The sequence below is a fragment of the Actinomadura sp. NPDC048394 genome (genome assembly GCF_040651755.1).
Lineage (GTDB): Bacteria > Actinomycetota > Actinomycetes > Streptosporangiales > Streptosporangiaceae > Spirillospora > Spirillospora montaniterrae.
In genome coordinates, this window is the sequence record NZ_JBEZJL010000011.1 from 115,344 (window position 1) to 173,014 (window position 57,671).

46 protein-coding genes (2 of these 46 cut by a window edge) are annotated in these 57,671 nt (G+C 74.2%); 21 read left to right on the forward strand and 25 right to left on the reverse strand.

Translation table 11 applies throughout. From position 1 onward, the window contains the following. The 11 genes from AB0C78_RS09940 to AB0C78_RS09990 form a co-directional block, all read right to left on the reverse strand. Positions 1-1,457, reverse strand: the 5' portion of a protein-coding gene (locus AB0C78_RS09940) for a family 43 glycosylhydrolase (RefSeq protein WP_360744514.1). 616 nt of this gene lie to the left of the window's left edge; only the first 1,457 of its 2,073 coding nucleotides appear in the window; the start codon lies at positions 1,455-1,457; its stop codon lies off the left edge, out of view. A 210-nt stretch (positions 1,458-1,667) separates the two neighbouring features. Further along, the gene (locus tag AB0C78_RS09945; RefSeq protein ID WP_360744517.1) at positions 1,668-3,089 is read right to left on the reverse strand and encodes an L-fucose/L-arabinose isomerase family protein; all 1,422 of its coding nucleotides are present in this window, start codon (positions 3,087-3,089) and stop codon (positions 1,668-1,670) included. Positions 3,090-3,104: 15 nt separating this feature from the next. Continuing rightward, positions 3,105-5,312, reverse strand: a complete 2,208-nt coding sequence (locus AB0C78_RS09950) for an alpha-L-rhamnosidase C-terminal domain-containing protein (RefSeq protein WP_360744520.1) — start codon at positions 5,310-5,312, stop codon at positions 3,105-3,107. A 9-nt stretch (positions 5,313-5,321) separates the two neighbouring features. Then, positions 5,322-7,847, reverse strand: a complete 2,526-nt coding sequence (locus tag AB0C78_RS09955) for an alpha-L-rhamnosidase C-terminal domain-containing protein (RefSeq protein WP_360744523.1) — start codon at positions 7,845-7,847, stop codon at positions 5,322-5,324. Positions 7,848-7,997: 150 nt separating this feature from the next. Beyond that, positions 7,998-10,046, reverse strand: coding sequence for a bifunctional aldolase/short-chain dehydrogenase (locus AB0C78_RS09960; protein WP_360744525.1), 2,049 nt, complete (start codon positions 10,044-10,046; stop codon positions 7,998-8,000). Between the two features lie 34 nt (positions 10,047-10,080). Further along, positions 10,081-11,247 carry an L-rhamnose isomerase gene (gene rhaI, locus AB0C78_RS09965; RefSeq protein WP_151542236.1) on the reverse strand — a complete coding sequence of 389 codons (1,167 nt, stop codon included), beginning with the start codon at positions 11,245-11,247 and terminating at the stop codon, positions 10,081-10,083. A gap of 57 nt (positions 11,248-11,304) precedes the next feature. After that, positions 11,305-11,637 (reverse strand): L-rhamnose mutarotase, encoded by a 333-nt coding sequence (locus AB0C78_RS09970; protein ID WP_360744529.1) that lies wholly within the window; start codon positions 11,635-11,637, stop codon positions 11,305-11,307. Positions 11,638-11,643: 6 nt separating this feature from the next. Further along, positions 11,644-12,729: a rhamnose ABC transporter substrate-binding protein gene (gene rhaS / locus AB0C78_RS09975; RefSeq protein WP_151542234.1), complete on the reverse strand. Its 1,086-nt coding sequence runs from the start codon at positions 12,727-12,729 to the stop codon at positions 11,644-11,646. A gap of 77 nt (positions 12,730-12,806) precedes the next feature. Beyond that, complete coding sequence (locus AB0C78_RS09980) at positions 12,807-13,835, reverse strand: ABC transporter permease (protein WP_360744532.1); 1,029 nt, start codon at positions 13,833-13,835, stop codon at positions 12,807-12,809. Then, positions 13,832-14,968: an ABC transporter permease gene (locus AB0C78_RS09985; RefSeq protein WP_360744535.1), complete on the reverse strand. Its 1,137-nt coding sequence runs from the start codon at positions 14,966-14,968 to the stop codon at positions 13,832-13,834. Before AB0C78_RS09985 ends, AB0C78_RS09980 begins: the two co-directional genes overlap by 4 nt. Before the next feature lie 3 nt (positions 14,969-14,971). After that, positions 14,972-16,510 carry a sugar ABC transporter ATP-binding protein gene (locus AB0C78_RS09990; protein WP_360744538.1) on the reverse strand — a complete coding sequence of 513 codons (1,539 nt, stop codon included), beginning with the start codon at positions 16,508-16,510 and terminating at the stop codon, positions 14,972-14,974. 402 nt (positions 16,511-16,912) lie between these two features. On the opposite strand from AB0C78_RS09990, the gene AB0C78_RS09995 reads away from it, so the two are divergent. The 8 genes from AB0C78_RS09995 to AB0C78_RS10030 all read left to right on the forward strand — a co-directional run bounded on the left by AB0C78_RS09995 (position 16,913) and on the right by AB0C78_RS10030 (position 29,137). Then, complete coding sequence (locus AB0C78_RS09995) at positions 16,913-17,938, forward strand: substrate-binding domain-containing protein (RefSeq protein WP_360744650.1); 1,026 nt, start codon at positions 16,913-16,915, stop codon at positions 17,936-17,938. Next, positions 17,935-18,648, forward strand: a complete 714-nt coding sequence (locus tag AB0C78_RS10000) for a (Fe-S)-binding protein (protein ID WP_360744541.1) — start codon at positions 17,935-17,937, stop codon at positions 18,646-18,648. Before AB0C78_RS09995 ends, AB0C78_RS10000 begins: the two co-directional genes overlap by 4 nt. After that, a complete protein-coding gene (locus tag AB0C78_RS10005; protein WP_360744544.1) occupies positions 18,645-20,102 on the forward strand; it encodes a LutB/LldF family L-lactate oxidation iron-sulfur protein in 1,458 nt (485 codons plus the stop codon). The genes AB0C78_RS10000 and AB0C78_RS10005 overlap by 4 nt, the downstream gene beginning before the upstream one ends. Then, complete coding sequence (locus AB0C78_RS10010; RefSeq protein WP_360744547.1) at positions 20,099-20,719, forward strand: LUD domain-containing protein; 621 nt, start codon at positions 20,099-20,101, stop codon at positions 20,717-20,719. Before AB0C78_RS10005 ends, AB0C78_RS10010 begins: the two co-directional genes overlap by 4 nt. Continuing rightward, a complete protein-coding gene (locus AB0C78_RS10015; RefSeq protein WP_360744550.1) occupies positions 20,716-22,149 on the forward strand; it encodes a rhamnulokinase family protein in 1,434 nt (477 codons plus the stop codon). Before AB0C78_RS10010 ends, AB0C78_RS10015 begins: the two co-directional genes overlap by 4 nt. Positions 22,150-22,385: 236 nt before the next feature. Then, positions 22,386-25,361 (forward strand): AAA family ATPase, encoded by a 2,976-nt coding sequence (locus tag AB0C78_RS10020; RefSeq protein WP_360744553.1) that lies wholly within the window; start codon positions 22,386-22,388, stop codon positions 25,359-25,361. A 208-nt stretch (positions 25,362-25,569) separates the two neighbouring features. Beyond that, positions 25,570-26,664 carry an alpha/beta hydrolase gene (locus tag AB0C78_RS10025; RefSeq protein WP_360744556.1) on the forward strand — a complete coding sequence of 365 codons (1,095 nt, stop codon included), beginning with the start codon at positions 25,570-25,572 and terminating at the stop codon, positions 26,662-26,664. Between the two features lies 1 nt (position 26,665). Continuing rightward, positions 26,666-29,137 carry a GMC family oxidoreductase gene (locus tag AB0C78_RS10030; protein WP_360744559.1) on the forward strand — a complete coding sequence of 824 codons (2,472 nt, stop codon included), beginning with the start codon at positions 26,666-26,668 and terminating at the stop codon, positions 29,135-29,137. A 120-nt stretch (positions 29,138-29,257) separates the two neighbouring features. On the opposite strand, the gene AB0C78_RS10035 is transcribed toward AB0C78_RS10030, so the two are convergent. The 3 genes from AB0C78_RS10035 to AB0C78_RS10045 all read right to left on the reverse strand — a co-directional run bounded on the left by AB0C78_RS10035 (position 29,258) and on the right by AB0C78_RS10045 (position 32,538). Next, positions 29,258-29,716, reverse strand: a complete 459-nt coding sequence (locus AB0C78_RS10035; RefSeq protein WP_360744562.1) for an SRPBCC family protein — start codon at positions 29,714-29,716, stop codon at positions 29,258-29,260. 84 nt (positions 29,717-29,800) lie between these two features. Then, positions 29,801-31,831, reverse strand: coding sequence for a CehA/McbA family metallohydrolase (locus tag AB0C78_RS10040; RefSeq protein WP_360744565.1), 2,031 nt, complete (start codon positions 31,829-31,831; stop codon positions 29,801-29,803). 143 nt (positions 31,832-31,974) lie between these two features. Beyond that, entirely contained in the window at positions 31,975-32,538 is a 564-nt protein-coding gene (locus AB0C78_RS10045; protein ID WP_360744568.1) for a CGNR zinc finger domain-containing protein, read from the reverse strand. Between the two features lie 70 nt (positions 32,539-32,608). Here AB0C78_RS10045 and AB0C78_RS10050 point away from each other — a divergent pair, with 70 nt between their 5' ends. Both AB0C78_RS10050 and AB0C78_RS10055 read left to right on the forward strand, forming a co-directional pair. Further along, complete coding sequence (locus tag AB0C78_RS10050; RefSeq protein WP_360744571.1) at positions 32,609-33,388, forward strand: class I SAM-dependent methyltransferase; 780 nt, start codon at positions 32,609-32,611, stop codon at positions 33,386-33,388. Between the two features lie 136 nt (positions 33,389-33,524). Continuing rightward, entirely contained in the window at positions 33,525-34,235 is a 711-nt protein-coding gene (locus tag AB0C78_RS10055) for an SDR family oxidoreductase (protein WP_360744574.1), read from the forward strand. Between the two features lie 76 nt (positions 34,236-34,311). On the opposite strand, the gene AB0C78_RS10060 is transcribed toward AB0C78_RS10055, so the two are convergent. Beyond that, positions 34,312-34,737, reverse strand: a complete 426-nt coding sequence (locus tag AB0C78_RS10060) for a PPOX class F420-dependent oxidoreductase (RefSeq protein ID WP_360744577.1) — start codon at positions 34,735-34,737, stop codon at positions 34,312-34,314. An 86-nt stretch (positions 34,738-34,823) separates the two neighbouring features. Beyond that, positions 34,824-35,534 (reverse strand): hypothetical protein, encoded by a 711-nt coding sequence (locus AB0C78_RS10065; RefSeq protein WP_360744580.1) that lies wholly within the window; start codon positions 35,532-35,534, stop codon positions 34,824-34,826. A gap of 521 nt (positions 35,535-36,055) precedes the next feature. Here AB0C78_RS10065 and AB0C78_RS10070 point away from each other — a divergent pair. The 3 genes from AB0C78_RS10070 to AB0C78_RS10080 are packed head-to-tail and all read left to right on the forward strand — an operon-like array spanning position 36,056 to position 38,026. Then, a complete protein-coding gene (locus AB0C78_RS10070; RefSeq protein ID WP_207924185.1) occupies positions 36,056-36,544 on the forward strand; it encodes a sigma-70 family RNA polymerase sigma factor in 489 nt (162 codons plus the stop codon). Further along, entirely contained in the window at positions 36,541-37,266 is a 726-nt protein-coding gene (locus AB0C78_RS10075; RefSeq protein ID WP_360744583.1) for a zf-HC2 domain-containing protein, read from the forward strand. The genes AB0C78_RS10070 and AB0C78_RS10075 overlap by 4 nt, the downstream gene beginning before the upstream one ends. 55 nt (positions 37,267-37,321) lie before the next feature. After that, positions 37,322-38,026, forward strand: coding sequence for a hypothetical protein (locus tag AB0C78_RS10080; protein ID WP_360744586.1), 705 nt, complete (start codon positions 37,322-37,324; stop codon positions 38,024-38,026). Positions 38,027-38,062: 36 nt separating this feature from the next. On the opposite strand, the gene AB0C78_RS10085 is transcribed toward AB0C78_RS10080, so the two are convergent. Both AB0C78_RS10085 and AB0C78_RS10090 read right to left on the reverse strand, forming a co-directional pair. Next, positions 38,063-38,899: an ABC transporter permease gene (locus AB0C78_RS10085; RefSeq protein ID WP_360744589.1), complete on the reverse strand. Its 837-nt coding sequence runs from the start codon at positions 38,897-38,899 to the stop codon at positions 38,063-38,065. After that, on the reverse strand, positions 38,896-39,888 hold the full coding sequence (locus AB0C78_RS10090; protein WP_360744592.1) for an ATP-binding cassette domain-containing protein: 993 nt from the start codon (positions 39,886-39,888) through the stop codon (positions 38,896-38,898). Before AB0C78_RS10090 ends, AB0C78_RS10085 begins: the two co-directional genes overlap by 4 nt. Positions 39,889-39,981: 93 nt before the next feature. On the opposite strand from AB0C78_RS10090, the gene AB0C78_RS10095 reads away from it, so the two are divergent. Then, positions 39,982-40,746 (forward strand): TetR/AcrR family transcriptional regulator, encoded by a 765-nt coding sequence (locus tag AB0C78_RS10095; protein ID WP_360744595.1) that lies wholly within the window; start codon positions 39,982-39,984, stop codon positions 40,744-40,746. Positions 40,747-40,770: 24 nt separating this feature from the next. On the opposite strand, the gene hrpB is transcribed toward AB0C78_RS10095, so the two are convergent. Continuing rightward, complete coding sequence (gene hrpB / locus AB0C78_RS10100; RefSeq protein WP_360744598.1) at positions 40,771-43,293, reverse strand: ATP-dependent helicase HrpB; 2,523 nt, start codon at positions 43,291-43,293, stop codon at positions 40,771-40,773. A 310-nt stretch (positions 43,294-43,603) separates the two neighbouring features. Between hrpB and AB0C78_RS10105 the strand changes: the two genes are divergently transcribed. Beyond that, entirely contained in the window at positions 43,604-44,533 is a 930-nt protein-coding gene (locus AB0C78_RS10105; RefSeq protein WP_360744601.1) for an NERD domain-containing protein, read from the forward strand. A gap of 132 nt (positions 44,534-44,665) precedes the next feature. Here the strand turns inward: AB0C78_RS10105 and AB0C78_RS10110 are convergent, their stop codons facing one another. Both AB0C78_RS10110 and AB0C78_RS10115 read right to left on the reverse strand, forming a co-directional pair. Next, the gene (locus AB0C78_RS10110; protein ID WP_360744653.1) at positions 44,666-45,040 is read right to left on the reverse strand and encodes a hypothetical protein; all 375 of its coding nucleotides are present in this window, start codon (positions 45,038-45,040) and stop codon (positions 44,666-44,668) included. Positions 45,041-45,128: 88 nt separating this feature from the next. Further along, positions 45,129-45,491 (reverse strand): hypothetical protein, encoded by a 363-nt coding sequence (locus AB0C78_RS10115; protein WP_360744604.1) that lies wholly within the window; start codon positions 45,489-45,491, stop codon positions 45,129-45,131. 62 nt (positions 45,492-45,553) lie between these two features. Here AB0C78_RS10115 and AB0C78_RS10120 point away from each other — a divergent pair, with 62 nt between their 5' ends. Continuing rightward, positions 45,554-46,282, forward strand: a complete 729-nt coding sequence (locus tag AB0C78_RS10120) for a histidine phosphatase family protein (protein ID WP_360744607.1) — start codon at positions 45,554-45,556, stop codon at positions 46,280-46,282. 127 nt (positions 46,283-46,409) lie between these two features. Here AB0C78_RS10120 and AB0C78_RS10125 read toward each other — a convergent pair whose 3' ends face one another. Further along, entirely contained in the window at positions 46,410-47,828 is a 1,419-nt protein-coding gene (locus AB0C78_RS10125; protein ID WP_360744610.1) for a GAF domain-containing protein, read from the reverse strand. A gap of 599 nt (positions 47,829-48,427) precedes the next feature. Here AB0C78_RS10125 and AB0C78_RS10130 point away from each other — a divergent pair. The 3 genes from AB0C78_RS10130 (at position 48,428) to AB0C78_RS10140 (ending at position 51,527) form a co-directional block, all read left to right on the forward strand. Beyond that, the gene (locus AB0C78_RS10130) at positions 48,428-49,048 is read left to right on the forward strand and encodes a hypothetical protein (protein ID WP_360744613.1); all 621 of its coding nucleotides are present in this window, start codon (positions 48,428-48,430) and stop codon (positions 49,046-49,048) included. A 110-nt stretch (positions 49,049-49,158) separates the two neighbouring features. Next, entirely contained in the window at positions 49,159-50,208 is a 1,050-nt protein-coding gene (locus AB0C78_RS10135; protein ID WP_360744616.1) for a beta-eliminating lyase-related protein, read from the forward strand. 125 nt (positions 50,209-50,333) lie between these two features. Continuing rightward, entirely contained in the window at positions 50,334-51,527 is a 1,194-nt protein-coding gene (locus AB0C78_RS10140) for a lipid-transfer protein (RefSeq protein ID WP_360744619.1), read from the forward strand. A 70-nt stretch (positions 51,528-51,597) separates the two neighbouring features. On the opposite strand, the gene AB0C78_RS10145 is transcribed toward AB0C78_RS10140, so the two are convergent. After that, on the reverse strand, positions 51,598-53,244 hold the full coding sequence (locus AB0C78_RS10145; RefSeq protein ID WP_360744622.1) for an amidohydrolase: 1,647 nt from the start codon (positions 53,242-53,244) through the stop codon (positions 51,598-51,600). A gap of 100 nt (positions 53,245-53,344) precedes the next feature. Next, entirely contained in the window at positions 53,345-54,862 is a 1,518-nt protein-coding gene (locus AB0C78_RS10150) for an APC family permease (RefSeq protein WP_360744625.1), read from the reverse strand. Between the two features lie 182 nt (positions 54,863-55,044). Here AB0C78_RS10150 and AB0C78_RS10155 point away from each other — a divergent pair, with 182 nt between their 5' ends. Continuing rightward, positions 55,045-55,779 (forward strand): TetR/AcrR family transcriptional regulator, encoded by a 735-nt coding sequence (locus tag AB0C78_RS10155; RefSeq protein ID WP_360744628.1) that lies wholly within the window; start codon positions 55,045-55,047, stop codon positions 55,777-55,779. Here AB0C78_RS10155 and AB0C78_RS10160 read toward each other — a convergent pair. Next, positions 55,754-56,758 (reverse strand): MCE family protein, encoded by a 1,005-nt coding sequence (locus AB0C78_RS10160; protein WP_360744631.1) that lies wholly within the window; start codon positions 56,756-56,758, stop codon positions 55,754-55,756. The two genes, AB0C78_RS10155 and AB0C78_RS10160, sit on opposite strands and share 26 nt — an antisense overlap. 211 nt (positions 56,759-56,969) lie before the next feature. Here AB0C78_RS10160 and AB0C78_RS10165 point away from each other — a divergent pair, with 211 nt between their 5' ends. Next, positions 56,970-57,671 carry the 5' portion of an oxygenase MpaB family protein gene (locus tag AB0C78_RS10165; RefSeq protein ID WP_360744634.1) on the forward strand. 279 nt of this gene lie beyond the right edge of the window, so 702 of the gene's 981 nt are visible here — the first part of the coding sequence; its start codon is at positions 56,970-56,972; the stop codon falls past the right edge of the window.

The following is a 57,671-nucleotide window of genomic DNA, read 5'->3' on the forward strand; positions in this document are numbered from 1 at the left end:
CCGTCCCACAGGTCGCTGAAGTACATGTAGATCGGCGCGCCGTGCCGCTGGCGGAGCGTCGCGACCTGGGCGGGCTGCCCGCCGCAGGAGTTCGCGGTGATGCTCGTCCCCGCGGTCGGGACCACCCATTTGGACAGGTCGCCGGAGAAGTCGTCGGCGAGCAGTTCCTGACCCGACGCCGAGGTCACACGCACGTTGTCGAACCTCGCCGACTCCAGGTTCGCGCCGTTCCACTCGCGGAACCCGACCTTGCCGACCGGGTACGTGGCGTCGGTGTAAGTGTCGACCTGCACGCCGTCGATCGACGTCGTGAGCGTGGAGCCGGACGCGGTGACCGACACGTGGTGCCACTCCCCCGCCACGATCGGCTTGGAGAGCTGCACGACGTGGCTCGCGGTGGTGGCGCCGGCGCGGCGCAGCACGCTCAGCTTCCCGTTGGCCGTGCCCGATCCGGTCAGCAGGAACAGGTAGCCGTGGTCGTCCTGGTTCATCCGGACGGAGAACCCGGCCTGCGCCGACGTCCCGGACGTGGTCGGCAGCGGCGCGACGTCGAAGGAGTAGGTGTAGTCGGACCAGTCCTCGCCCTGCTGCGACAGCCCGTACAGGCCGCCGTGGACGGTGAGCGCGCCGTCCTCGACCGTCCACGCGTCGCGGCCCTTCCAGGGCCCGAGCGGGCTCGTCGCGGTGAGGTAGGACGTGCCGGTGCCGGTGCAGTAGCCGCAGTTCGGGTCCGACATCGTCAGGTAGTAGGTGCCGTTCCACTTGAAGATCGACGGAGCCTCGACGCGGGTCACGCCGGTCACGTCGTACGGGCCCGCGGCGCGCAGGTAGTCGGGGGTCAGCTCGATGACGGCGATGTGCCATCCGGCGTTGCTGCAGGTGAGGTAGCCCTTGCCGTCGTCGTCGACGAAGACGTCGAGGTCGGCGGTGCAGTGCGTCCCGGCGGGCAGGTCGGGGACGGGCCGCTCGGTGAACGGACCGGTCGGCCGGTCAGCGGTGTAGACGCGGAACTTGTCCGCGGCCTCCTGGTCGTTCACCCACATCACGTACTTGCGGGTCGCCTTGTCGTAGACGGTGTGCGGCCGGAAGCAGAACTTGCAGGAGCGGGCGTCCACGACGTGGCCGCGGTCGGTCCAGTGGACGAGGTCGGGCGAGGAGTACACCTTGAAGCCGCAGAACGTGCTGTTGACCGTCCACTGGTAGCCGCAGTCGTAGCTCGTCCCGTACAGGTAGTAGGTGCCGCCGAACCGCTGGATCGCGCCGTCGTGGGCGTCGACCGCGTTCCCGCCGGTGTCGAACCGGACGGTCTGCTCGCCGTCCGGCCCGTAGTTGGTGATGGGCGCGACGGTCGCCGCCCGCGCGGGCAGGGCGGACAGCGCGCCGAGCAGCAGCGCGAAGACCGCGGCCAGCGCGAGGCCGCGGCCTCGCCTCGACCGGGGTGGGGGGATGGTGCGCATGGACGTGGCGTCCTCTCGGAGGCTGCGCGGTGGGGTGGGGGGAAGGCGCGTCGTCCGTTTCCGGGCATGCCGAACAGAACCCGTGGCCGTGCGGGCGGGGTTGCACGGTCACGGGCCCGCGCTCGTCATCGCCTAGGGACGGATCCCCCGATCGCGCCTAGAGAGAGTTCGAGTCCGTCAGGGTCGGTCGTGCGGCGGGTGCCGCCGGGGTCAGGGGTTCACGGTGACCAGTTCGATCTCCAGGAGGTCGGCGAGGGCCTTCAGGTCGGCGATCCGGTGGCCGGTGCCGAGGGCCCAGTGGTGGGAGATGCCGGTGGCGCTCCACGCGTCGACCCATTCGCCGGGGTCGCAGCCGAAGTCGACGCGGGAGGTGGTGTTGCCGATCTGCAGCAGCGGGCCGTCCACGGTCTCGCCCTCGGACGCGACGAACGCGAACCGGCCGTCGCGGCGCTGGATGACGCCGAACGCGGTGACCGGGCCGTGCTTGACGTCGAACTCCACGGACACGCCGTAGCCGCGCTTGCCGTGGTAGACGCCGAGGCCGCGCAGCAGCGGGCGGCGGGCGCTGATCGCCAGGTGCGCGGGCCCGTCGTGGCCCATCTCGACGTGCCCGCGGTGGAAGTCGAGCGCCTGCAGCTCGGTGAACGAGCCGCCCGCGCCGAGCCGGTCGGCGATCAGCATGGCGAGCGAGGTGCGCAGCTCGTACTCGCCGGCCGCCGGGATCCCGCGGGCGGTGAGCAGCGACGCGCCGAGGATCATCCCGGCGCCGAGCCGCTCGTGGATCTCGCCGTCCAGGCCCCGGTGGTAGTAGGCGAGGCTGTCCAGCTCGAAGTCCTCGACGAGCCGGTCCAGGCCGGCCGACACCCGGGCGGCCCAGGTGAGGTCGTCGTCGTTGACGGAGGCGTCCAGCTCGAAGATCTTCTCCGCCTCCGCCTTCTTCGCGGCGGTCTCGGCGTCGGTGACCTTCTCCACCCGGACGCGCAGGTCGTCGAACTCCAGCACCTCGACGTGCCCGCCGAAGTTCGCGCTGACCAGCGTCAGGTCGGTGGAGACGTCCAGCATGCCGGGGTACAGGTGGCCCATGAGCCCGTGCCGCCCCCTGCGAAGGGCGGCACGGACCCCGGCGGCCCTGACCCAGCGGCCGATCTTCGCCCAGGCCCGCTCGTCCTCCAGGTATCCGGAGACCGAGCGGAACGGGACGCCGCACCGCGCGAACGCGTTCGCCATCTCCGGCAGCGGGCAGGCGCCGCAGTAGGCGAGCCACTGCCCGGTGTCGAAGGTCGCGTGGTCCATCGACTCGGTCGGCTGCAGGTTGATCAGCAGCACCGGGGCGTCGGCCCGCTGCGCGACGGGGACCAGCATCGTCGCGGTCATGTAGGTGGTGAGGAACCCGACGATGATGTCGCAGCCCGCCGCGCGCAGCTTCTCGGCCGCCGCCGCGCCCTCCTGCGCGTCGGAGATGAACCCGACGTCGACCACCTCGGCGCCGAGCCCGCGCATCCGCTCCGACACCCGCTCCGCCGACCGCTTCAGCTGCGGCAGCAGGTCGGGGAACTGCGGCCAGTACGCGCCGAGCCCGCCGGCCACGAGTCCCACTTTCACGGGCGGCGGCGCCCCGGTGTTGCCTGCCATGCCTGTTCCTTCCTGTTACCTGGCCGTCAGGGTGTGGCGGCCGGACGGCGCGCCGTCCACGTACACGTACTTCCCATCGCCGGTCACGCCTCGCGCGGTGGCCTTGCCGTGCGCCCAGACCGTCCGGCCGTCCAGGGTGACGCGGGACGTCGACGGGGTGACCGGGACGGCGAGGCGGCCGGACGTGCCGCGCGGCGCGGTGACGTCCAGCCGGAACGTGCGCCCGGTCGTCCGCCACGACGCGGCGATGGCGCCGTGCGGGGTCGGGACGGTGCCCTCGGCCCACTTCAGCCCGCCGGTGAACGGGACGACCGCCCACGACGAGTAGCCGGGGCCGGTCGGCTGGACGCCGAGGACGCGGGTGGTGAGCGTGACGGTCGGGCCGCTCGCCCAGCCATGCGCGAGGCTGGAGAACTGCTTGAGGTTCGGGGTGCCGTCCGGCTGCATGTGCTCCCAGAACGTCGAGCCGGGGTCCTGCCGGAGCTGGTGGCCCCAGAACGTCCGGATCAGGTCGAGGCCGGACGCGTCGCCGGTGTCCAGGCGCGCGTCGGACTCGAACGAGCTGGGCAGCGGCGCGTAGAACGGCGGCAGGCTCGCGTTCGGCGTGGACTGCGAGACGGTCAGCGACCCGTACTGCGACCAGTTGTTCTTGCGCAGGTAGGCGAGGGCGCGGGTGGCGCGGTCGCCGTCGGCGATGCCGGCGAGCACGGCGGTGGCGTTGGCGTCCTGCGGGTAGGCGCCGGGGATCTCCCGCGACAGCCGGTAGGCGCCCGCGGTCTCGTCCCACAGCTGGTCGTTGATCGCCTTCTTGACGGTCGCGGACCGGTCTCCGTAGGTCGCGGCGGCGGACGCATCGCCGCGCGCCTTCGCCATCGCTGCCATCTGCGTGAGGTTGCGCGCGTAGAGGGCGTTGACGTAGGTCTCGTGGCCGCAGTCGGAGTAGCCGTAGTGGCCGCAGGAGCCGACGGCGCCGAACGCGATGAGCCCCTTGTCGTCCTGGGCGCGGACCGACTCCAGCCAGGCCGTCGCCTTGGTGAGCTGCGGCCACCACTTGTCGAGGTAGCCGCGGTCGCCGGTGTAGAGCCAGTGCTCGTACATGTTGTTGACGAACCAGGTGACGTACTCGCCGTAGGTGCGCAGCTCGTCGGCGTTGTGCTGGCCGACCTGGCTCTCGGCGGGCATGAACCCGTCGGGGAGCTGCTGGGCGGCCAGCGACGACAGCGAGTTGTCGACCGCCTCCAGGTCGTTGGTCGACAGGTAGGTGACCGGGGCCTGCACCGCGAGGTCGCCCTGCCAGACGATCCGGTCGCGCTTGCCGCCGTCGTAGATGACGGACTTGTTCGGGTCGGCGTGCGGGACCTGCGCGTCCGCGTGGTCGCCCTCGCCCGAGGCGTACGGCCAGCTCTTCGCGGTGTTGGACGCGCCCGTGTTCACCTGCACGGTGTAGGCGCCCGCGTACCAGATCTTGTTCAGCTCGTTGTCGCTGGACAGGAAGTGGCCCTGGTAGCCGTCCAGGTCGGGCTGGTTCGGGGCCGCGGTGAAGTCGACGGACACGCCGTCGATGTCGACGGTTCCGGGGCCGTCCAGGAACAGCGTGGCGTAGCGGAACCCGCCGCGCAGCACGCCGTCGCGGATCGTCGCAGGCGGCTTCACCCCGTCGAGCGGCAGGGCGTGGCTGTCGGTGTCCTGCGTGTAGGGCTGGCCTGGGAAGCCGTTCCAGATGTTCGCGGTGTCGCAGCCCGGCGCGATCTTGCCTTCGCCGTCGTTGGCGTCCGGGGTCAGCGCGGCGTACTCGATCGACTCGGAGAAGCAGGCGCGCAGCTTCGGCGGCGTGGACGACGCGCCCTTCACCCGGACCTTCAGGTGCCCGGCGACCTCCTTGCCGAAGTCGACGACCAGCAGCGGGGAGCCGGTGCGGTCGGCGGCGCCGGTGAGCCGGACCGAGCCGCCGCCGTCGCGCAGCGCCGCGTCCGGCGACCCGTCGATCCGGCCCTGCCGCGGGTCGGCCTTGTAGATCTTGACAGGACGGACGGTGCGGCTCGACGGCGACAGCACGTACGGGCGCCACTGGCCGTGCTGCGGGGTGTAGGAGGCGTCCTGCCACGGGCCGCGCGGGGACGCCGTCGCGGGCAGGGCGAGGGCGGCCGTGCCCGACACCGTCAGGGCGGCGGCGATCGCGGCGCGGGCGAGGGAGCGGCGTGCGGTGGTGGGGGGAACCATCATCACTCCAGGTCAGCGGGAGGCGGTCAGGACGGACGAGCCGGTCAGCCCCGGCACCTGGACGAGGCCGTCGCGGACGGTGACGCCCGGTTTCACGGCCGTGCCGTTGCGCCAGACGACCGAGCCGTTCACGCGGACCTCGGACGCGCCGGACGCGGGCACCCCCGCCGTGGCGGTCGTGCCGCCCGGCGCGGCGACGCGCAGCGTGAAGGTCGTGCCGCGCTGCTTCCAGGCGGCGGTGATGTCGCCGCGCGGCGTCGGCACCTTGCCCTCCGCCCAGCTCAGGCCCTTCACCGGGTGCGGGAGGACGGTGAACGTCGAGAACCCGCCGGACGCCGGCGTGACACCGAGGACCTGGTTGGTGAGGAACGACGTCGGCGAGGCGGCCCAGCCGTGCGAGAGGCTGGTGTAGGAGCCGAGTTGCGGCGCGCCGGCGGTGCTGACGTTCTCCCACAGGGTGCCGGGCGTGTCCTTGCCGAGCATCGGGTACCAGGTGCGGCCGAGCACGGACATCGCGCCCGCCATGTCGCCCTGCGAGGCGTACGCCAGCAGCGACTGGCCGGACACGAACGGGCTGATGTACTGCGGGACGACGCCGCCGGCCTTGTCCACGGTCAGGTCGCCGTGCGGGTCGGCGAGCCGGTCGCCGAAGAACTTCAGCACCGCCTTGGCGCGGTCGCCGGTGGCGACTCCGGCGACGACCGCCATCGCGTTGCCGTCCTGCGGGTGGTTCGCGTCGGTGGGGCCGACCTTGTAGGCGCCGGCAGCCGGGTCCCACAGCAGGTCGTTGACGGCCTTGGCGGTGCGGGCGGCGGCGTCGCGGTAGGTCTTGGCGAGCGCCGTGTCGCCCTGCGCCTCGGCCGCCTGCGCGGCCTGGCCCAGCACGTGCACGTACAGGGACGAGACGTAGGTGCCCTTGCCCTCATTGCCGTAGCCCCAGGTGCCGCCCGCGCCCTTCATGTCGAGCAGCCCGTCGGACCCGACCTTCGACTGCATCCACGCCACGTTCTTCTTCATGGCGTCGTACCACTTGTCGAAGAACGCCTTGTCGCCCGTGTAGAGGTAGTGCGTCCAGTAGTTGTTGATCCACCAGGCCGCGTACTCGCCCCAGCCCATGTTGTAGCCGAGCTTGTCGGTCAGGTAGAGACCGGGGATCTGGCCCTGCGGCGACTGGCCCTTCGCCATGAACGCGACGGCGTTGGCGGCCGGGCCGCTCTGCCCGGTCGTCAGGTACGACACCGCGTCGGAGACCGCGTTGTCGCCGCCCCAGATCATCCGGTCGCGCTTGGCGCCGTCGCTGATGACGCTGTCGCCCTCGCCGACGATCGCGTCGTTGCGGACCGGGCCCTCCTGGCCCGGGTAGGGGCGGCCCGTCGTCGGGTCGATCGTCGCCATCTGGACGGTGTAGGCGCCCGAGTACCAGAGCCGGTTCAGGGTGTCGTCGCTGGACAGGAACGCGCCCTTGTACCCGTCGAGGTCGGGGTTGGCGGGGTCGGCGGTGAACTTCAGCCGCAGGTCCGACAGACGCACCTCGCCGGGACCGTCCAAGAACACCATCAGGTAGCGGAACCCGCCGCGGATGACCGGGTCGGTCATCGCGGTGCGCCCGGCCTTGGTGTCGAGGTAATGGGTCTCGGTGGCGAGGCCGACCGGGTCCTGGCTGTAGTCGGACGCGGTGGTGAGGTACTGGCCGCTCTCGCTGAACGCCAGGCCGAGCTTGGGCGTGCCTTTGCGGACGTCGGCGGTCACCTGGACCTGCCCGCCGACCTCCTTGCCGAAGTCGTAGACGACGTAGGGGCGTCCGTACTCGTTGGAGGCGAGCGTGGTCGTCCCGCCGTGGAACGCTCCCACCGGGTTGCGCACCGTGGCGCCGTAGGGAGCGGAGGACGCGCGGCCGTGCTGCGCGAGCGTCCAGACGGCGTGGACGCGGGCACCCTGCCCCGGGTCGTCGGCGTTGCGGAACTCGACCTTGATCGTCCCGGACGATCCGGCGACCCGCGCCGGGACGTCCACCTCGTAATGGACGAGCCCGTCCTTGTCGCCGCTCCACACCCCGGCCTGCGCCGGGTCGGGCTTGCGCTCGTGGACGACCGTGCCGTTCACCAGCACGTCGTAGTGCGCGGTCGCGCTGCCGGCCTCCTCGACCCGCAGCGTCACCGGGCCGGGTCCGGCGCGCATCGTGTAGGCGAAGCCCGCACCGGCCTCGCCGCCCGTCTGGCGGACCATGACGCCGTCGGTCTTGCCGGTCGTGGACGTCCCGGCCTCCAGGCCGTGGCCGGCGGTCTCGGACGCGGCGGAGTCGGCGGACACGTAGTCGCCGTTGACCCCGTACGCCTCCCCCACCCGCGCGGGACGGACCGTCCGGCCGGACGGCGCGAGGACGTAGTGGCCCGCGCGCGACAGCGACGGCAGGCCGAGCGGGTCGGGGCCGGAGGCGGACGCGGCGCCGGCGGGGACGGCGGCGAGCGCGGCGGCGGCGAGGGTGAGGGAGGTGACGGCGGACACGTGTGCTCGTGCGAACTTCTTGGACGGGGTCATCGTTGTCCCTTCGGGTTCACTTGGTCGAGCGGGCCCATGGAGGGAAGGCCGGCGGCCCGGGTGGGGACGGCGCGGCGGCCCGGCAGTGGAGTGCCGGGCGCCGGCGCGCGGTCCGGGCCGCCGGCCCGACCTTCTCCAGGACGGCGGGGGTCAGCGCAGGAAGGCGGCGGCGACTCCGGCGTCCACGGGGATGTGCAGTCCGGTGGTGTGGGTCAGGTCTCCGCCGGTGAGGGCGAAGACGGCGGCCGCGACGTGCTCGGGCAGCACCTCGCGCTTGAGCAGCGTCCGCTGGGCGTAGAACTCGCCGAGCCTCTCCTCCTCCACCCCGTAGACGGCGGCGCGCTTGGCGCCCCAGCCGCCGGCGAAGATGCCGGAACCGCGGACGACGCCGTCGGGGTTGATGCCGTTGACGCGGACGCCGTGCTCGCCGAGCTCGGCGGCCAGCAGCCGCACCTGGTGGGCCTGGTCCGCCTTCGTCGCGCCGTAGGCGATGTTGTTGGGGCCGGCGAACACGCCGTTCTTGGAGGCGACGTAGACGATGTCGCCGCCCATCCCCTGCTCGATCATCACCCGGGCGGTCTCGCGAGAGACCAGGAACGAGCCGCGGGCCATGACGTCGTGCTGCAGGTCCCAGTCGGCGACGGTGGTGTCCAGCAGCGGCTTGGAGATCGACAGGCCGGCGTTGTTGACGACGAGGTCGACGCCGCCGAACGCCAGCACCGCGTCCCGGACCGCCGCGGCGATCTCGTCCTCGGAGGTGACGTCGGCGCCGACCGCGACCGCGACGTCCGCCGCCTGCAGCGCGTTCGCGCCCAGCTCCGCGGCGACCTTCTCGGCGGCGCCGAGGTCGCGGTCCGCGACGACGACGCAGGCGCCCTCGGCGGCCAGGCGGCGCGCGGTGGCCGCGCCGATGCCCGAGCCGCCGCCGGTGACCAGCGCGACGCGGGTCGCGAGCGGCTTCGGCTTCGGCATCCGGCGGAGCTTGGCCTCCTCCAGCTCCCAGTACTCGATGCGGAACTTCTCCGCCTCGTCGATCGGCGCGTACGACGACAGCGCCTCCGCGCCGCGCATCACGTTGATCGCGTTGACGTAGAACTCGCCGGCGACCCGCGCGGTCTGCTTGTTCGCGCCGAACGAGAACATCCCGACGCCCGGGACCAGCACGATCGCCGGGTCCGCGCCGCGCATCGGCGGCGAGTCCGGCGCGGCGTGCCGGTCGTAGTAGGCCGCGTACTCCTCGCGGTAGGCGGCGTGCAGCTCCTTGAGGCGGGCCTTGACGTCGTCGAGCGGCGCGTCCGGCGGCAGGTCCAGCACCATCGGGCGGACCTTGGTGCGCAGGAAGTGGTCCGGGCAGGACGTGCCGAGCGCGGCGAGCCGCGGGTGCTCGGCGCGGGACACGAAGTCGAGGACGGCCTCGGAGTCGGTGTAGTGCCCGACCTGCGGCCGGTCCGTCGACGCCAGGCCGCGGACCAGCGGGAACAGCGCGGCGGCGCGGGCGTGCCGCTCGTCCTCCGGCAGCACCGGGTGGATCACCGCGCCGAACGGGTCGGCCTTGCCGTGCTCGGCGATGTACGCCTCGGCGGTGCGGATGATGTCGAGCGAGTTGGCCTTGCACTCCTCGCTCGTCGCGCCCCACGCGGTGATGCCGTGCCCGCCGAGGATCACGCCGATCGCCTGCGGGTTCGCCCGCTTGATCGCGGCGATGTCCAGGCCGAGCTGGAAGCCGGGGCGCCGCCACGGCACCCACGCGACCCGGTCGCCGAAGATCCGGCGGGTCAGCTCCTCGCCGTCGGCGGCCGTCGCGATCGCGATGCCGGAGTCGGGGTGCAGGTGGTCGACGTGCGCCGCCTCGACGAGCCCGTGCATCGCGGTGTCGATGGACGGCGCCGCGCCGCCCTTGCCGTGCAGGCAGTAGTCGAACGCGGCGACCATCTCGTCCTCGCGCTCGACGCCCGGGTACACGTCCACCAGGGCGCGCATCCGGTCGAGCCGCAGGACGGCGAGGCCCTTCTCGGTGAGCGTGCCGAGGTCGCCGCCGGAGCCCTTCACCCACATCAGCTCGACGTCGCGGGCCGTCACGGGGTCGGTGACGGTGCCCTTCGCCGAGGCGTTGCCGCCCGCGTAGTTGGTGTTGCGCGGATCCGAGCCGAGGGTGTTGGCCCGTTCCAGCAGCTGCTCCACCTCGGGTGGAGTGGTCATCGGTGCTCTCTCCCTATCGGATTCGTGGCGCCGGTCAGGCGCCCCAGCCGGCGGCCTGGCCGTCCTTGCGCTCCTCGACCACGCGCTCGAAGTAGCCGGACGCCAGGTACGCGGCGACCGGGTCCGGGTGCAGGCCCATCTCCTCGCGCAGCTCCGCCAGCAGCGGCCGCACGTCGGTGTTGTAGGCGTCCATGAACGCCGCGTTCGCCGCCAGCACGTCGCCGGACTCCTGCGCGGCGCGCAGCGCGTCGCCGTCCACCAGCAGCGCCTTCGCGGTGGCCTCCTGCACGTTCATCACCGAGCGGATCTGGCCGTGGATCTTCGGCTCGATGTTGTGGCACTGGTCGAGCATGAACGCCACGCCCGTCTCCGGGTCGTAGCCGCCGCCCCGCACCACCTCGTACATGATCCGGAACAGCTGGAACGGGTCGGCGGCGCCCACCATCAGGTCGTCGTCGGCGTAGAACCGCGAGTTGAAGTCGAACCCGCCGAGCTTCCCCTCGCGCAGCAGGAACGCCACGATGAACTCGATGTTCGTGCCCGGCGCGTGGTGCCCGGTGTCCACCACGACCTGCGCCTTCGGGCCGAGCTTGAGGCAGTGCGCGTAGGACGCGCCCCAGTCCGGCAGGTCGGTCATGTAGAACGCCGGCTCGAACAGCTTGTACTCCAGCAGGAACCGCTGGTCGTCGCCGAGCCGCTCGTAGACGGCGGCGAGCGCCTCCGCCATCCGGTCCTGCCGGGCGCGGATGTCGTCCTGGCCGGGGTAGTTCGTCCCGTCGGAGAACCACAGCTTCAGGTCCTTCGACCCGACCGCGTCCATGATGTCGACGCATTCGAGCAGGTGGTCGAGGGCCTTGCGGCGGACCTTCGGGTCGGGGTTGGTGACGCTGCCGAGCTTGTAGTCGTCGTCCTGGAACACGTTGGTGTTCACCGCGCCGATCCGGACGCCCCGCTCCTCGGCGTGCGCGGCCAGCGCCGCGTAGTCGTCCACCTTGTCCCACGGGATGTGGACCGCGACGCTCGGCGCGACACCGGTGAAGCGGTGCACCTGCGCGGCGTCGTCGATCTTCTCCTGCGGGGTGCGCGGCACCCCCTGCTGGGCGAAGACCTTGAACCGGGTCCCCGAGTTGCCGTACGCCCAGGAGGGAGTCTCGATCTGCTGGCGGCGCAGGGCGTCCTTCACCGCGCTGGTGTCGTTCACGGGTGCAACCTCACGTTTCTGCTGTCCGGGGCCGCCGCCGGGTGGGGGCGGCGGCCCTCAGTCGAGATGGAAGACCTCGGGGAGCGGCCGCATCCCCTCGTCGGGGCGGCCGTCGAGGTCCTCGAAGAACGGCGCCATCTCCGCCTGCCAGCGGGCGTTGACGTCGGTGCGGGCCATCGCCTCCTGCGCGGCCTGGAAGTCGTCGGTCTCCAGGTAGCCGACGAGCAGGCCGTCCTCGCGCAGGAACAGCGAGTAGTTGTGCCAGCCCGTCTCGCGCAGCGCGTCCCGCATCTCCGGCCAGACCGCCTGGTGGCGCTCCTTGTACTCCTCCAGGCGGTCCTGCCGGACCTTCAGCAGGAAGCAGACGCGCTTCGTGCCGTCAGACGTCATGCGGGATCAGAAGTGGTACTGGTCGATGTTCTTGGCGTCGAACACCGTGGGCGGGCCGAGGATGACCTCGCCGTTGGCGCCGATGGTGCGCTCGCCGAGCTTGCCGGCCTTGAACGTCTCGCCCTGCTTGCCGGTGATCTGCCCGGACGACAGCGCCGCCGCGGCGTAGGAGGCGAGGTAGCCGAGGTTCTTCGGGTCCCACAGCTCGAACGACTTGACGGTGCCGTCCTTGATGAACTTGCGCATCTGGTCCGGCGTGCCGAGGCCGGTCAGCGTGACCTTGCCCTTGTACTTCGAGCCGTCGATGTAGCGGGCGGCGGCGGCGATGCCGACCGTGGTGGGCGAGATGATGCCCTTCAGGTTCGGGTACGCCTGCAGCAGGCCCTGCGTCTGCTGGAACGACTTCTGGTCGTCGTCGTCACCGTAGGCGATCTTGACGAGCTTCATGCCGGAGTACTCCGGCTTCTTGAGCTCGTCCTGCATGTACTTGATCCAGGTGTTCTGGTTGGTGGCGTTCGCGGTCGCCGACAGGATCGCGATGTCGCCCTTGCCGCCGATCTGGTCGGCCAGCAGCTTGACCTCGCTGCGGCCGATCTCCTCCGAGCTGGCCTGGTTGATGAACACGTTGCGGCACTCGGGCGCGGTGTCGGAGTCGTAGGCGACGACCTTGATCTTCTTGGCCATGGCCTGCTTGAGCGGGCCGCACACCGCGTTCTGGTCGTTGGCGGCGATCAGGATCGCGTCGTGCCGCTGCTGGATCAGCGTGTTGATGTAGGAGACCTGCGAGGACGCCGACGCGTCGGACGGGCCGACCTCCTTCGCCGAGCCGCCGTACTCCTTGGCGGCGGCGATGCCGGCGTTGTCGACGATCGTCTCGTAGGGGTTGTTCACCTGCTTGGGCAGGAACGCGATCTTCAGGCCCTTCTTGAGGGGCGCGTTCGGGTCCGCCTTCTCGCCGCCCGCGGCGGCCTTGCTCCCGGAGTCGTCCGAGGAGTCCTTGGTGGTGCCGCCGCACGCGGCGAGGGAGAGGGCGAGTGCGCCCGCGGACGCGACGGCCACGAGGCGGCGCGGGGCGCGCAAACGAAGGGTCATCACGAGTGCCTTTCGGGATTCCAGGTCGTGCTCTGGGGTGGGTTCTTCCGGACGCGGCGGGGGGACGCGGTGGCGGTTCATGGTGCGGCGGCGGGGACCGCGGGTCGCGCGCCCCGCCGCCGGCCTTGTGCCTCGCGCACCACGGCGATCAGCCGCGGGGTGAGGACGCTGATGATGAGGAGCAGCCCGGTGACGATCGACTGGACCTCGGTGGAGACGTCGTTGAGCATCAGCAGGTTGCGCAGCAGGCCGATGAGCAGCACCGCGGCGATGACGCCGCCGAGGGTGCCCTTGCCGCCGTCGAAGTCGATGCCGCCGAGCAGCACCGCCGCGATGACGGTGAGCTCCAGCCCGAGGCCGTTGTCGGCGCGGGCGCTGCCGTAGCGGAGCGTGTAGACGATGCCGGCGAACCCGGCGACGAGCCCGGACACCACGAACAGGATCAGCTTGAGGCGCTTGACCCGGATGCCGGCGAAGTACGCCGCGTCCTCCTGCGAGCCGATCGCGAACAGCGACCGCCCGACGCCGGTGGCGTGCAGCACCACCGCGGTGATGACCGCCAGGACGGCGAACAGCGCGATCGGGTACGGGATCGGCGTGCCGGGGATCGACTCGGTCGCGAGGTTCGTGTACCGGGTGGGGAACTCGGAGATGGCCTCGGTGCCGAGCACCACGTACGCGAGGCCCCGGTACAGGGTCATGGTGCCGATCGTCACCGCGAGCGACGGCAGCCCGAGCCGGGTGACGAGCAGCCCGTTGACGAGGCCGCAGACGACGCCGACGACCAGCACGATCGGGATGATCGTCTCGATCGCCATGCCGTTGTCCCACATCTTGCCGGTGAGGGCGCTGCACAGGCCGAGCACGGACGCGACCGACAGGTCGACCTGCCCGCACACCACCAGCAGCGTCATCGGCAGCGCGATCAGCGCGATCTCGCTGAGGTCGCCGAGCGCGAACGACAGGTTGTCGGTGTTGGCGAAGTCGGGCGAGAACCCGGCGCCGCCGGCGAACACGATGACCAGCAGGGCGGTGACGGCGGTCTCCCACCGCAGCAGCCGGCCGAGGGCGAGGCCGCGCGGGGCGCTCTTCGTGTCAGTGGTCACGACACCTTTCCTTTCGGCGCCTCGTCCTTGGTCGTCGGCGCGGCCGTCCCGGCGGCCGGCGGCGGAGCGGCGCCGTCGTCGCGGTGGACGCCGGACTCCAGCGACCGCTGCTTGAGCGCCTTGGTGACGCGCAGGGCCAGCAGCCGGTCCACGCTGATCGCCAGGAGCAGCAGCACGCCGGTGATGGCGTCCTGCCAGAACGAGTTGACCTTGAGCACCACCAGCACGCTGCCGATGGTGGTGAGCAGCAGCGCGCCGAGCGCCGCGCCGTACACGGTGCCGACGCCGCCGGTGATCGCGACGCCGCCGACGACGACGGCGCTGACGACCTTCAGCTCCCAGCCGTGCGCCGCGTCCGCGACGACGGTGCCGAACCGGGCCAGCCACAGCACCCCGGCGAGGCCGGCGAGGCCGCCGCTGACGAGGTAGGCGGTGAGGACGCGGCGGCGGATCGAGATGCCGGCGAGGCGCGCCGCCTCGGGGCTGGACCCGATCGCGTAGAACTCCCGCCCGGAGGAGTAGGAGCGCAGGTAGTAGCCCATCATCAGCATCACGACGACGGTGATCACGGGCAGGTACGGCACGCCGAGGACCGAGTCGTTGCCGAGCGACAGCACCGAGGACGGCAGGTCCGCGGCGCCGATCTGCTCACCGTGCGCGATCTTGTAGTCGAGGCCCTGGATGACGTAGAGGGTGCCGAGCGTGACGACCAGGGCGGGCACCTTGCAGAAGCTGACGAGCAGGCCGTTGACGAGCCCGCAGGCGAGCCCGATCACGATGCCGAGCAGCACCACCAGCACCACGTTGCGGTCGCCGCCGGAGGCGAACTTGCCGGTGGTGAACGCGACGAGCCCGACGACGGAGCCGACCGACAGGTCGATGTTGCGGGTGACGACGACCATCGACTGGCCGACGGCGAGCAGCGCCAGGATGGAGGCGTTGAGGAAGATGTCCTTGACGCCCTGCCCGGACAGGAACCGGTGGTTGGCGAGCTCGGTGCCGATGACCAGCACGACGAGCGCGCCGAGGATGCTCAGCTCGCGGGCGCGCAGGACCAGTTCGACCAGCCGGCGCCCGCCGCCGGGCGGTCCGCCGGAGCCCGGCTTCGCCGGGGACTGGGTGAGCACGGTCATGGGTCAGGCCGCCTTTCCGGTTCCGGCGCGCCCGGTCGCGGCGGCCATCACGCTCTCCTCGGTCGCGTCCGCGCGGGCGATCTCGGCGGTGAGCCGGCCCTCGTGCATGACCAGGACGCGGTCGGCCATGCCGATCACCTCCGGCAGGTCGGAGGAGATCATCAGTACGGCGAGGTCCTGCGCGGCGAGCTCCGACAGCAGCCGGTGCACCTCGGCCTTGGTGCCGACGTCGATGCCGCGGGTCGGCTCGTCCACGATCAGGACGGTCGGCTCGGTGGCGAGCCACTTGGCGAGCACGACCTTCTGCTGGTTGCCGCCCGACAGGACGCCGACGGTGTCGCTGAGGCGGGCGTACTTGAGCTGGAGCCGCAGCGCCCAGTCGGCGGCGCGGTTGCGCTCCACCTTGCGGGAGATGAGCGGTCCGCGCGCGGTCTCCTTGCGCAGCGAGCGCAGCTGGGTGAGGCCCATGTTGCGCTCGATGGACATGTCCATCACCAGGCCCTGCTGGCGGCGGTCCTCGGGGACGAGCGCGAGCCCGGCCGACATCGCGGCGGTGGGGCTGCCGGCCGGCAGCTTCTTGCCTGCTACTTCGACGTCCCCGGCGTCCCAGCGGTCCACGCCGAAGATCGCGCGGGCGACCTCGCTGCGGCCCGCGCCGACCAGCCCGGCGAGCGCGACGATCTCGCCGCGCCGCACCTGGAAGGAGATGTCGGTGAAGGCGCCCTCGCGGGTCAGCCGGCTGACCTTCAGCGCGACCTCGCCGGGCGTCACGTCCTGCTTGGGGTAGAGCGCGTCGAGGTCGCGGCCGACCATCCGGCGGACGAGATCGTCGGCGGTGAGGTCGGCGACCAGGTCGGTGCCGATGTAGGTGCCGTCGCGCAGCGTCGTGACCCGCTGGCAGATCTCGAAGATCTCCTCCAGCCGGTGCGAGATGAACAGGATCGCGCAGCCCTGCTCGCGCAGCGTGCGGGTCACGTTGAACAGCCGGGCGACCTCCTGGCCGGTGAGCGCCGCGGTCGGCTCGTCCATGATCAGCACCCGCGCGTCCCGGGAGATGGCCTTGGCGATCTCGACAACCTGCTGGTCGGCGATGGACAGGCCGCGGGCGGGCTGCTGCGGGTCGAGCGCGACGCCGAGCCGCTCGAACAGCTTCGCGGTCTCGGCGTGCACGGTGCGGCGGTCGATGCGGCCGAGCCCGGCGCGGGGCTGGCGGCCCATGAAGATGTTCTCCGCGACCGACAGGTCGGGGAACAGCGTCGGCTCCTGGTAGATGACGGCGACGCCGGCGGCCTGCGCGTCGGCGGGGCCGTTGAACTCCACCGGCTCGCCGTCGACGCGGACCTCGCCCGCGTCGGGGCGGTGCACGCCTGCGAACGTTTTTACGACGGTCGACTTGCCCGCGCCGTTCTCGCCGGCGAGCGCGTGCACCTCGCCGGCATGCAGCTCGAGGGTGACGCCCTGCAGGGCCCGCACGGCGCCGAACGACTTACTCACGTTGACCAGTGCCAATGTCGGCGGCGTCGACCTGCCGGGTGCACTCATGGCCACCCTCCTCGCACGGGGAGTCTGTGACGGATGGATGAAAAACGTTTTAACGTGATGTTGCGGAGGACGCTAGATGTGAGCCGGAGCACCCGTCAAGAGGGAACATCGCCCGGGATCTCCCCGGACGCTGCGAAAACCCTTACGCCACCGGCGTCGGACGAGTTTGCGAAGTTCCTCCCGTCCGGGTGCGGACAGCGGGGTTTGATCCCGATGAGTTCCGACAGCGGGGTTGACACGTTTTAATCCGATGACCCAAAGTGAGCGGCGGCACACCAGCGGAGCGACCGGGGGCACAGATTGAGCACAGACGACACCGGGCGCCCCGGAACGAGCACCGCGCCGGGCGCCACCGGCGGTAACGGCGGCAGCGGCGGCAACGGCAACGGCGGCACCGTCGGGATCAAGCAGGTCGCGGCGCACGCCGGCGTCTCGCCCGGCACCGTGTCCAACGTGCTGAACCGGCCCGAGCGGGTCGCCGCCGCGACCCGCGCGCGCGTCGAGCAGGCCATCGTGGAGCTCGGGTTCGTCCGCAACGGATCGGCCTCGACGCTGCGCGCCGGGCACTCCAGCACGATCGGGCTGATGGTGCTCGACCTCGCCAACCCGTTCTTCACCGACGTCGCCCGCGGCGTCGAGGACGTCGCCAGCGAGCGCGGCTACGCGGTGATCCTGTCCTCGTCCGGCGAGTCCGACGAGCGCGAGCAGCGCAACCTGCGGGTGCTCGCCGAGCAGCGGGTCCGCGGCGTGCTGCTGACCCCCGTCGGCGACGAGGGCGGCAACGCCGACCGGCTGCGCGACCGCGGCGTGCCCGTCGTCCTGCTGGACCACCCGACGCCCCGCGCGAACCAGTGCTCGGTCGCCGTCGACGACGTCGCGGGCGGCGAGCTGGCGGTGACGCACCTGCTGGAGGACGGCGCCCGCACGCTCGGGTTCGTCACGGGCCCGGCGGGCCTGCGGCAGTGCGCGGACCGGCGGCGCGGCGCGCTGCGGGCGCTGCGCGCCGCGGGCCTCGGCCGCGACGTGCTGCGCGAGGTGTCGGTCGGCGCGATGAACGCGCGCGCCGGGCAGGAGGCGGCGCGGCGGCTGCTGGAGTCCGGCGGCCCGCTGCCCGACGCGATCTTCTGCGCCAACGACCTGCTCGCCCTCGGCGTGCTGCGGGTGCTGCTGCAGGCCGGCGTGAAGGTGCCGACTGACGTGGCGCTCATCGGGTACGACGACATCGAGTTCTCGGCGGCCGCCGCCGTCCCGCTCAGCTCGGTGCGGCAGCCCACCTACCAGCTCGGCCGGATCGCGACCGAGCTGCTGCTCGAAGAGTGCGACGAGTCGGGCGGGCACGCCCACCAGCAGGTCATGTTCCAGCCGGAGCTGGTGGTCCGCGAGTCCAGCCGGCCCGCCGCCGACGACCGGGAGAGCAACTCGGCATGAAGGTCGCACTGTTCCTGACGTGCGTGAACGACACGATGTACCCCGGGACCGGGCGCGCGATGGTGCGGCTGCTGCGGCGGCTCGGCCACGAGGTCGAGTTCCCCGAGGCGCAGACGTGCTGCGGGCAGATGCACCTCAACACCGGCTACCGCACGCAGGCGCTGCACATGGTGAAGGGCTTCGCGGAGACGTTCGAGCCCTACGACGCGGTCGTGACGCCGTCGGCGTCGTGCGGCGCGATGATCCGCGACTGGCACCCGAAGCTGGCGCCCCGCACCGCCGACGTCGCGTCCCGCGTGTACGAGCTGTCGGAGTTCCTGGTGGACGTCCTCGGCGTCACCGACGTCGGCGCGTACTTCCCGCACCGCGTCACCTACCACCCGACCTGCCACTCGCTGCGGATGCTGCACGTCGGCGACCGGCCGCAGCGGCTGCTGCGCGAGGTCCGCGGCATCGACCTGGTCGACCTGCCGGACGCGCGGGAGTGCTGCGGGTTCGGCGGGACGTTCGCGCTGAAGAACTCCGAGGTGTCGGCGGCGATGTGCGCCGACAAGGTCACCGCCGTGCGGGAGACGAAGGCCGAGGTGCTGTGCGCCGCCGACAACTCGTGCCTGATGCACATCGGGGGCGCCTTGTCGCGCACCCGGGCGGGGGTTCGGACCGTCCACCTGGCCGAGATCCTCGCGTCCACCGAGGAGGACCCGTCATGAGCACGGAAGCGATGCCGACCTATGTCGGGATGCCGTCGTTCCCGGACGCGGCGCGCCGCGCGGTGGCGGACACGCGGCTGCGCGGCAACCTCGCGCACGCCACCACCACGATCCGCGACAAGCGCGCCGCCGCCGTCGCGGAGCTGGACGACTGGTCCGCGCTGCGCGAGGCGGGCAAGCAGATCAAGGACCACGTCCTCGCCAACCTGGGCCACTACCTCCGGCAGCTGGAGGAGAAGGTCACCGAGGCGGGCGGGACGGTGCACTGGGCGCGCGACGCCGCCGAGGCGAACCGGATCGTCACCGACCTGGTGAAGGCGACGGGCGAGACCGAGGTCGTCAAGGTCAAGTCGATGGCGACGCAGGAGATCGGGCTGAACGAGGCGCTCGCCGAGGAGGGCGTCACCGCCTACGAGACCGACCTCGCGGAGCTGATCGTCCAGCTGGGGCACGACCGGCCGTCGCACATCCTCGTCCCGGCGATCCACCGGAACCGGTCCGACATCCGCGACATCTTCCTGCGCGAGATGGAGGACGTCCCGGAGGGCCTCACCGACTCCCCCGCCGCGCTGGCGGAGGCGGCGCGGCGCCACCTGCGCGCCAAGTTCCTGTCGGCGAAGGTCGGGATCTCCGGCGTGAACTTCGCGGTCGCCGACACCGGCACGCTCGTCGTGCTGGAGTCGGAGGGCAACGGCCGGATGTGCCTGACCATGCCCGAGACGCTGATCTCGGTGATGGGCGTCGAGAAGATCGTGCCGAGCTGGCGGGACCTGGAGGTGTTCCTCCAGCTGCTCCCCCGCTCGTCGACCGCCGAGCGGATGAACCCGTACACGTCCGCGTGGACGGGCGTGCATCCCGGCGACGGCCCGCGGACGTTCCATCTGGTGCTGATCGACAACGGCCGCACCGACACCCTCGCCGACGAGGTGGGCCGGCAGGCGCTGCGCTGCATCCGCTGCTCGGCGTGCCTGAACGTGTGCCCGGTCTACCAGCGCGCCGGGGGCCACGCCTACGGCTCGCCGTACCCCGGCCCGATCGGCGCGATCCTGTCGCCGCAGATCAGGGGCATCGGGTCGGAGGTGGACGCGTCGCTGCCGTACGCGTCGTCGCTGTGCGGGGCGTGCTTCGAGGCGTGCCCGGTCGCCATCGACATCCCCGAGGTGCTGGTGCACCTGCGGGCCCGCGCGGTGGAACGGGGGCCGCGCCATCCGCTGGAGCGGGTCGCGATGACGGCGGCCGGCTGGACGCTGCGCTCCCCCACCCGCCTCGCGCTCGCGCAGCGCGCCGCGTCCGCGAGCCGCCGGATCGTCGCGCCGCGCGGCCGGATCCGGCGGCTGCCCGGCCCGCTGAGCGCCTGGACCGAGACGCGGGACGCGCCCGCGCCGCCGCCCGAGTCGTTCCGCGCCTGGTGGAAGCGGACCGGCGGCGGACGCACCGAAGGGAACGAGAAGTGAGCGCCCGCGAGGACATCCTCCGCCGGATCGACGGGATCGTGCCGGCGCGCCCGGCCGCCGAGGTCGCCGCCGGGTACGCCGCGATCGACCGCGGCTACCTGCGCCGCCACCACGAGGACGGCGTCCTGGACCTGTTCGCCGAGCGGGTCGCCGACTACCGTGCGACGGTCCTGCGCGTGCCCGCGCCGGAACTGGCCGCGACGGTCGCCGCGCGCCTCGCCGCCCGCCCGGGTGCCTACGGGGTCCCGGCGGACCTGCCGGAGGAGTGGACGTCGCAGGTGAGCGGCGGCCTGGTCCGCGGCCCGGACGTCGCCGCGCTCGACGGGCTGGTGGGCGCGGTCACCGGCTGCGCCGCCGCGATCGCCGAGACCGGCACGATCGTCCTCGACCACGGGCCCGCGCAGGGCCCGCGCGCGCTGTCCCTCGTCCCCGACTACCACCTGATCGTCGTCCTCGCGGGGCAGGTGGCGCCGGACGTGCCGGAGGCGCTGGAGCGGCTCGACCCGCACCGCCCGCTGACGTTCGTGTCCGGGCCGTCCGCGACCAGCGACATCGAGCTGTCGCGCGTCGAGGGCGTGCACGGGCCTCGGAATCTGGAAGTCGTGATCGCCGAATGACCGAGACCTTCGCCGCCGTGGACCTCGGCGCGTCCAGCGGGCGCGTCATGGCCGGACGGGTCGGCCCCGGCACGCTGGAGCTTGAGGAGGTCCGGCGGTTCCCGAACCGCCCGGTCCGCGTCAACGGCACCCTGCACTGGGACGTCCTCGGCCTCTACGGCAACGTCCTCGACGGGCTGCGCGCAGCGCCCGCCGGCCTCGCGTCGGTCGGCATCGACTCGTGGGCCGTCGACTACGGGCTCCTCGACGCGGACGGGACGCTGATCGGCAACCCCGTCCACTACCGCGACGCCCGCACCGACGGCGTCATGGACCGGATCCGCGCCGAGGTCGGCGACGACCTGCTGTACCAGACGTCCGGCCTGCAGTTCCTGCCGTTCAACACCCTCTACCAGCTCGCCGCCGACGACCTGTCGCGCGCCGCCACGCTGCTGATGGTCCCCGATCTGCTGGCGCACTGGCTGACCGGCGCGGTCGGCGCCGAGCGGACCAACGCGTCCACGACGGGCCTGCTGGACGTCCGCGACGGGACCTGGTCGCGCGACCTGATCGCCCGTCTCGGCCTGCCCGCCGGCATCCTGCCGCCGATCCGCGAGCCGGGCGAGGTGCTCGGGACGCTGCGCCCCGACGTGGCGGAGGAGACCGGCCACCCCGCGACGCTGCCGGTGGTGGCGGTCGGGTCGCACGACACCGCGTCCGCCGTCGCCGCCGTGCCCGCGACCGCCGACCGGTTCGCCTACATCTCCTGCGGGACGTGGTCGCTGGTCGGGGTCGAGCTGCGCGCGCCCGTGCTGACCGAGGCGAGCCGCAAGGCGAACTTCACCAACGAGGGCGGCGTGGACGGCACCGTCCGCTACCTGCGCAACGTCATGGGCCTGTGGCTGCTGCAGGAGTCGATGCGCGCGTGGGGCAACCCGGACCTGCCGGCCCTGCTCGCCGAGGCCGCGGACGTCCCCGGCCTGCGCAGCCTCATCGACCCCGACGACCCCGAGTTCCTGCCGCCGGGCGACATGCCCGCGCGGATCGCCGCGCACTGCCGGCGCCGCGGGTTCGCCGAGCCCGCGTCCCGCGCCGAGACCGTCCGCTGCATCATGGACAGCCTCGCGCTCGCGCACCGCGCGACGCTGCGGCAGGCGTCCCGGCTGTCCGGGCAGGAGATCGACGTCGTGCACCTGGTCGGCGGCGGCAGCCGCAACGAGCTGCTGTGCCGGCTGACCGCCGACGCGTCCGGGCTGCCGGTCGTGGCCGGCCCCGTCGAGGCGACCGCGCTCGGCAACGTCCTCACCCAGGCCCGCGCGCACGGCCTCGCCGGCACCCTCGCCGAGTCCCGCGCGCTGGTCGCGGCGACCCAGCCCCTGCGCCGCTACGAGCCGTCCGGCGACGACGCCCGCTGGGCCGGCGCCGCCGCCCGCCTCGACCTCGACCGGTGACCCGCCGCGGTTGAACGCGGTTCGGTTCCGCGGATGTCACGTTCCCGGGACGGTTTGGCTCCCTCCGGTTGACACGCGGGGAGCGTCGGCGGTTGATAGCAGAGACGCGCGGGGCGTGTTGTCCCGCTCCTATTGACGATCGACCCGATAAGGTAAAACCCGCTTGAAGGACCGGGAACAACGACGACAAGCATGATCACGGCGTGTCGGCCGCCTGTCTCAGTTGGGGTGTGGACATGAGCGACGCCGGTGCTCCGCTGGTGGGGCGACGGGACGCGCTCGGCGCGCTGAACCGCGCCCTGGACGCGGCCGCCACGGGCTACGGCTTCCTCGCGCTGGTCGGCGAGCCCGGCGCCGGCAAGACCCGGCTGCTGAACGAGCTGGCCGACGGCGCGAACGCGCGCAAGCTGCCCTACCTGGCCGGACGCGCCGCCGAGTTCGAGCAGGAGATGCCGTTCGGCGCCGTCGTCGACGCGCTCGACGACCGGCTCGAGGACGACGTCCCCGACCTGCCGCCCGCCGCGCTGCGGCTGCTCGGCACCGTCTTCCCCGCGCTCGCCGACCGCGTCGCCGGCACCGGCGCCGGGCACGCCCGCGACGGGGCCGCCGACCCGGTCGCCCGCTACCAGCTGCACCGCAGCGTCCGGCACCTGCTGGAGCGCCTCGCCGCGCCGTCCGGGCTGGTGCTGATCCTCGACGACCTGCACTGGGCCGACGACGCCACCATCGAGCTGATGGACCACCTCGTCCGGCACCCGCCGCGCGCGAACGTGCTGGTCGCGGTCGCGTACCGGCCCGCGCAGGCGTCGCCGCGGCTGGCGGCGCTCGCCGACGCGGCGGGCCTCGTCGGCACCCGGGTGCCGGTGGAGCCGCTGAACCGCGACGAGGTGGCCGAGTTCCTCGGCCCGGACGTCCCCCGCACCCGCTGCGAGCAGCTCTACAAGGCCAGCGGCGGCAACCCGTTCTACCTGGAGGCGCTGGCCCGGATGGGCCGCCACGACGACCGGCTCCTCGGCGACGACGGGATCGAGCGGCACGACTGGGAGCGGAGCGTGGCGAACCTGACCGAGGTGCCGCCCGCCGTCCGGACCGCCCTGCAGGTCGAGCTGAGCGCGCTGCCGCCCGAGGCGCTGCTGATGGCGCGCGGCGCCGCCGTCGCGGCGGACGTGTTCGAACCGGCGCTGGCGGCGGTCGCCGCGGAGATGCCGCAGGAGGACGCGCTCGCCGCGCTGGACGCGCTGACCGCGCACGACGTCGTCCGCCCGACCACCGGCGGCCGGTTCCGGTTCCGGCATCCGCTGGTCCGGCACGTCGCGTACGCCTCGACGGCGGCGGGCTGGCGGTTCGCGGCGCATTCGCGGGTGTCGGCGCGGCTCGCGGAGCTCGGCGCTCCGGCGGCGGTCCGCGCGCACCACGTGCTGCGCTCGGCGCGGTTCGGCGACCGCGAGGCGATCTGGACGCTGCTGGAGGCGGCCCGCGCCGTCGCGCTCCAGGCGCCCGGAACCGCGGCGTACTGGCTGGAGGCGGCGCTGCGCCTGATGCCCGACGGCACGGACCCGTCCGGCGCGTCCGCCGGCGGCGCGTCCGGTGACGGCGCCTACCCCGACCGGATCCAGCTGCTGGTGGAGCTGGCGCACGCGCAGGCGGTCAGCGGGCACGCCGAGGAGGGCCGCGAGACGGCCCGCACGCTGCTGAGCCTGCTGCCGCCCGACGACACCGTCCGGCGGGCCCGCACGGTGCAGCTGTGCGCGGTGATGGACCGGCAGCTCGGCCGCATCCACGAGGCCCGCGCCCTGGTCCTGGACGAGCTGCGCCGCATCACCGACCGGCAGACCCCCGAGGCGGTGCTGCTGCGGATCCGGCTGGTCGCCGACCGGATCCAGCGGATCGACACCCGCGGCTCGCACGCCGTCCTGGAGACCATCCCCGAGAGCGCGCCGCAGTGGGGGCCGGGGCTGATCGCGGCGGTCGCGGCGATGCGGCCGATGGTGTCGTACGGGCGCGGCGAGGTGGCGGAGGCGATCGCCTACGCCGAGGCCGCCGACCAGCGCTTCTCCGCCGCGTCCGACGGCGACTTCGCCGACTGCCTGGACTACATGATCTGGCTGGTGTTCGCCGAGACGTTCCTCGGCCTGCACGAGACCGCGGCCCGGCACGCCGCGCGGCTGGTGTCGATCACCCGCGCGACGGGGCAGACGTTCATCCTCGGCTACATGCTGGCGGGGCAGTCCCGGGTCCTGATGATGCTGGGCCGGCTGGAGGAGGCCGCGGCCGCCGCCGACGAGGCCACCGCGGTCGGCCGCGAGCTGCGCTCCCCCGAGGTGATGGCCTACGGGCTGATCCAGCAGTGCCTGACGGCGAGCTGGACCGGCGACCACGAGCGGGCGCTGCGCGCCGGCGAGGAGGCCGTCGCCTGCGACACCGGGTCCGGCGAGTGGTGGACGCACATGGCGCACGTCGCGCTCGCCACCGCGACCATCAACGCGGGCCGCACCGAGGAGGGCGCGGACGCCCTGGTCGCGGCGTGCGGGGACGGCACGCAGGGCCTCGACTTCAGCACGCTGGTGATGTGCGCCGAGCAGCTGGCCTGCGCGCGCGCCGCCCTCGGGGACGGCGCGGGCGCCGCCGGCTGGGCCGACATCGCCGAGTCCATCGCGCACCCCGCGCTGACCGGCGACACCGGGCTGGCGCGGCTGGCCCGCGCGCACGCCGTCCGGCTGGACGAACCGTCCCGCGCCGCCGCGCTCGCGGCGGAGGCGGCCGGGCTGCTGGCCGGGGCCGGCCGGCGGCCGGAGGCCGCGCGCGCCGACCTGACCGCCGGGATCGCGCACGCGGCGGCCGACGAGCGCGGCGAGGCCCGCGAGCGGCTGCGCGCCGCCGCGGAGGTCTTCGAGGAGTGCGGGATGCGCGGGCTGCACGCGCAGGCCGTCCGGGAGCAGCGGCGGCTCGGCGTCCGCGTGCCGGGCGGGCCCCGCACCGCGCCCGCCAAGGGCCGCGGCAAGAGCGCCGGCAAGGGCGACCTGCCGTTCGGGCTGTCGCCGCGCGAGCACGAGATCGCGCTGCTCGTCGCCGAGGGCTGCAGCAACCAGCAGATCGCCGAGCGGCTGTACCTCAGCGTCCGGACGGTCGAGACCCACCTGTCCCGCGTGTTCGCCAAGATCGGCGTCCCGTCCCGGGTCGGGGTCGCGACCGCCATGAACCGGCGGGGATGAGCCGGCGCCGGCCGGCGCCGCGGCCCTTACCGGCCTGACGAGCGCGAACGATCGTGAACCGGCGGCGCGCGCCGGGCCTCTTATTGCACGTACGTAGTCATCCGGGACCCCGCGTCCCCCTTCACACGCAAGTACGGGTTCTCCACGATGCCGTGCGGGCCGCCGCGTCCGGCAAGGTTGGGGCGTCAGGAAGCCGGAGGGAAATGCCATGGACCAGCGGATCGCGCGCTTCACGCTCGCGGGCGTCGCCGACGCCGAGGTGTCCGTGCACCCCTTCGCGACCGAGGACGGGCTGGGCCTGAACCTCACCCGGTTCCGCCGCGCCGACAGCGACGACGTCGTCCTGCTGGTGCACGGGCTCACCACGTCCAGCGACATGTACATCATGCCGGAGCACCGGAACCTGGTGAACTTCCTGCACGACTCCGGGTTCGGGGACGTGTGGGCGCTGGACTTCCGGATGAGCGGCCGGTTCCCCTATGACGCCGAGACGCACCGCTACACCCTCGACGACGTCGCCCAGTACGACCATCCGGCGGCGATCGCCGAGCTGCGCCGGCACATCGGGGACGGCCGCCGGGTCCACGTGATCTCGCACTGCCTCGGGTCGGTGTCGTTCGCGATGGCGCTGTTCGCCGGCACCGTCACCGGCATCACCAGCCTGACCTGCAACAGCGTCGCGCTGACGCCGCGCACGCCGTTCTGGTCGAGGATCAAGCTCGGGTACGGCCCGGCGGTGCTGGAGTACCTGCTCGGCCCGTCCCACCTGGACCCGCGGTACGGCACCGCTCCCGTGCTGACCCGCGGCTGGATGATCGCCAAGGCGGTCGGGCCGTTCCACCCCACCTGCGACGAGCCCGCCTGCCACATGCTCAGCTTCATGTGGGGCGGCGGCAAGCCGATCTTCACCCACGCGAAGATGTCGCCGGTCACGCACGGCCGGCTGCCGGACCTGTTCGGCTCCGTCGGCGTCCACTACTACCGGCACGTCCACAAGATGGTGAAGGCCGGCCGCGCGGTGAAGTACGACCCGCGCGACCCCCGGCACGCCGGACTGCCCGGCGACTACCTGTCGGGCGCCGCGGACGTCACGACCCCGATCCTGTTCCTCACCGGAGACCGCAACCACGTGTTCACCGACTCCAACATCGTCTGCCATCGCACGCTGGAGCAGGTCGCGCCGGGCCTGCACGAGCTGGAGATCCTGCCCGGCTACGGCCACCAGGACCCGTTCATGGGCGCCGAGTCCGCCACCGAGGTGTTCCCGCAGGTGCTGGACTTCCTGAAGCGGAAGGCGGGCTGACATGGGCGCGTCCCGCGAGAGCGTCGAGCACGCCGACACCGTCGTCATCGGGTCCGGGTTCGGCGGCTCGGTGACCGCGTACCGGCTGGCGGAGGCCGGGCGGCACGTGGTGCTTTTGGAGCGCGGGCAGCCGTACCCGCCGGGCAGCTTCCCCCGCTCCCCCGCGCAGATGAACCGCGCGTTCTGGGACCCGGCGGCCGGGCTGTACGGGATGTTCGACGTCTGGAGCTTCGACGGCTGCGACTCCGTCGTGTCCGCCGGCCTCGGCGGCGGCTCGCTGATCTACGCGAACGTGCTGCTCCGCAAGGACGAGCACTGGTTCGTGCACGACCAGCCGATGCGCGGCGGCGGCTACGAGTCGTGGCCGATCTCCCGCGCCGACCTCGACCCGCACTACGACGCGGTCGAGAAGATGCTCGGCGCGACGCCGTACCCGCTGGACCGGGCGCCGTTCGACGACACCCCGAAGACGCACGCGATGCAGGACGCCGCCGCCGAGCTGGGCCTGGACATCACGCTGCCGCCGCTCGCGGTGAGCTTCGCCGACCGTCCCGGCGGCACGCCGGGCATCAGCCTGCCGATCGCCGACCCCGGCTACGGCAACCTCCACGGGGTCGGGCGGCGGACGTGCCGGCTGTGCGGCGAGTGCGACATCGGCTGCAACGAGGGCGCCAAGAACAGCCTCGACCACACCTACCTGTCGGCGGCCGCGCACCACGGCGCCGACATCCGCACCTCGCACGAGGTGAAGGCGATCCGGCCGCGGCCGGGCGGCGGGTACGAGGTCGACTACGTCCACCACGCCGACCTCACCGTCAAGGAGAAGCGGCCGCAGGTCACGACGATCTCCTGCGACCGGCTCGTGCTCGGCGCCGGCACCTACGGGACGACGTTCCTGCTGCTGAAGTCGCGGGAGGCGTTCCCCGGGCTGAGCGAGGCGCTCGGCACCCGGTTCAGCGGCAACGGCGACCTGCTGACGTTCCTGCTGAACGCCAAGGACCGCAACCGGGTGCGGCCGCTGGACGCCGCGCGCGGACCGGTGATCACCACCGCGATCCGGCTGCCGGACGAGGTGGACGGGGTGCCCGGGGTGCCCGGCGCGGGCCGGGGCGCCTACATCGAGGACGGCGGCTACCCCGCGTTCACCGACTGGATCGTGCAGGGCCTCGACACCGGCCACGAGATCGAGCGCGCGGTGAAGTTCCTGTGGGGCCGGTTCACCGAGTTCTTCAAGGACGCACCGGACACCAACCTGTCCAAGGAGATCTCCGACCTGATCGGGGACGGCGCGCTGACGGTCAGCTCGCTGCCGCTGCTCGGCATGGGCCGCGACACCGCGGACGGGCGGCTGCACCTCAAGGGCGGGCGGCTCGCCGCGGACTGGACGACCGAGACCAGCGAGGCGCTGTTCACCCGCGTCCGCAAGACCATGCAGGGCATCGCGGACGTGCTCGGCGCGCACTACGCCGACAACCCGATGTGGTTCCGCAAGCGGATCATCACGGTGCATCCGCTGGGCGGCGCCCCGATGGGGGCGCACCCGGGCGAGGGCGTCTGCGACGCCTTCGGCGAGGTGTTCGGGTTCCCGGGCCTGTACATCGCCGACGGGGCGGCGATGCCGGGGCCGGTGGGCCCGAACCCCTCGCTCACGATCGCGGCGCAGGCCGACCGGCTCGCGACGCGGCTGCTGGAGGACCTGCCCGCCCGCGGGGGTGCGGGCGGGCCGGAGGGTGCGGGGACCGTCCCGTCCGACACGGGGGCCGAGCCGGCCGGGGGTGCCGGCTCGCCGGACGGGGCGGGGCGCGACTCGGCGTACGGCCAGGGCTCGGGGAGCCGCGGGGGTCCGGGGGGACCGTCCACCGCGGCGCCCGGCCGTACGTCGCTGTCGTTCACCGAGGAGATGAAGGGGTTCATCACCTACGGGGAGCGCGACCCGCGGATCGGGGAGCTGGCCGACGGGCGGATCCCGCTGGCGTTCCGGCTGACGATCACCGCGCACGACGTGGAGCGGTTCCTGACCGAGCCGGGCCACACCGCGGCGGCCGAGGGGTGGGTCGACGCGCGGGGGCACGGGGGCCGCCGCGAGGTGGAGCGGGGGTGGTTCAACCTGTTCGTCCCGGACGGCGGGGAGGACCGCCGGCTGATGAAGTACCGGCTGTACTTCACCGACGGGGCGGGCCGGCCGCTGACGCTCGCGGGGCACAAGAACGTCCTGCACGGTCCGCCGACGCGGATCTGGCCGGACACCTCCACGCTGTACGTGCGGCTGCTGGAGGGGCACGTCGCGGAGGAGGCGGAGGACGGGGCGCCGGTCGCGGGGGCGGGCGTCCTGCACATCCAGCTGTCGGACTTCGCGCGGCAGCTGACGACGTTCCGCACGTCCGGTCCGGACGGCCTGGAGACGCTGCTGCGGTTCGGCCGGTTCTTCGCCGGGGAGCTGTGGGAGGTGTACGGCCCGGACCACGCGGGCTGACCCCGTTCCAGGGGTGTTCGAGGGGGGCTCGAACGTGCAGGCCGAGGGAACTGCGGGGTGCTCTCGGCCTGCACCTTTTTCCGCAGCGGCTTCTGGCCGCTCCCGCCGCGGCGGGGGCGGCTAGAGGTCGCCGGCGCGGCGGGCGGGGCAGTCGGGCGGGCAGTGCTCGGCGTGCGCGGGCAGCCAGCGGGTGAAGGCGTCGATCATCGCCTTCAGGCCGAGGCGCAGGACCGGGCCGGTGCCGGGGATCAGCGGCTCGAAGTGGGCGTTCCAGCGGATGAACGTGCCGGTGCCGCGCTGGTCGAGATACACGTCGGAGCGGTAGCGGCGGACGGGCAGGCCCTTGAGCGCGATGTAGGCGAAGTGGGTGTCGGGCTCGTAGGCGACGGTCTGCTCGGCGGCCGGCCAGATCGCCTTGACCGCGCCGACGCCGTAGGTGGTGGTGTCGCCCTTGCGGGTCTGCTTGGCGGGGGTGGGGAACCTGCCCCACGCGCCCCACGCCTCGGGCACGGCGAGGTGCCGGAAGATCTCTCCGGGCGCGGCGGTGGTGGCGGCGGTCGCCTCGATCTCGTACGCCATGCTGTGCCCCTCCCGGTCGTGACTACCGCACGGTAGCCAGCCGGGTACCGGCGCACAAGCCCTTCGCTCCCCGGCGAGCCGGGCTCACGAGCGGGCGAGCCGGGCCCGGTAGACGGCGCGGGCGCGGTCGAGGAGATCCAGGTGCCCGGCGAGCTGTTCGGGGCCGTCGAGGCGGGCGGCGCGGCGGATCATCTCCTCCAGACCGTCGAGGTAGTCCAGGCACCAGCGCAGGTCGTCCTCGCGGGCCACGGGACGGCCGTCCACATGCAGGTGGACGGGGCTGGTGTGCGCGAACGCGCCGCCGCGGCTCATCGACCGCGGATGCGGCGGCCCCGCCGCGACGGCGACGACGTAGGTCGGCCGGTCGACGGTGATCTCCGCGGTGACCTCGCCGGGCGGGCCCTCGGCGACGACGCCGCCGGCGGTCCGCAGCTGGACGCTCGCGACCTCGGGGCCGACGGTCCGGGCCGTCACGGTGACGCGGTCGCCGGGCGCGAGGTCGAGGACGTCGCCGGGGCCGTGCCCGTCCACGTCCAGCTCCAGCCAGGGGCCGGTGGTGGCGAAGGTGCGGCCGTCCCGGACCGCGCCGGCGAACGACGCGGCGGTGAGCGGGCCGTCGACGCGGGCGTACACGCGTCCCCAGCCGGGCGGGCTGGACTGGTTGCCGCGCCGCTGGAACGACAGCATCGCGTCCGTCCCGGCGGTGGCGGCCAGCCGGTTCCCGGCGCCGAGGAGCCGCCGGTACATGACGGCGGTCGCCTGGATCGAGGAGTGGTTGACGACGTCGAGGGAGTCGACGAGGCCGAGCGCGGCGTCGGCGACGATCTCGCGGGCCGAGCAGTTGCGGCCGGACGTCAGCAGCGCGGCGGGCGGGTCGCCGTCGTTCACCGGCAGATGGAACGGGTGGCTGTAGCCCATGAGCGCGCCGCGTTCGCGCAGCTCGCGGTAGCCGTCGCCGTTCGGCGGCCAGTCGGGGGCGCCCGCGAACCCGGTGTGGTAGCGGCCGGGCGGCGCGTCCACGCCGAACGCGTACAGGTGGCCGAGCAGGTCGTTGCGGTACTCGACGCCGAGCCGGGCGAGGTGCGTCGCGTCCGACCAGGGCAGGTCGTCGCCGGCCCAGTGCTCCAGGGCCTCGCGGTCGTAGACGCGCTCGCCCGCCACGTTCCCGGCGACGAGGTTGAGGACGTGCAGGTCCTCGCCCTGCTGGACGGCGGCGGCCTGCGCGGGCGTCCCGACGGTGTCGCCCGTCCAGTTCATGTGGACGTGCATGTCGCCGCCGTACCAGCCGCGAGCGGCGGCGTCGTAGAGCCGCTGCGGGGCGAGCTCGACGAGGGTCTCGGCGCCGGCCTGCGGGGTGACGGCCTTCTCCGCGGTGTCGTGCTCCATGCCGCGGGTGACGCGGACGGTCAGCGGCTCGGCGGGGACGTCGAGGACGAGGTCGTCGCCGTGGAAGTAGGGGGTGCGGTGCGCGTCGATCCGCTCGGGGGCGCCGGCGGGGTACCAGCCCTGGCCGCCGGCGCCGATGACCGTCCAGCGGCACGGGACCCCGGCGCGCAGCCGCAGCCGCCCGGTGGGGACGCGCCTGACCAGCGCGCCGAGCGCGATCGGCGTGCCGTCGGCGGTGACGTCGCTGCCGGAGGTGATGGGGACGAGCCGGACGCCGCCGGGCGGGATCTCGTGGTCGGCGCCGTCGACGCGGACGGTGGCGGGCTCCGTGCGGGAGGAGTCGATGAGGAGCGTGGTGCGCAGGTCGCGGCCGTCGGGGAGCGCGCGCGGGACGCTCTCGAGCGACGCGCCGTCCGGGGTGAGGCGCAGCGCGGCGAGGTTGTCCAGGACGCGGCCGGCGAGGGCGTCGCGGACGACCTCGGCGGCGACGAGGTCGGGGACGCGCGCGTCGATCTCCTCGGCCGTGGCGTCCGGGTACCGCGCCAGGAGCTGCTGGAGGCCGGTGATCCAGAAGTCGGTCTCGTCCAGCAGGAACGCGCTGGTCTCGATCTGCCGGACGAAGGCGTTGGCGGGCTCTCCCCAGGTCGGGCCGTGCTCGCGCAGCAGCTCGCGGTACTCCTCCAGGGCCCTCGCGACCGCGGGCGGTAACGTCGGGTCGGCGTCGCACATCGTCGTCTCCCGGTGGTGGGGGGACCGTCAGCGTTACACGGAACCGGTGCGGCGCCTAGGGACCGCTTCCGGCCCCGGATGCGCCCTCCGCACCCCGGGTGGGGAAACGCACCACGGCGTATATGGATCTTGCTCCGTGGCCGTCACGCGGTGTGCGCGCGCGCCCGGAACGCGGCCGTCTTGACGCGGTTCTGGCAGGCGGTCGAGCAGAACCGGCGCTTGCCGTTGCGGGACGTGTCGACGTAGACGCGGTCGCAGTGCGGCGCGGTGCACACGCCGAGCCGGTCGTGCAGCTCGCCGCCGAGGACGACGGCGAGGCCGGTCGCGCAGGACGCGCCCCAGTCGGCGGTGATGGTGCCGCCGACGCCGTGGAAGTGCACGTGCCACGGCTCGCCGTCGTGGCGTTCCAGGCGGGGCCTGGCCTGGGTCTCCTCCAGCAGGCGGTTGACCTGCCCGGCGGCGGCGTCGAGGTCGCCGGCGGCGACGGCCTCGAAGACGGCGCGCAGCTCGCGGGCGACGGCGGCGAGCTCCCGCGCCTCGTCCTCGGTGAGGGCCGTCCGCCTGCTGATCCCGTCGAGGACCGCGAGGCCCGCGGCGACGACGTCGGGCACCGGGTAGGGGCGGCCCCGGCTCTCGCCCTCGGTCAGCCCGTTGACCAGCTTGACGGCGTGCGCCACGACGTCATCGGTGTGACTGTTGAAGTTCACTTGACCAGTTACGCCTTTCCGGTTTAGCGTGTAACCGTCCAAAGGCTACATGACAGTCACAGGAGGGGTCATGACGCTGCTCGACCAGGAGACCGCCGGCACCTGGATCGCGCGCTGGGACGCCCAGCAGGAGGGCTACGTGCCCGACCGCGAGGAGCGCTTCACCGCGATGATCGACGCGGTCGAGGCCGCCGCCGGCCGCCCCGACCCGCTGGTGCTGGACCTCGGCTGCGGGCCCGGCTCCCTCGCCGGCCGGATCCTGGACCGGATCCCCGGCGCCACCGTCGTCGCCGTCGACGCCGACCCGCTCCTGCTGTCGCTCGGCCGCGCCGTGCACGCCGGCCGCGACGGCATCTCCTTCACCGACCTCGACCTGCGCGAGCCCGGCTGGGCGGCCCGGCTGCGGCTGCCCCGGCAGGCCGATGCCGCCGTCTCCACCACCGCGCTGCACTGGATCTCCCCCGCGGGGCTGCGCGTCGTCTACGCCGAGCTGGCCACCCTGCTGCGGCCCGGCGGGCTGTTCCTGAACGGCGACAACCTGCACGTCGACGACGTCACGCCGGGCCTCGCCGGGCTGGACGGCGCGCTGCGCGAGCGCAGGACGGCGCGCCACGCCGCCGCCGGCGCCCGCCCGGAGAACTGGGAGCAGTGGTGGGAGGCGATCGGCGCCGACCCCGCCTTCGCCGAGCTGCGCGGCGCGAGCAGCGAGGAGGTGACCGGCCACCACGGCTCGCCGTCGCGGCTGCTGTCCGCGCACGCCGACGCGCTGCGCGCGGCCGGCTTCGCCGAGATCGGCACCCTCTGGCAGCACGGCGACAACCGCCTGCTCGCCGCCCTCCTCCCCGGCTGAACGGCGGCCGCGCCCCGTCCGGGCCGAGGGCGGCGGGCACGCCCATTGGTCCGGACGGGACGGGGCGCCGTACCCTCATGATCGTTCAGGCTCGCCGGGACCCGGCGGCACCACGACGACGAGGATGAGGACCCAGATGAGCACAGCGGCTGACGGCGCCCCGGTCACCCTGGTCACCGGGGGCGGCAGCGGGATCGGCGCGGCCACCACCCGGATCCTGCTCGGCCGGGGCCACCGCGTCGCGATCACCGGGCGCGGCGAGGACCGGCTGAAGGCGTTCGCCGCCGACGCCGGGGACGCGCTGCTGACCTTCCCCGGCGACGCGTCCGACCCCGGCGCTGTCCAGGCGGCGGTGGACGGGACGGTCGCGGAATTCGGGCGGCTCGACCACGTGGTCGCCAACGCGGGGTTCTCCACCCACGACGACCTGGCGGACGGCGACCCGGAGCGGTGGCGGGAGATGCTGCTGAACAACGTGCTCGGCCCGGCGCTGCTGATCAAGGCGGCGCTGCCGGCGCTGCGCGCGGCCGGCGGCCGGATCGTGCTGGTCGGCAGCACCGCCGGGGTGAAGAACACGCCCGGCAACTTCTACTCGGTGACCAAGTTCGCGGTGTCGGCGCTGGCGGAGAACGCCCGGGTGCTCGTCACCGGCTCGGGCGTCGGCGTCACGCTGGTCTCCCCCGGCCGCGTCGAGTCGCCGTTCTGGGACTCCCGCGAGGACGGCGTGCCCGACGGCCCGGTCATGACGGCGGAGAACGTCGCCCAGTCGATCGCGTGGGCGCTGGCGCAGCCGGCGGGCGTCGAGGTCAACTCCGTCGTGCTGCGGCCGTCCGGCCAGGTGCACTGACCGCCCGCCGGGCCGGGTGCACTGACCGCCCGCCGGGCCGGGTGCCCGGCCCGGCGGCGCACCCGGCCCGCGGCCGTCAGCGGGCCATCCCGTACAGGTACTCGACGTGCAGCTTCAGGACCAGCCGCCCGTCCTGCACCATCACGCGCCGGTACTCGTCCCAGTCGGGGTGCTCGCCGCGGATGTCGCGGTACACCGCGACCAGCTCCTCCACGGCGGCGTCGTGCGGGTCGGCGGCCACCGCGGTCAGCTCGGCGGTGCCCTCGGCGACCGCGTACGACCAGCCGTCCGGCGCGCTGACGTGCAGGCTCGCCCGCGGGTCGCGGCGCAGGTTGCGGGCCTTGGCGCGGTCCGCGGTGATCGAGACGCGGATCAGCCGGGACGCCGCGTCGAAGTGGTAGTTGACGTTGGACAGCTGCGGCCGCCCGTCCCGCTTGAGCGTGGCCAGCACGCCGAGGTCCCGCTCCTGCAGCAGCCTTGCCAGCGCCGCGTCGTCCGCCATCGTCCGCCTCCCGGGTCGTGATCGTCTCCTGGGCACAACCGCGCCCGGTTCCGATCACTTCCCGGGCGGACGGTCCCGGACACCGGTCAGCGCGCCGCCAGCGCCGGGAAGTCGAACACGCGGGCGTCGCCGGCCGGCCCCTCGCCGCCCGGCCCGCCGCTCCCGCCGCTCTCGCCGCCGGTGCCGCCGGCGGGTGCGAGCGCGGTCCGGTCGGTGAGGATGTGGCCGCGGAACACCGCGCCCTTGGCGGTGACCTTGATCGGCTGGAACGCGTCCGGGCTCAGCGCGCAGAACCCGGTCCGCACCACGTCGTCGAAGAGCGAGTCCGAGACCACGTAGGCCAGGTCGCGCTCCGGGTCGGCGGACAGCAGGCGGCGCAGCGGCCCGGCGTCCAGCAGCCGCTGGACGACGATGGGCGCGTCGCCCGCGGGCCCGAACGGCCCGGCGGTCAGCGTGCCGTGGTGCAGCGAGAGCCGCACCCGCAGCCGGAACCGGGCGCCCGCCTCGGCCGCCGCGCGGTTGATCTCGCGCAGCGCGCCCGCGAGCCCGATGGCGAAGTCGCCCGCCACCGGCGCGGGGTCGATCCCGTCCGGGAGCGTGGCGAGCTCGCCGTCGCCGCCGACCTGCTTGTCCCAGCGGGACCGGTCGAGGCCGACGCCGCGCGCGGCCCGGTCCAGCGCCTCCGACAGCTGGCGCTGGGCGAGCAGCTGCTCGCTGGTGTCCCGCTTGCTGTACCCCTGGATGTCCACCGCCATCAGCAGGCGGTAGTGCAGCGCGTGTCGCTCGTTCCCTTCCACTCCGAAACCGCCCCTCGTCCTCCGAGCAAATAAAGGGCCGGTTGCCCCGCATTCGCTCCAGTGTGGAGTGAGTGTTGCCTGATGGAGGATCGCCGCGGTCGTCCGGGTGTCAAAGGGGGGTCGTGCGTCGCCTCCTCCGCCCTCGTGTGACGTCGTTTCCGGTCACTTGGACGGGACGGCGGCGCCGTCGGCGCCCTCAAGTAAGTAATACCTAGCGAACAAGGAAGGGCGCTACCGGAATAACCGCCGCAAAACGGCGAGCGGGGCCGGTGTCCGATGCCGTTTCCGACCCCACTTGAACCGGCCGTCGCCTCCGTCGCGTACTGCCTCCCGACGCGACACCCGGCGCACCGCGCACCGTCCCGTGCGCCGCGTCCCCGCCCCCGCACCCGCCGGAGAGCACGATGGCCAACAGATCGTCCACCGCAGCGCCGTCCCGCGCCCGCCCGCCCGCCGCGTCCGGCCCGTGGAGCTGGTTCCGCGGCCCGCGGCCCGCCGGCGCGGTCGACGACCAGGTGATCGTGACCGAGCTCTACCGGGTGTACGGCCGGCCGCTGCTGTCGTTCGTGCTGCGGCTCACCGGCGGCGACCGGCACTGGGCCGAGGACGTGGTGCAGGAGACCATGATCCGTGCCTGGCGCAGCGCGCACCAGCTCGACGAGAACGCCGCGTCGCTGCTGCCGTGGCTGGCGACCGTCGCGCGCCGGATCGTCATCGACGACCAGCGCCGCAAGAACGCCCGGCCGCAGGAGGCGGGCGAGGGGCCGCTGGAGAACATGCGCGTCCCGGACGGGCTGGAGGATCTGCTGCGCTCCGTCGTCGTCTCCGAGGCGCTGCTCGCGCTGTCGCCCGCGCACCGCGAGGTCCTCAACGAGACCTTCTTCCGGGACCGGTCGGTGAACGAGGCCGCCCGGCATCTCGGCATCCCGGTCGGGACGGTGAAGTCGCGGGTCTACTACGCGCTCCGGGCGCTGCGGGTCGCCCTGGAGGAGAGGGGCGTGACGCCATGACCGCGCCCGCCGCGCACGTCGACGTCGGCGCGTACGCGCTCGGCCTGCTGGAGGAGCCGGACCGGCGCGCCTTCGAGGCGCACCTGTCGACCTGCCTGCCGTGCCACGAGGAGCTGGCCGCGCTCAGCGGCGTCGCCGCGACCCTCGACGGCATCGGCCCGATCGCCGAGGCGCCGGGCGGGCTGCCCGAGCCGGCGCCGGTGCCGGAGCTGCTGCACCGCCGCATCCGGCGCGAGCGGCGCGGCCGCGCGACGCGGGCGCTGGTGGGCGCCGCCGCCGGGCTCGTCCTGCTGGGCGGGGCGCTCGGCGCCGGGTACACCGTCGGCGCCGACCGGTCCCCCGCTCCCGCGCGCGCTTCGAGCGGCGCCGACGGCGCTGCCGCGCTGCTGCGCGACGGCCACCAGGTGAGCGCCACCGACGCGGGGACGGGCGCGTCCGGGACGGTCGCCATGCAGGGCACCCCGTGGGGCAGCCGTGTCGCGCTGCGGCTCAGCAAGGTCCGCGGGCCGCTGGAGTGCGAGCTGGTCGCGGTGGACGCCGCAGGCCGTGCCCACACGGTCGCCGGCTGGTCCGTCCCCGCCAAGGGGTACGGCCTGCCCGGTTCGCCGCAGCCGCGGCTCACGGTGCAGGGCGGCGCCGCGATCAAGCCCGCCGACATCAGCCGGTTCGAGGTCCGCACGCTCGGCGCCGGCGCGCGGACGCTGCTCACCGTCCCCGCCTGACCCGGCGGTCAGGGCGTGACGGGGACCACGGGGACGCGTCCCATAGGCTGGGCGGATGAGCAGGACCCGACCGTCCCCCGGCCCGCGGCTGATGCTGCCCGGCCTCCGCGAGGCCTACGCCGCGTTCGTCCGGGAGGCGGACGCGCTGCCCGCGCTGCCCGGCGCGCTCCAGGCCGAGGTGTGGACGTCCGCGCAGCTCGGCACGCTGGAGGCCGCGGCCCCGCACGAGGCGGGCCGGCGCGCCGCGCTCGGCGACCTGATCATGTCGCTGCGGGCGGCGGCGACGCCCGGCGCCCGGACGTTCCTGCGCGCGCTCGCCGCGATCGGCCCGGCCGTCGGGCGCACCGCCGCGGGCAAGGCGGCGGACGCGCTGCGCGACCTCCCGGCGGCGCCGTGGGAGGGCATGCTCGGCCGCGTCGTCCCCGGGCAGGCGTGGCTGATCCAGGAGGGGCCGCTGGACGGCGACCGCCTGGTCTGCGAGTTCCGCTACGCGGACGCCGGCACGGCGGGCATGCACGCGCTGGCGGTCCGGCTGACCTATGGCGACGCCCCCACCGAGGTCGTGATCGTCGGTGACGTCCCGGCGCTGATGACGGCGGCGCGGCAGGCGATGCAGGCCGAGCTGTGCGTCGTCCAGCCCTACGACGCGGCGGCCGTGGGCGAGCGGCTCCGCACCGCGCTAAACGGCGCGGAACCGCTGCCCGAGGCGTGCTACCCGGCCCTGGCGCTGGCCCGGCACCGGGCCGAACTGCTCCCCTGACGACCGGGCCGATCCCCTGGAGGCCGGGCTGCTCCGCTAGCGGCCGAGGGCGCGGTGGCGGCGGACGGCCAGCGGGAAGAACACCGCCGTGATCGCCAGCGGCCACGCGACGGCGAGCAGCACGCTGTGGTCGGACGCCCACGACCCGCTCGCCAGCGCGGCCTGGGACGGGTCGCCGAACAGGTCGCGGCACGCCGTCACGGTCGCCGACATCGGGTTCCATTCGGCGACCGCCCCGAGCCAGTCCGGCATCGTGCTCGGCGCGACGAGCGCGCTGGACAGGAACCCGACCGGCCACACCAGGATCTGGATCATCATCACCGACTCGGGGCCCTTGGCGACCAGGCCGAGGTAGACCCCGGCCCAGATCAGCGCGAACCGCAGGAGCAGCAGCAGGCCGAGGCCCGCGAGCGCCGGGCCGATCCCGTCGTGGACGCGCCAGCCGATCAGCACGCCGCACAGCGCCATGACGGTGAGCGCGAGCAGCGAGTCGAGCAGGTCGGCGGCGCCGCGGCCGACGACGACGGCCGACGGCGCCATCGGCATCGCCCGGAACCGGTCGGAGACGCCCCGGGCGGCGTCCACCGCGATCGCGGTGAAGGTGCTCTCGACGCCGAACACCATGGTCATCGCGAACATGCCGGGGACGATGAACGCCCGGTAGTCCCCGCCGGGCACCTCCATCTGGCCGCCGAACAGGTAGCCCATCATCAGCACGACCATGACCGGGAACAGCAGGTTCATGGCGAGCTGCTCGGGGCGCTTCGCCCAGTGGGCGAGGGCGCGCAGGGTGAGCGTCCAGCCGTCGGCGGCCGCCCAGCGCAGCCGTCCGAGCGGGGTGCGCGGGATCTGCGGAACGTACGGTGCCGTCACGCGGACACCTCCTCGTCGTCGTGGGCCGGCTCGCCCTGCTGCGCGGCGGGACCGCCGGTGAGGTGCAGGAACACCTCGTCGAGCGTGGGGCGGCGCACGCCGATGTCGGCGACCCGTACGCCCGCCTCGTCCAGCGCGCGGACGGCGCCGGTGAGCGCGGCGACCCGGTCGGGGACGGGCGCGCCGACGGTCAGCGCGTCGGCGTCCACCTCCGGTTCGGCGCCGGACACCCGCGCGGCGATCGCGGCGGCGGCGCCGAGCGCGCCGGGGTCCTCGACGACGATCCGCAGGTGGTCGCCGCCGAGCCGGGACTTCAGCCGGTCCGGGGTGCCCTCGGCGATCACCCGGCCGCGGTCGATCACCGACACGGCGTCGGCGAGCCGGTCGGCCTCCTCCAGGTACTGGGTGGTGAGGACGACGGTGGTGCCGCCGCCGGCGAGCGCGCGGACCGCGTCCCACACCTCGATCCGGCTGCGCGGGTCGAGGCCGGTGGTGGGCTCGTCGAGGAACAGCACGGCCGGCGCGAGGATCATCCCGGCGGCCAGGTCGAGGCGGCGCCGCATGCCGCCGGAGTACTTCCCGGCGGGCCGGTCGGCGGCGTCGGCGAGCCGGAACCGCTCCAGCAGCTCGTCCGCCCGCCGCCGCGCCCCGCGGGCGCCGAGGTGGTGCAGGCGGCCGAACATGACGAGGTTCTGCCGGCCGGTGAGCACCTCGTCGACGGCGGCGTACTGGCCGACGAGGCCGATCCGGGTCCGGACCAGCTCGGGGGCCCGGACGACGTCGTGCCCGGCGACGGCGGCGCGGCCGGCGTCCGGGCGGGCGAGCGTGGCGAGGACGCGCACACAGGTGGTCTTGCCGGCGCCGTTGGGGCCGAGCAGGCCGTGCACGGTGCCGGCGGGGACCCGCAGGTCCAGACCGTCGAGGGCGGCGGTCGCGCCGTAGGTCTTGCGCAGTCCGGCCGCGTCGACCGCGGCCCGTGGCTCTGTCATGGATCTCCCGAAACTCCGTACGCAATACGGATTAACCATCGCGGAGACTATAACGTACGTCGTACAGAATTTCATCCCTGGGAGGATACGACGGTGACGACCGAGTACAGCGGGGGCGGCGACCCGCGGCGCAGCCTGGAACTCCTGTGGGGCGTGCCCGACCGGCCCAAGCGCGGCCCGAAACCCAAGCTCAGCGCCGAGCGGATCGTCCGCACCGCGATCGCCGTCGCCGACGCCGAGGGGCTGGACGCGCTGTCCATGCGCCGCATCGCCGACGAGCTCGGCGTCGCGCCGATGTCGATCTACACCTACGTCCCGGGGAAGGCCGAGCTGATCGACGTCATGCTCGACCGCGCCATGGCCGAGCTCACCCCCGCCGACGGCGTCGAGGGCGGCTGGCGCGCCAGGCTGGAGCACATCGCGCGCGACAACTGGGACCTCTACCACCGCCATCCCTGGCTGCTGCACGTCGCCGCCGTCCGCCCGCCGATGGGGCCCGCCGTGTTCGCCAAGTACGAGGCGGAGCTGCGCGCCGTCGACGGCATCGGCCTCACCGACCTGGAGATGGACTCCGTCGTCGCGCTCGTCACCGGCTTCGCCGAGAGCTCGGCGCGCGTCTCGGTCAACGCCGCCGAGGCCGAGCGGCGCAGCGGCATGACCGACGCCCAGTGGTGGGAGTCCCTCGCGCCGCTGCTGGAGGAGATCGACACCGGCGGCGAGGACTACCCGCTCAGCTCCCGCGTCGGCACCGCCGCCGGCATGGAGCACAACGCCGCCGTCGCCCCCGCGCACGCCTTCGAGTTCGGCCTGGCCCGCATCCTCGACGGCATCGAGGTCCTGATCGCCTCCCGCGCCTGACCCCGGCCGCGGAGCGCGCGGGGGTCAGCGGCGGGGCTTGGTGCGGCGGGTCGGCTGGGCCGTGGTGGGGTCTTCGGGCCAGGGGTGCTTGGGGTAACGGCCGCGCAGCTCCGCCCGGACGGCCTTGTAGCCCTCGCGCCAGAACGTCGCGAGGTCCGCGGTGACGGCCGCCGGACGGCCCGCCGGCGACAGCAGGTGCACCACCAGCGGCACCCGCCCGCCCGCGAGCCGGGGCGCCGCGTCCCAGCCGAACAGCTCCTGCAGCTTCACCGCCAGCACCGGACGCTCCTCGGCGTAGTCGACCCGGATCCGCGACCCCGACGGCACCTCGATCCGCTCCGGCGCGTACTCGTCGAGCCGCGACGCCGCCTCCCACGGCAGCAGCCCGCGCAGCATCGCCGCCACGTCGACCCGCCGCAGGTCGGCCCGCCGCCGGGCGCCGGCCAGCCACTCGGGCGCGCGGTCCAGCAGCGCCGCGTCGTCGACGGCCGGCCACGGCTCCCCCAGCGCACCGTGCAGGAACGCCAGCCGCTCGCGCAGCGCCACCGCCGCGGGCGTCCAGTTCAGCAGCCCGAGGCCCTCGGCCCGCACCCCGTCGAGCAGCGCCGCCCGCACCAGTTCGGGGTCGGGGTCGCGCAGCGGCCGCGCGTCCAGCTCGATCGCGCCGAGCCGCTCGACGCGCCGCGCCGACACGTCCCCGTCCCGCCAGGCGACCTCGTCCGCCGTCTCCAGCAGGGGCGCGGCCGCGGCCCGGGCCACGTCCTCGTCGATCACGACGGCCTGCCGCACCCGCGCCGACGCCGACCCGGCCGGACGGTCCGCCGCCGCCACCGCGACCCACTGGGGCCGCGCGCCGGCCAGCGCCGACCCGTCCGCGAGCACCGCCCCGGTCCCGGACGCCATCAGGTACCCGCCGCCGCCCGGACGCGCCCGCGCCACCCGCTCCGGGAACGCCAGCGCCACCACGCTCCCCGCCACCAGATCGTCACCACCGCGCGCGGGCTTTGCGGGCCGGGCGGCGGCCGCGGTGAGGGCCCGGTCGAGGCGGCGGGTCTCGTCGCGCCAGCGGGCGGCGTGGGCGTCGGCGGGCCGGGGCTGGCGGCGCAGCGCCCGCCAGGCCGCGGTGAGGTCGTCGCCGGCCGCACGGGGCGGCGGCTCGGACAGCAGCGCGACGATCTGGGCGGCGTCGCGCGCGCCGACCTCGCGCGCGCCGTCGAGGAGGGCGCGGGCCAGCCGGGGGTGCAGGCCGACGCTCGCCAGCACCCGCCCGCGCGGGGTCACCCGCCCGTCGCGGACGGCGCCGAGGGCGTGCAGGACGGCGCGGGCGGCGTCCATCGCGGCGGCGGGCGGCGGGTCGGGAAGCGCGAGGCCGTGCGCGTCCGGGTCGCCCCAGCAGGCGGCCTGGAGGGCGAACCCTGCGAGGTCGGCGAGCTCGATCTCCGGGCGGGGGCGCGCGGGCAGCCGGTCGTGCTCGGCCTGCGTCCAGCACCGGTAGACGGTGCCTGGCGCCTCGCGTCCGGCGCGGCCCGCGCGCTGCTCGGCGGTGGCGCGGGACGCGCGGACGGTGGTGAGCGCGCCGAGCCCGCGGGCGTGGTCGGTGCGCGGCTCGCGGGCCAGCCCGGCGTCCACGACGATCCGCACGCCGGGGACGGTGAGGCTGGACTCGGCGACGGAGGTGGCGAGGACGACGCGGCGCCCGGCGGCGGGCGCGAGGACGGCGTCCTGCACCGCCGGCGGCGCCTGCCCGTGCACCTGCAGCACCTCGGCGGGGACGCCCGCGAGCTGCCCGGCGACGCGCGCGATCTCCCCCACGCCGGGCAGGAAGCACAGCACGTCGCCGTCGCGTTCGGCGAGCGCGCGCCGGACGGTCGCGGCGGCGTGCGCGAGGAGCGCCGGGTCGACCCGCATCCCGTGCGGCGGCGGGACGGGCCGCGGCGGCGGCGCCCACACGACGTCGACGGGGTGCAGCGCGGCCTCGGTCTCCACCACCGGCACGGGACCGTCGCCGCCGCCGAGGAGCCGGGCCCACGGGCCGGTGTCGGCGGTGGCGGACGCGGCGACCAGGCGCAGGTCGGGGCGGAGGGCCGCGCGGACGTCCAGCAGGAACGCCAGCGCGGTGTCGGCGTCGAGGTGCCGCTCGTGGCACTCGTCGAGGATCACCGTGCCGACGCCGTCGAGGCCGGGGTCGTCCTGCAGGCGCTGGAGCACCACGCCGGTGGTGACGACGTCGACGCGGGAGCCGGGCCGCGACTCGCCGCGGACCGTCACGCCGACGCTGCCGCCGACGCGCTCGCCGAGCAGCCAGGCCATGCGGCGGGCGGCGGCGCGGGCGGCGAGCCGGCGGGGCTCCAGCACGAGGACCTTGCCCTCCGGGGCCGGTGCGCCGGCGGCGGGGAGGGCGAGGCCGGCCAGCGCGAGCGGGACGAGGGTGGTCTTGCCGGTGCCGGGCGGCGCGGCGAGGACGGCGGCGCCGCGGGCGGCCAGCGCGGCCCGCAGCCCGGGGACGGCCTGGCGGACGGGCAGGTCCTCGGCGGCGCTGATGTGCATCCGTCCAGTGTGGCGGCAGACGACGGTACCGGTGGCCGCGGGTGATCGTCCATGTGAGAAATGCCACCGGCCCGAAAGGCGCTCTGCGGGTTACGGTGATAGTTGCATCGCGCATTTCACAATTGCCCTAGAACGCTCTAAAGTTCTGCCCAGGAATCGGCCCCGCAACCTCCGCAAAGTACCAGGTAAGCAATGCTTCGGGCCAGGAAGTTGCTTTACCGTTTGGTTTCCCTCACCTCGCCGCGTGTGGCGGCAATCGGCCGTCTTTCGCCATAATGAGGCCGTCGTCGCAGGTGCTGGAGGTTTGGGGATGCTCGGCGATTCCATCTATATCCGCGGGCGCGAGGCGTTCACCGGCGGTTCGCCCCAGGCGGTTTACGAGGAGCTCTGGCAGCGCGGCCGAAAAGGGCGGTTGCGGACCCGCGCAATTCTGGCGATCGCGGCGCTGGTGTTGTGCGGGATGCTGGTCAACCCTGTTTTCGGGGTCGTGGCGGCCGTCCTGCTCGCGTCCGCCGACGCGCTGGTGCACTGGCGGCTGTACAACGCGTCCCGGGTGTGGCGGCGCGGCCTGCGCGGCGTCGAGCGGATGGACCGGACGCTGCGCCTCACCCTGGAGCGGCGCGGCCACCGGGTGCTGCACGGCCGGGTCGTGCCCGGGCACGAGACCGCGGACGAGCTGGTCGTCGGGCCGGGCGGGGCGTGGCTGGTGCACAACGAGGCGTGGGCCCCGGACGCGGAGATCTCCCATCACGGCGGGCGGCTGTTCATCGACGGCCGCACCCAGTCGAAGCTGGTGAAGGGCCTGACGGCGCGGGCCGCCGCCGCGGAGCGGCTGATCTCCGAGCGGTACGGCGCGCCGGTGACGGTGACGCCCGTCCTCGCCGTGCACGGCGGCAAGCTGGCCCGGTCGCCGTTCACCGCGGACGGCATCGTGTTCGCGCCGCCGCTGCGGCTGGTGCGCTGGATGCGCCGCAACGCGACCGCCGAGCACTCCGCCGAGGAGGTCGAGGCGATCGCGCGGGCCGCGGTGCACAGCCTGCCGATCGGCGGGCGCATCATGACCGACGCTCCCCCGCCGCCCTCGCGGGTCTCGGTCGCGAAGCAGCCGCCGTCCGAAACCCCCGTGACGGCCGCCTCCGTGACGGCCGGACCCGTGACCGCCGACCCGGTGGAGCCCGCCTCCGCGGAGGTGGCCGCCGCTGAGGCCGGCGGCGGCGACGCGGTCACCACGGCGGTCTGACCCGCCCCGCCCGCGACGGAACGAGGGCCGATGATCGTGTTGGAGAGGGACGAGCGCCGCGCGCCCGCCGGAACCGGCGCGGGACCGGCGGGCGCGCGGTTCCCGTCCGTCCTGGCGGAGCGGCGCGGAGGGTCAGCCGCCGGAGCGCGCGCGGCGGGCGGTGCGGCGCAGCCACAGCAGCCCCACCACCGGCAGGACCAGCGGGACGAACCCGTACCCTTCGCCGTACCCGGACCAGACCGTGGCGTCCGGGAACGCCGCGCGGTCGACCAGGCTGAGCGTGCCGATCGCCAGGACGCCGGCCAGCTCCACCGAGCACGCCGTGACGGCGACCCGGAACGACGCCCGGCCGCCGCGGGCCAGCGCGACCGTCGCCAGGACGTAGACGGCCGCGGCGAACGCCGACAGGGAGTAGGCCAGCGGCGCGTCGGAGAACTTGGTGCCGATCTGCACGCCCGCGCGCGCACCGGCCGCGAGCGCGAAGATCGCGTAGACGGCGACCAGCAGCCGGCCGGGGCCGCTGCCGGTGCCGGTGCGGACCCGCTCGCCGCCGGGACGGGCGGCGGCCGGTTCGCCGGTGACGCCGGTGTCGGGCTCAGGCACTGCCGCTCCACAGCTGGTTCATTCGGACGATCATGACGGCGACGGCGACGCCGGCGACCACCAGCACCGCGGAGCCCCACCGGGTCCGCTCCAGCAGCCCCCAGGCGGCGCCCGCGACCGGGATCACCAGGACGGCCAGCAGGTAGCCGATGAACGTGGCGGGGTGCTTCGGCCCCTCGTCGCCCGACAGCCTGACGAACCCGACGACGGCCTGCGCGATCAGCAGCACCTCCAGCACCCCGAGCCCGATCAGGTCGGGGAGCCCCATCGCGCGCCCGCGCAGCGCCGTCACCAGCGCGTACACGGCGATGAGGAGCGCCACCACGATGATCACGGTGGCCAGGACGGTCGTCACGCACAGAAGAGTACTACCGGCTGTAGAGCAAGCGGTCCGCGCATGCCGCCCGCCATGGCAGCATGGCGAGCGTGAATTCGCTGCAGTGGCTCAACCTGACCCGGCACGGTGAGAGCACCGGCAACCTCGCCTACCGGGCCGCGGAGGGCACCGACGCCGAGGAGACGGGGATCCGCGAGCGCGACGCGGACACCCCGCTGTCGGACCTGGGCCGGGCGCAGGCGGCGGCGCTGGGCCGCTGGCTCGCCGCCCTCCCCGAGGACGAGCGGCCGACGCTCGTCGCGGTGTCCCCGTACCTGCGGACGCTCGACACCGCCCGCATCGCGCTCGCCGAGACGTCCTACGCCCACCCGCAGGACCCGGACGGGCTGCGGATGACGGTGGACGAGCGGCTCCGCGACCGCGAGCAGGGCATCCTGCAGGGCCTCACCTGGGTCGGGGTGCAGCGCCGGCACCCGGACGAGGCCGACCGGCTGAAGCGGCTCGGCAAGTTCTACTACCGCCCGCCGGGCGGGGAGTCCTGGGCGGACCTGGCGCTGCGGCTGCGCAGCTTCTACCGCGACCTGGAGGCCGACGCGCCCGGCGGCCGGGCACTGGTGGTCACCCACGACGCAATCGTGGTGATGACCCGCTACCTGGTGGAGGACCTGACCGAGCAGCAGGTGCTGCAGGTGGAGAAGGAGCCGGTCGCGAACGCGTCGGTGACGCGGTGGCGGCACGACGGCGGCGGGCTGAGCGCCGTCTGCTACAACGAGTGCGCACACCTGGTCAACGCGGGCGTCGGCTCCTAGAGCGCCCGACTCGTAGCCCGCGTCGGCTCGCGGCCGCATCGGCTCGTGGCCGCGTCGGCTCGTGGCCGCGTCGGCTCGTGGCCGTATCGGCTGGTAGTCGCCTCGGCGTCCGTGGGGGCGGCGGCTTCTAGTCGTCGAGGAGGCGGGCGCGGCGGGTGGCGACGGCCGCGAGGCGCGGGTCGTCCTGCGGGAGCACGTCCCTGAGCCGCTCCAGCGCCTCCAGGTCGGCGCGGCCCTGTTCGGTCTGGGCGTAGGTCCACAGCGCGTCGGCGCCGCCCCGGTCCAGCGCGGACCGGCGGATCCGCACCGCCAGCTCGTCGCGCTCGGCGCGCACGGCGGGCGCGTCCGAGCGGGGCAGCAGCTCGCCGTCGTAGAGCCGGACGGCGGCGGCGACGTCGCCCTCGTCCAGCAGCCGCCGGACGGTGAGGAAGTCGGCGTCGATCGCGCAGTCCAGCCGGTACGGCTTGGCGCGGACGAGCCCGCCGAGCTGCGCGCGCAGCCGGTGGATCTCGGCGCGGACCGTCACCGGGCTGCCGTCGTCGCCGTACAGGTGCCAGGACAGCCGGTCGCCGCTGAGGCCCTCGGGGTGCAGCGCGAGCAGCGCGAGGATCTCCGCGTGCCGCAGCGTCAGCGGCAGGTGGACGCCGTCGAGCCGCGCGGACGGCTGGTCGGTGCCGAGCAGCGCGAGGGTGAGCAGCGGGCGCCGGTCCGGGACGGGGCGGCCCGCGGCGTGGCCGCCGGACGCGGTCCCCGACGGCGGCCGCAGCAGGTACACCTCGCCGAGCGGCTCGGCCAGCGCGACGCGGCCGTCGGGCAGGGTGAGGGCGCGGCCCTCGGACGGCACGGCGAGCCGCACGCCCCGCCAGTCCTCGCGGGCGGCGGCGAGGATCCGCCCGGACGCGGTGACCAGCACCCCTGCGCCGCGCAGCTGCCCGAGGAACCGCTCGCGCAGCCGCTCGTCGCGCCGCCGCATGTCGACCTCCAGCCGGGACTCGGCGAGCCGCGCGGCGGCGGCGACCAGCGCGACCGTCGCCGGGTGCAGCGCCGCGACGGTGGCGCTGACGTCGATGCAGCCGATCACCCGGCCGGTGTCGGGGTCGGTGATCGGGGCGCCGGCGCACGACCAGCGGTGCAGGACGTGCGCGACGTGCTCGGTGGCGTACACGTACTCGGCGCGGCCGGTGGCGAGGGCGGTGCCGATGCCGTTGGTGCCGACGGCGGCCTCCGACCAGCAGAACCCCTCCATCAGCCCGATCCGCTCGGCCTCCCGGCGGACGGCGGGCGGCCCCTGCGTCCACAGCGCCCGCCCCGCCTCGTCGGTGATCACCATCAGGTGCTCGGTCTCGTCGGCGACGTGCCGCAGCAGGTCGCGCAGCAGCGGCAGGTGCGGGTCGAGCGGGTGCGCGCCGCGGGCGTCGGCGACGGTGTCGCGGTCGAACACCAGCGGCGCCGCCGCCACCTCGGCGCCCACGCCGGCGTCGCGCGAGCGCCGCCACGACTCGGCGATCGGCGGGCGCGCGGCGACCGCCTGCTTCTGCACCACCATCAGCGCCTTTCCCCTGCGGAGACAACCTCGACGGGTTTGAGGATCGGCCCATCGGGCGGGCGTTGCAACCGGTTCGCGGGAACCCGGGCGGACCGGATACGCCACGGTGCGTGTTCACTCGGTCGCAACGTGCATGCAACGTCGGGGCGCCTAACGTTCCGTCCCGCTGGGAGCCGAGGGCCATCCTGTGGGCCCCGCCGCCCCGAGCGCGTCCGGGGGGAATGCGCACGGGGCGGCGGGCCGGGCCGGGCGCGCCGCTCCCGCGCTCGAGGGGGAATGGAGACCAATGCTCTGCCTGACGTGTCACCGGGTCCGCCCGGCGCTCGACCGGACGGACTACACCGCCGACCGCGCCCTGCTCATCGTCCGCCGCGGCCTGTGCGGGTGCGGCGCTCCACCGGCGCGCGCCGGCCGCAGGCGGCGGGCGGGCAGCGCGGCCGCCGGGACCGGCGGGGCCGCCGAGGCGTCCGGGGGCCCGGCCGCCCAAACCCCGGGAACCGGTCCGGAACCGGCGAACAACCCGGGAAGTACATCTCCCGTTTCCCGGCGGTTCGCCTAGAGTTTAAGGAGAATCCATTCGACAGCCCCTGGGGGGAGCCATGACCGTGATCCCGGGTCTCGTCCGCCGCGCCGCCACCGAGGCGGAGCACCGGCTGCGCGCCGGTGCCGGTCTGCTCGTCAGACTCGGCCGGGACCTGGAACGGTCGGCGGAACTGGAACGGTTCCTGCCCTCCTACGGGGAGCGGGTGCGCCTGCTGGAGGATACCGTCCGGGAGCAGGACGCGGCGCTGCGCACCCGCGACGAGGAGGTGCGCGGGCTGCGCGCCGAGCTGGACTCGCTGGTCGCGCAGCTGAACGACCGGCTGCTGCCGCGCATCGACGAGCGGATGGACGACACCGAGCGCGACCTCGCGGCGGTCGCCACGAGCCTGATCCGCACCGGCCGCGACACCGCCGGGCACGGCACCCGGCTGGAGGCGGCCGAGCGGCGGATCGGCGACCTGCGCACCAAGCTCGCGCAGCTGGAGCAGCGCGCCGGCCTGTGGCGGGACCTGCAGGCGACGATGGCGCGGCTCGGCGAGGACGTGGACGCGCTGCGCGCCCGGGCGGCGCTGCGCGCGGCGGACCCGCCCGCCGCCGAGCCGGCGGTCGCGCCCGTCGCCCCGGTCGCGCCGGTCGCGCCGGTCGGCACGGACCGCGTCACCGACCGTCCCGCCTGAGGCCGCGACCGCGTCACGGGCCGTCCGACCTGGGGCCGCGGCCGCGTCACGGGCCGTCCCGTCCGAGGCCGCGGCGCCGGGACGCTTCCGGTGTTCGGGACAATGGGGGCATGACCTTCGCCATTCCCGATCCCCAGCGCGGTTTCGCCAGCGACAACCAGGCCAGCGTCCACCCCGAGATCCTCGCGGCGCTCGCCGCGGTGAACGAGGGCCATCAGCCCGCCTACGGCGACGACGCCGTGACGGCGCGGCTGCGCGAGGTGATGCGGGGGCACTTCGGCGCCGCGGCGGAGGTGTTCCCGGTGTTCAACGGGACGGGCGCGAACGTGGTGTCGCTGCAGGCGATGTCGCAGCCGTGGAGCGCGGTGGTGTGCCCGGAGTCGGCGCACATCAACACCGACGAGTGCGGCGCGTCCGAGAAGATCGCCGGGCTGAAGCTGATCACGGTTCCGGCGGCGGACGGGAAGCTGACGCCCGGGCTGGTCGAGCGGTACGCGACGGGGTTCGGCAACATCCAGCGCCGCCAGCCGTCCGCGGTGTCGATCACGCAGAGCACCGAGCTCGGCACCCTGTACACGCCGGAGGAGGTCGCGGCGGTCGCCGCCGCGGCGCACGAGCGGGGCCTCGGCGTGCACATGGACGGCGCGCGGATCGCCAACGCCGCCGCGGCGCTCGGGGTGCCGATGCGCGCGTTCACGACCGACGCGGGCGTGGACGTGCTGTCGTTCGGCGGCACCAAGAACGGGCTGCTGCTGGGCGAGGCGATCGTCGTGCTGAACCCGGACGCGGTCCGGGGGCTGGCGTTCCTGCGCAAGTCGGGCATGCAGCTGGCGTCGAAGATGCGGTACGTGTCGGCGCAGCTCGTCGCGCTGCTGGAGGGTGACCTGTGGCTGCGCAACGCCGCGCACGCGAACGCGATGGCGCGGCGGCTGGCGGACGCGGCGGGCGCGCTGCCCGGTGTGAAGATCACCCAGGACGTGCAGGCGAACACGGTGTTCGCGATCGTCCCGAAGGACGCGGCGGAGCGGGTGCGCGAGCGGTTCGCGTTCTACACCTGGGACGAGCGGACGGGCGAGGTCCGCTGGGTGTGCTCGTTCGACACCACCGAGGACGACGTGGACGCCTTCGTCGCGGCGCTCGCCGCGGAACTGGACGCCTGACCTGCGGGGGCGTCCCGGCCGGCGAGCCGGGGCGTCCCGATCAACGGGAGGTAGGCAAGCGCTTCTTTGGCCGGCGGGTTATCGTGGCCCCGAACTGGATTCGGTATCAGGAGGGCGAGCCCGAGATGACCAACCGCACCTTCGTCGTGGGCGTGGGCATGACCAAGTTCGAGAAGCCGGGCTCCCGCGACTGGGACTACCCCGACATGGCCAAGGAGGCCGTCGGCAACGCGCTGCAGGACGCCGGCGTCCCCTACGACAAGATCGAGATGGCGTACGCCGGCTCGATGTACGGGTCGATGGGCCAGCGCGCCCTCTACGAGACCGGCATGACCGGCATCCCGGTGATGACCGTGATGAACGCGTGCGCGACCGGGTCCAGCGCCCTGTTCCTGGCGCGCCAGGCCGTCCGCGGCGGCCTCGCCGACTGCGCGCTCGCGCTCGGCATGGAGAAGATGAAGAAGGGCTCGCTCGGCGCGGGCGTCGGCGAGTCCAAGGTCACCATCATCGACCACCACCTGCGGTCGATGACCGCGGGCCGCGAGTGGGAGCTGGACAAGGCGCCGATGCCGCAGATGTTCGGCAACGCGGGCCGCGAGCACATGGAGAAGTACGGCTCCTCCCCCGAGCACTACGCGTGGATCGGCTGGAAGAACCACAAGCACTCGGTGAACAACCCGTACGCGCAGTTCCAGACCGAGTACTCGCTCGACGACGTCAAGAACGCGCCGATGATCTTCGACCCGCTGACCAAGCTGCAGTGCTCCCCGACCTCCGACGGCGCCGCCGCCGCGGTCGTGGTCAGCGAGCGGTTCGTCGACGAGCACGACCTGTGGGACCAGGCCGTCGAGATCGCCGGCCACCACATCGCCACCGACACCCCCGAGAGCTTCAACGACCACTCCTCGATCCAGGTCGTCGGGTTCGGCGTCTCGCAGCGCGCCGCGAAGAAGGCGATGGACGAGGCGCAGGTGTCCATCGAGGACGTCGACGTCATCGAGCTGCACGACTGCTTCAGCGCCAACGAGCTGATCACCTACGAGGCGCTCGGCATGGCGGGCGTCGGCGAGGGCCACAAGCTCGTCGACGACAAGGCCACCACCTACGGCGGCAAGTGGGTCGTCAACCCGTCCGGCGGGCTGATCTCCAAGGGCCACCCGCTGGGCGCGACGGGCCTCGCCCAGTGCGCCGAGCTGACCTGGCAGCTGCGCGGCAAGGCCGGGAACCGGCAGGTCGAGGGCGCCCGCGTCGCCCTGCAGCACAACATCGGCCTCGGCAGCGCCTGCGCCGTCGCCGTCTACAAGCCCGCCTCCGCCTGACACCGATCCGGCACGGCCACCGGGAGGCCCCGGCGCGACGACCGCGCCGGGGCCTCCCGCGTCGCCGGGGTCAGGCGTCGGGCGCGGTGTGGACGCGGACGCCGTCCACGTAGGTGAGGTGGACGCGGGTCTCGGCTATGGCCGCGGCGGGACCGGCGAACGGGTCGCGGTCCAGGACGACGAGGTCGGCGCGGTTCCCGGGACGCAGCGAACCGGTGTCGTCGAGGTGGTTCACGTAGGCGGACCCGGCGGTGTAGGCGGCGAGGGCGGTGGCCAGGTCGAGGGCCTGCTCGGGCAGGAACGGCTTCCCGTCTCCGCCGGGCAGGACGCGGTTGACCGCGACGTGGATCCCCTCGATCGGGTTCGCGCTGCTGACCGGCCAGTCGCTGCCCGCGGCGAGGGTCGTCCCGGCGCGCAGCAGGTCGCCGAACGGGTACTGCCAGGCGGCGCGCTCGGGGCCGAGGAACGGGATCGTCAGCTCGTCCATCTGCGGTTCGTGCGCGGCCCACAGCGGCTGCATGTTGGCGGTCGCGCCGAGCGCGCGGAACCGTCCGACATCGTCGGGATGGACGACCTGCAGGTGCGCGAGGTGCGGCCGGGTGTCGCGCCACCCGTTGGCGGCGCGGGCGGCCTCGACGGCGTCGAGCGCCTCCCGGACGGCGCGGTCGCCGAGCGAGTGGAAGTGGACCTGGAAGCCGTGCGCGTCCAGCGCCGTCACGTACCCGGGCAGCGCCTCGGGGTCGACGAAGCTGAGGCCGCTGTTGGCGGTGGCGCAGCCGCAGCCGTCGAGGTAGGGGGCGGTCATGCCGGCGGTGAAGTTCTCCGCGACCCCGTCCTGCATGATCTTCACGCTGGTGCAGCGCAGCCGGCCGCGGGTGAGCCGCTCCCGCTTGTCCAGCAGGTCGGGGATCTGCTCGTCGCCGCGGGCCCGCGACCACCACAGCGCGCCGACGACGGTGGCGGTCAGCGACCCGTCGGCGGCCGCGGCGGCGTAGGCGTCCGACACGTCGGGGTAGCCGTCGGAGCCGCAGACCAGGGCGTCCTGCCAGGCGGTGACGCCGAGGCCGTGCAGCATCTCCTGGGCGCGCAGCAGCCCGGCGATCCGGTCGCCGCGGGTGCGGGCGGGCAGCAGCCGGCCGACGAGGATCATCGCGCCCTCCTGCAGCATGCCGGTGGGACGGCCCGCGCCGTCGCGCTCGATGCGCCCGTCGGACGGGTCGGGGGTGCCGGCCTCGATCCCGGCGAGCTCCAGCGCCCGGGTGTTGACCCACGCGCCGTGGTGGTCGCGGTTGACCAGGTAGACGGGCCGGTCGGGGACGGCGGCGTCGAGCGCTTCGCGGGTGGGGGTGCCGCCCGCGAAGCTCTCCATGGACCAGCCGCCGCCGGTGATCCACTCCCGGTCGGGGTGCGCGGCGGCGTAGGCGCGGACGCGCCGCAGGTACTCCGCGGGGTCGACGGTGCCGGTGAGGTCGCACTCGCCGAGTTCGATGCCGCCCATCACGGCGTGGACGTGCGCGTCCTGGAAGCCGGGCAGCAGCGGACGGCCGCGCAGGTCCACGACCTCGGTGCGGGGCCCGGCGAGGTCGCGGACCTCGTCGTGGCCGACGGCGGTGATCCGGCCGCCGGTGACGGCGAGCGCGGTGGCGCGGCTGCGCGCGGGGTCCATGGTCAGGATCGGTCCGCCGGTGAACAGCAGGTCGGCGGGCTGGCGGGTCATGAAGGCGATCTCCTCTGCGGCGGGCGCGAACGGGCGGGGCGCCACGGGCGCGGACGGGCGGGGTGCGGGCGGGCGGGGCGCGGCGGGCACCGCGGGCCCGTCACGGTTCGGCGGGGCGGGCGGCGGCTCCGGGGAGCAGGTCGGGGGCGTCGGCGTCGGTGGCCTGCCCTCCATTGAAGTACGGGGACCGGCGGACCCACTTGGCCCAGCCGGCGGCGACAATTCCCGAGCCGAGCATCAGCGCGGGCATCGACAGCTCGAACCAGCCGTTGTCGGCGCGCAGCGCGAAGTGGTCGGTGGAGGTGGCGAAGTCCGCGCACAGCAGCGCGCCGAGGACGAACAGGGCGAGCGCCCCGGCGACCGGCAGCACCACCGCCCGCACGCCCTCCCGGAACGAGGTGCGCAGCAGCCCGCGGAACCGGACCGCGGCGGCCACCGCCGTCAGCCCGTAGTACAGCGCGACGACGATGCCGATCGCGTTGACGGCGGCCTCGATGAGCGTGCTGACCTTCGGGATGACCAGTGCGAACCCGGCGACCGCCGCGGCGATGACGCCGATCAGCACGGTCCCGGCGGCGGGCGTGCCGAACCGGGGGTGCACCCGCGTCCACACCGGCCCGAGCGTCCGGTCGCGGCCCATCGCGAACATGCCGCGGACGGTCGGGATGACGCCGGCCTGCAGCGACGCGACGGCGGAGAAGGTGAGCGCGACCAGCGGCAGGACGGCGAGGGGCTGCCGGGCGAGCTGCGCGCCGAAGTAGGTGAGGCCCTGCGCGCCGTGGTCGGCCATCTCGCCGGCCGACAGCACCCGCTGGAAGGAGACCGAGCCGAGCAGGAACAGCGCGAGCATCGTGAACAGCGAGATCAGCCCGGCGCGGGACGCGTCGCGGTGGTCGCGGACCTCCTCGCTGACGCTGAACACCGCGTCGAACCCCCAGTAGGTGAAGACCGACAGCACCATGCCCTGCGCGAACGCGTGCGCGGACGGGAACCCGAACGGATCGAACCACTCCAGGCTGAACGGGTGGTCGCCGACGACGAGGCCGTAGCCGCAGAAACCGAGCAGCACCAGGTACTCGAACACCAGCAGCCAGCGCTGGAACCGCGCGGCGAGGTTCACCCCGGCGACGGCCGTCGCGGTCACGGCGATGAGCACCACCATCCCGAGGAGGGTGGCCTGCAGGTTGGAGTCGGGGTTCAGCGCGAGCCCGCCGAGGCGGTGCACGTGGGCCTCGCCGGCGAGCAGCATCAGCGCGGAGCCGGTGACCGTGGTGGTGTAGGCGAGGAAGACGATCGTCCCGACGATGTTGACCCAGCCGACGAGGAAGCCGAGCCACGGGTTCAGCACGCGCCCGACCCACACGTAGGCGTTGCCGGCGTTCGGCTCCACCCGGTTGAGCCGGGCGAACGCGCCGCCGATGCACAGCACCGGCAGGAACGCCAGCAGCGCCAGGATCGGCCCGTGCAGCCCGACGACGCCGACGATCACGCCGGTGCCGATGCCGATGCTGGTGGTCGCGGCGGTGCTGGACGCGGCGATGACGACGCCGTCGAGGACGCCGAGGGACCGTTTCAGGGACGCGCCGGGCGGGGCGGGCGGGGCGGGGGTGGGGTTCATGGGCGGCCCGATCCGTGAGGGCGGGGACACGGCCCCGCGAGCGGACGACGATGGTGGCGCGATGGCCGGTTCGCCCTGGTGGGCGGCCGGTGGGTCCATATGAAATAGCGCGGGCGCTTTTGTGGTCAATGGTGTTGTCATAAGGTGTCGGCCGACCCGCCCGCGCGCCCCCGGGAGCCCCCATGGACCGCACTCCCCCGCAGCCCGACCGCGTCATCGCGCGCAAGCGCCGCCGCCGTCCCACCAAGTCGGGGGTGGTGCTGTCCCACGAGCTGATCGTCGACACCGCGATCCGGCTGCTCGGCCAGGGCGGCGACGGCGCGCTCACCGTCCGGCGGCTCGGCACCGCGCTCGGCGCCGACCCGTCCTCGATCTACCGGTACTTCCGCGACACCGACGACCTCGTGCTCGCCGTCGCCGACGAGCTGATCGGCCGCACCCTCGCCGGCACCCCCGACGGCGGCGGCTGGCGCGACCGGCTGCGCCGCATCGGCGAGCACCTGCACGCCACCTACGTGGCGCATCCGCAGGTCGCGCTGCTCGCCGCGTCCCGCGTCACCCGCCGGCCCAACGAGATCCGCGCCGTCGAGGCGGGCCTCGGCGTCTTCCGCGCGGCCGGATTCCCGCCCGCGCTCGCGGCCCGCCACTACCACCAGTTCGTCGACCTCACGCTCGGGTTCGCGGCGCTGGACGCGGCGGCGAACGCGCTGCCCGCCGAGGCCGCCGCCGCGGACCGCGCGGCGTGGACGGCCACCTACGCCCGACTCGACCCGGACACCCACCCGCACATCAGCGCCTGCGCGGGCCCGCTGGCCGCGACGATGGTGACCAGCGCCTACCCCGGCGCGCTCGCGCTGTTCCTGGACGGCCTGGAGGCCCGCCTCGCCGCGATCACGGCGCCTGGCACAGGTCGATGAACGTGGTGCACAGGTCGAGGTTGAAGGTGTCCACGCCGCGGCCCAGCAGCGTGCCGTCCGGTCCGGGGACGCGGATCAGCCCGCCGAGCCCGCGGAACAGCCGGTCCAGCACGTCCATGAGGACGGGCAGGTTCCGGTCCTGCGCCGCCACCACCTGCACCACGTTCGCCGTCCCGTCGATCAGGCGGCCGACGCTCGCGCCGTGGTCGCGGAGCGTGCCGCCGACCCGGTCCGACAGCGCCCCGGCGGCGTCCAGCAGTTGCGACACCTTGTCGGGCCGCTGGTAGACGACGGGCGCGAGCCGGTCGAGGTCTCCGGCCGCGCCCGTGATGGCGCCGCCGCGGTCGGCGAGGGTGCCCGAGAGCCCGGCGATGTCGCCGATCAGCCGCCGGATCTCCGGTGCGCGCGCGTCGATCGCGTCGGTGAGCGCGGCGCCGTCGACGATCGTCCGGTGCAGCGCGGGGCCCTCGCCGCCGAGGCCGGACGACAGCGTCCGTATGATCGTCGCGACGTCGGACGGGTCGATCGCGGCGGTGAGGTCGTAGGCGCGGTCGGTGATGCCCGACAGCTCCGCCGGGTCGGACGTGCGGGCGATCCGCGCGCCGTCGCGCAGCGCGGGCCCGGTGCCGAGGTCGAGGGTCAGGTCCTTCGGGCCGAAGACCGACACGGGCTCGATCGCCGCCCGCGTGGTGGCGGGGACGGCGACGCCCGCCTCCACCCGGAACCCGACGGCGACCCGGCCGTCCCGCCGCAGCCGGACGGTCTCGACGCGCCCGACCGCGATCCCCCGCACCTTCACGTCCGACCTGCCGGGGTCGAGGCCCTCGCCGGCGGCGGAGAACACGGCGGTGAACCGGTGCACGCGTCCGGGCGACGGACTCGCGGACAGCGCCATGGCGGCCGCGGCGACCGCCAGCGCCGCGAAGCCGGCCACCGCGTACAGCAGGCGGCTGCGCCCGGACAGGTGCTCATCGCCCATGGCGAGGTCCCTTCGCGAGGTCCCTTCGTGTGGCCGCCATTGCACCCGCGCGGGCCCCGGCCGGGCTATGCGCCCGGCGACGAAGCTTCGCCGCGCGGCTGTGCGCCACACCACAAAAGTACGCTCACGGAGTATTTGGACATGCGACAAAAATTGACTCGTGTCTCAATCCGGGTACGCTGGAGGTAAGTGAACACTGGCAGGAGGTGCGATGCCCGCCCCAGCATCCGGCCCCACCGTCACCGCCGCTCCCCCGCGCCCCCGCGCGGCCGCCACCGCCCCGCTCGGCCCCGGCACCCTGCTCTGGCGGCACGCCGCCGACCTGCGGTCCCTGCTCCCCGGCGCCGCCGCCGGGCTGATGCAGCTCCTGCACCCCGGCATCGGCGCCGGCGTCACCGAGCACTCCGCGTTCTTCGACGCCCCCTTCGACCGCATCCACCGGTCCGTCCCGCAGATCTGGGCGACGATCCTCGCCCCCGACGGCGACGCCCGCGCCCGCGCCATCCGCGACCTGCACCGCGGCATCGGCGGCGCCGACGAGCACGCCCGCCGCTACCACGCCCTCGAACCCGAGACGTTCTGGTGGGCGCACGCCACCTTCACCTGGGAGATCTTCAAGGCCGCCGAGCTGTTCCACCCCGGCACCCTCACCGCCGAGGACCACGAGCGGATGTACGCCGAGACCGTCACCTGGTACGCCCGCTACGGCGTCAGCATGCGGCCCGTCCCCGCCGACTACGCCGCCTTCCAGTCCAAGTTCTGGCACGTCTGCGCCGAGCGCCTGGAACTCACCCCCGCCGCCGCCCGCGCCCTGGAGATCGCCAAGCACGGCTCCGACACCATCACGCTGCTGCCCGTCGGCGGCCCGCGCCTCGACCGCGCGGGGCGCCTCGTCGCCGAGCGCCCGCTGCGG

Coding starts and splice junctions, on each gene's coding strand:
- AB0C78_RS10035 (WP_360744562.1), bottom strand. CDS start 29,716: ATGGCGTACGAGATCGAGGCGACCGCCGCCACCACCGCCGCGCCCGGA.
- AB0C78_RS10150 (WP_360744625.1), bottom strand. CDS start 54,862: ATGAACCCCACCCCCGCCCCGCCCGCCCCGCCCGGCGCGTCCCTGAAA.
- AB0C78_RS10075 (WP_360744583.1), top strand. CDS start 36,541: ATGACCGCGCCCGCCGCGCACGTCGACGTCGGCGCGTACGCGCTCGGC.
- AB0C78_RS10140 (WP_360744619.1), top strand. CDS start 50,334: ATGACCAACCGCACCTTCGTCGTGGGCGTGGGCATGACCAAGTTCGAG.
- AB0C78_RS10080 (WP_360744586.1), top strand. CDS start 37,322: ATGAGCAGGACCCGACCGTCCCCCGGCCCGCGGCTGATGCTGCCCGGC.
- AB0C78_RS09960 (WP_360744525.1), bottom strand. CDS start 10,046: ATGACCACTCCACCCGAGGTGGAGCAGCTGCTGGAACGGGCCAACACC.
- AB0C78_RS10060 (WP_360744577.1), bottom strand. CDS start 34,737: ATGGCGGACGACGCGGCGCTGGCAAGGCTGCTGCAGGAGCGGGACCTC.
- AB0C78_RS10130 (WP_360744613.1), top strand. CDS start 48,428: ATGACCGTGATCCCGGGTCTCGTCCGCCGCGCCGCCACCGAGGCGGAG.
- AB0C78_RS10040 (WP_360744565.1), bottom strand. CDS start 31,831: ATGTGCGACGCCGACCCGACGTTACCGCCCGCGGTCGCGAGGGCCCTG.
- AB0C78_RS10020 (WP_360744553.1), top strand. CDS start 22,386: ATGAGCGACGCCGGTGCTCCGCTGGTGGGGCGACGGGACGCGCTCGGC.
- AB0C78_RS10145 (WP_360744622.1), bottom strand. CDS start 53,244: ATGACCCGCCAGCCCGCCGACCTGCTGTTCACCGGCGGACCGATCCTG.
- AB0C78_RS10055 (WP_360744574.1), top strand. CDS start 33,525: ATGAGCACAGCGGCTGACGGCGCCCCGGTCACCCTGGTCACCGGGGGC.
- AB0C78_RS10000 (WP_360744541.1), top strand. CDS start 17,935: ATGAAGGTCGCACTGTTCCTGACGTGCGTGAACGACACGATGTACCCC.
- AB0C78_RS10120 (WP_360744607.1), top strand. CDS start 45,554: ATGGCGAGCGTGAATTCGCTGCAGTGGCTCAACCTGACCCGGCACGGT.
- AB0C78_RS10030 (WP_360744559.1), top strand. CDS start 26,666: ATGGGCGCGTCCCGCGAGAGCGTCGAGCACGCCGACACCGTCGTCATC.
- AB0C78_RS09955 (WP_360744523.1), bottom strand. CDS start 7,847: ATGACCCCGTCCAAGAAGTTCGCACGAGCACACGTGTCCGCCGTCACC.
- AB0C78_RS10050 (WP_360744571.1), top strand. CDS start 32,609: ATGACGCTGCTCGACCAGGAGACCGCCGGCACCTGGATCGCGCGCTGG.
- AB0C78_RS10025 (WP_360744556.1), top strand. CDS start 25,570: ATGGACCAGCGGATCGCGCGCTTCACGCTCGCGGGCGTCGCCGACGCC.
- AB0C78_RS10160 (WP_360744631.1), bottom strand. CDS start 56,758: ATGGGCGATGAGCACCTGTCCGGGCGCAGCCGCCTGCTGTACGCGGTG.
- AB0C78_RS10155 (WP_360744628.1), top strand. CDS start 55,045: ATGGACCGCACTCCCCCGCAGCCCGACCGCGTCATCGCGCGCAAGCGC.
- AB0C78_RS09985 (WP_360744535.1), bottom strand. CDS start 14,968: ATGACCGTGCTCACCCAGTCCCCGGCGAAGCCGGGCTCCGGCGGACCG.
- AB0C78_RS09950 (WP_360744520.1), bottom strand. CDS start 5,312: ATGATGGTTCCCCCCACCACCGCACGCCGCTCCCTCGCCCGCGCCGCG.
- AB0C78_RS10015 (WP_360744550.1), top strand. CDS start 20,716: ATGACCGAGACCTTCGCCGCCGTGGACCTCGGCGCGTCCAGCGGGCGC.
- AB0C78_RS10125 (WP_360744610.1), bottom strand. CDS start 47,828: ATGGTGGTGCAGAAGCAGGCGGTCGCCGCGCGCCCGCCGATCGCCGAG.
- AB0C78_RS10105 (WP_360744601.1), top strand. CDS start 43,604: ATGCTCGGCGATTCCATCTATATCCGCGGGCGCGAGGCGTTCACCGGC.
- hrpB (WP_360744598.1), bottom strand. CDS start 43,293: ATGCACATCAGCGCCGCCGAGGACCTGCCCGTCCGCCAGGCCGTCCCC.
- AB0C78_RS09990 (WP_360744538.1), bottom strand. CDS start 16,510: ATGAGTGCACCCGGCAGGTCGACGCCGCCGACATTGGCACTGGTCAAC.
- rhaS (WP_151542234.1), bottom strand. CDS start 12,729: ATGACCCTTCGTTTGCGCGCCCCGCGCCGCCTCGTGGCCGTCGCGTCC.
- AB0C78_RS09945 (WP_360744517.1), bottom strand. CDS start 3,089: ATGGCAGGCAACACCGGGGCGCCGCCGCCCGTGAAAGTGGGACTCGTG.
- AB0C78_RS10090 (WP_360744592.1), bottom strand. CDS start 39,888: ATGACAGAGCCACGGGCCGCGGTCGACGCGGCCGGACTGCGCAAGACC.
- AB0C78_RS10005 (WP_360744544.1), top strand. CDS start 18,645: ATGAGCACGGAAGCGATGCCGACCTATGTCGGGATGCCGTCGTTCCCG.
- AB0C78_RS10135 (WP_360744616.1), top strand. CDS start 49,159: ATGACCTTCGCCATTCCCGATCCCCAGCGCGGTTTCGCCAGCGACAAC.
- AB0C78_RS09970 (WP_360744529.1), bottom strand. CDS start 11,637: ATGACGTCTGACGGCACGAAGCGCGTCTGCTTCCTGCTGAAGGTCCGG.